Annotated in this window: 46 protein-coding genes and 4 pseudogenes (2 of these 50 only partly in view); 41 read left to right on the top strand and 9 right to left on the bottom strand. The window is 31.5% G+C overall.

From position 1 onward, the window contains the following. From B3040_RS01760 to wecB (B3040_RS01655), 21 genes and pseudogenes are all read left to right on the top strand, one after another. Nucleotides 1–16 carry the end of a 2-aminoethylphosphonate aminotransferase gene (locus tag B3040_RS01760; RefSeq protein ID WP_291569583.1) on the top strand. It extends 1,091 nt beyond the left edge of the window, so 16 of the gene's 1,107 nt are visible here — the last part of the coding sequence; its start codon lies off the left edge, out of view; it ends in the stop codon at nucleotides 14–16. Nucleotides 17–293: 277 nt separating this feature from the next. Further along, nucleotides 294–995 (top strand): sugar phosphate nucleotidyltransferase, encoded by a 702-nt coding sequence (locus B3040_RS01755; RefSeq protein ID WP_291569582.1) that lies wholly within the window; start codon nucleotides 294–296, stop codon nucleotides 993–995. Between the two features lie 61 nt (nucleotides 996–1,056). Next, entirely contained in the window at nucleotides 1,057–2,241 is a 1,185-nt protein-coding gene (locus tag B3040_RS01750; RefSeq protein WP_291569581.1) for an EpsG family protein, read from the top strand. 26 nt (nucleotides 2,242–2,267) lie between these two features. Beyond that, the gene (locus tag B3040_RS01745; protein ID WP_291569580.1) at nucleotides 2,268–3,686 is read left to right on the top strand and encodes a hypothetical protein; all 1,419 of its coding nucleotides are present in this window, start codon (nucleotides 2,268–2,270) and stop codon (nucleotides 3,684–3,686) included. Nucleotides 3,687–4,400: 714 nt separating this feature from the next. After that, entirely contained in the window at nucleotides 4,401–6,284 is a 1,884-nt protein-coding gene (locus B3040_RS01740; RefSeq protein ID WP_291569579.1) for a polysaccharide biosynthesis protein, read from the top strand. Between the two features lie 69 nt (nucleotides 6,285–6,353). After that, complete coding sequence (locus B3040_RS01735) at nucleotides 6,354–6,974, top strand: sugar transferase (protein WP_291569578.1); 621 nt, start codon at nucleotides 6,354–6,356, stop codon at nucleotides 6,972–6,974. A 346-nt stretch (nucleotides 6,975–7,320) separates the two neighbouring features. Further along, nucleotides 7,321–8,100: a methionyl-tRNA formyltransferase gene (locus B3040_RS01730; protein ID WP_291569577.1), complete on the top strand. Its 780-nt coding sequence runs from the start codon at nucleotides 7,321–7,323 to the stop codon at nucleotides 8,098–8,100. Then, a complete protein-coding gene (locus B3040_RS01725) occupies nucleotides 8,097–8,951 on the top strand; it encodes a polysaccharide deacetylase family protein (RefSeq protein WP_291569576.1) in 855 nt (284 codons plus the stop codon). The genes B3040_RS01730 and B3040_RS01725 overlap by 4 nt, the downstream gene beginning before the upstream one ends. After that, nucleotides 8,948–9,886, top strand: coding sequence for an NAD-dependent epimerase/dehydratase family protein (locus B3040_RS01720; RefSeq protein ID WP_291569575.1), 939 nt, complete (start codon nucleotides 8,948–8,950; stop codon nucleotides 9,884–9,886). The genes B3040_RS01725 and B3040_RS01720 overlap by 4 nt, the downstream gene beginning before the upstream one ends. 24 nt (nucleotides 9,887–9,910) lie before the next feature. Beyond that, complete coding sequence (locus B3040_RS01715) at nucleotides 9,911–11,146, top strand: glycosyltransferase family 4 protein (RefSeq protein WP_291569574.1); 1,236 nt, start codon at nucleotides 9,911–9,913, stop codon at nucleotides 11,144–11,146. A gap of 2 nt (nucleotides 11,147–11,148) precedes the next feature. Then, nucleotides 11,149–12,190: pseudogene (locus tag B3040_RS01710) on the top strand (polysaccharide biosynthesis protein). A gap of 25 nt (nucleotides 12,191–12,215) precedes the next feature. Beyond that, nucleotides 12,216–13,388, top strand: coding sequence for an NAD-dependent epimerase/dehydratase family protein (locus B3040_RS01705; protein ID WP_291569573.1), 1,173 nt, complete (start codon nucleotides 12,216–12,218; stop codon nucleotides 13,386–13,388). 2 nt (nucleotides 13,389–13,390) lie between these two features. Continuing rightward, nucleotides 13,391–14,515 carry a non-hydrolyzing UDP-N-acetylglucosamine 2-epimerase gene (gene wecB, locus B3040_RS01700; RefSeq protein WP_291569572.1) on the top strand — a complete coding sequence of 375 codons (1,125 nt, stop codon included), beginning with the start codon at nucleotides 13,391–13,393 and terminating at the stop codon, nucleotides 14,513–14,515. 1 nt (nucleotide 14,516) lies between these two features. After that, nucleotides 14,517–15,596, top strand: coding sequence for a capsular biosynthesis protein (locus tag B3040_RS01695; RefSeq protein WP_291569570.1), 1,080 nt, complete (start codon nucleotides 14,517–14,519; stop codon nucleotides 15,594–15,596). Nucleotides 15,597–15,623: 27 nt separating this feature from the next. After that, the gene (locus B3040_RS01690; protein WP_291569568.1) at nucleotides 15,624–16,814 is read left to right on the top strand and encodes a glycosyltransferase family 4 protein; all 1,191 of its coding nucleotides are present in this window, start codon (nucleotides 15,624–15,626) and stop codon (nucleotides 16,812–16,814) included. Then, nucleotides 16,801–18,060 (top strand): hypothetical protein, encoded by a 1,260-nt coding sequence (locus B3040_RS01685; protein WP_291569567.1) that lies wholly within the window; start codon nucleotides 16,801–16,803, stop codon nucleotides 18,058–18,060. The genes B3040_RS01690 and B3040_RS01685 overlap by 14 nt, the downstream gene beginning before the upstream one ends. A gap of 304 nt (nucleotides 18,061–18,364) precedes the next feature. Continuing rightward, a complete protein-coding gene (locus tag B3040_RS01680; RefSeq protein ID WP_291569566.1) occupies nucleotides 18,365–19,597 on the top strand; it encodes a lipopolysaccharide biosynthesis protein in 1,233 nt (410 codons plus the stop codon). Further along, nucleotides 19,590–20,816 (top strand): nucleotide sugar dehydrogenase, encoded by a 1,227-nt coding sequence (locus B3040_RS01675; protein WP_291569565.1) that lies wholly within the window; start codon nucleotides 19,590–19,592, stop codon nucleotides 20,814–20,816. The genes B3040_RS01680 and B3040_RS01675 overlap by 8 nt, the downstream gene beginning before the upstream one ends. A gap of 28 nt (nucleotides 20,817–20,844) precedes the next feature. Beyond that, a pseudogene (locus tag B3040_RS01670) lies at nucleotides 20,845–20,967 on the top strand (UDP-N-acetylglucosamine 2-epimerase (non-hydrolyzing)); the annotation flags it as partial. 112 nt (nucleotides 20,968–21,079) lie between these two features. Continuing rightward, nucleotides 21,080–21,511, top strand: a complete 432-nt coding sequence (locus B3040_RS01660) for a transposase (protein ID WP_349679156.1) — start codon at nucleotides 21,080–21,082, stop codon at nucleotides 21,509–21,511. 165 nt (nucleotides 21,512–21,676) lie between these two features. Continuing rightward, on the top strand, nucleotides 21,677–22,780 hold the full coding sequence (gene wecB, locus B3040_RS01655; protein WP_291569564.1) for a non-hydrolyzing UDP-N-acetylglucosamine 2-epimerase: 1,104 nt from the start codon (nucleotides 21,677–21,679) through the stop codon (nucleotides 22,778–22,780). Nucleotides 22,781–22,813: 33 nt separating this feature from the next. Here wecB (B3040_RS01655) and B3040_RS01650 read toward each other — a convergent pair whose 3' ends face one another. After that, nucleotides 22,814–23,743 (bottom strand): LicD family protein, encoded by a 930-nt coding sequence (locus B3040_RS01650; protein ID WP_291569563.1) that lies wholly within the window; start codon nucleotides 23,741–23,743, stop codon nucleotides 22,814–22,816. Nucleotides 23,744–24,068: 325 nt separating this feature from the next. On the opposite strand from B3040_RS01650, the gene B3040_RS01645 reads away from it, so the two are divergent. From B3040_RS01645 to B3040_RS01620, 6 genes are all read left to right on the top strand, one after another. Beyond that, nucleotides 24,069–28,610 carry a CehA/McbA family metallohydrolase gene (locus B3040_RS01645; RefSeq protein WP_291569561.1) on the top strand — a complete coding sequence of 1,514 codons (4,542 nt, stop codon included), beginning with the start codon at nucleotides 24,069–24,071 and terminating at the stop codon, nucleotides 28,608–28,610. 257 nt (nucleotides 28,611–28,867) lie between these two features. After that, nucleotides 28,868–30,001 carry a YibE/F family protein gene (locus B3040_RS01640; RefSeq protein ID WP_291569559.1) on the top strand — a complete coding sequence of 378 codons (1,134 nt, stop codon included), beginning with the start codon at nucleotides 28,868–28,870 and terminating at the stop codon, nucleotides 29,999–30,001. A gap of 146 nt (nucleotides 30,002–30,147) precedes the next feature. Continuing rightward, the gene (locus B3040_RS01635) at nucleotides 30,148–31,110 is read left to right on the top strand and encodes an LCP family protein (protein WP_291569557.1); all 963 of its coding nucleotides are present in this window, start codon (nucleotides 30,148–30,150) and stop codon (nucleotides 31,108–31,110) included. Nucleotides 31,111–31,118: 8 nt separating this feature from the next. Beyond that, nucleotides 31,119–31,580 (top strand): VanZ family protein, encoded by a 462-nt coding sequence (locus B3040_RS01630; RefSeq protein WP_291569555.1) that lies wholly within the window; start codon nucleotides 31,119–31,121, stop codon nucleotides 31,578–31,580. A 111-nt stretch (nucleotides 31,581–31,691) separates the two neighbouring features. Beyond that, nucleotides 31,692–33,419: a phospho-sugar mutase gene (locus B3040_RS01625; protein ID WP_291569553.1), complete on the top strand. Its 1,728-nt coding sequence runs from the start codon at nucleotides 31,692–31,694 to the stop codon at nucleotides 33,417–33,419. A gap of 507 nt (nucleotides 33,420–33,926) precedes the next feature. Further along, complete coding sequence (locus B3040_RS01620) at nucleotides 33,927–34,193, top strand: hypothetical protein (protein ID WP_291569551.1); 267 nt, start codon at nucleotides 33,927–33,929, stop codon at nucleotides 34,191–34,193. Nucleotides 34,194–34,283: 90 nt separating this feature from the next. Here B3040_RS01620 and B3040_RS01615 read toward each other — a convergent pair whose 3' ends face one another. The 3 genes from B3040_RS01615 to B3040_RS01605 are packed head-to-tail and all read right to left on the bottom strand — an operon-like array spanning nucleotide 34,284 to nucleotide 37,435. Continuing rightward, nucleotides 34,284–35,201 carry an LCP family protein gene (locus B3040_RS01615; RefSeq protein WP_291569549.1) on the bottom strand — a complete coding sequence of 306 codons (918 nt, stop codon included), beginning with the start codon at nucleotides 35,199–35,201 and terminating at the stop codon, nucleotides 34,284–34,286. Between the two features lie 30 nt (nucleotides 35,202–35,231). Next, entirely contained in the window at nucleotides 35,232–36,005 is a 774-nt protein-coding gene (locus B3040_RS01610) for a tyrosine-protein phosphatase (protein WP_291569547.1), read from the bottom strand. 32 nt (nucleotides 36,006–36,037) lie between these two features. Further along, complete coding sequence (locus tag B3040_RS01605) at nucleotides 36,038–37,435, bottom strand: polysaccharide biosynthesis tyrosine autokinase (protein ID WP_291569545.1); 1,398 nt, start codon at nucleotides 37,433–37,435, stop codon at nucleotides 36,038–36,040. A gap of 316 nt (nucleotides 37,436–37,751) precedes the next feature. On the opposite strand from B3040_RS01605, the pseudogene B3040_RS01600 reads away from it, so the two are divergent. Then, nucleotides 37,752–38,369, top strand: a pseudogene (locus B3040_RS01600) (mannose-1-phosphate guanylyltransferase); the annotation flags it as partial. Between the two features lie 254 nt (nucleotides 38,370–38,623). Then, nucleotides 38,624–39,928, top strand: a complete 1,305-nt coding sequence (locus B3040_RS01595) for an O-antigen ligase family protein (protein ID WP_291569541.1) — start codon at nucleotides 38,624–38,626, stop codon at nucleotides 39,926–39,928. 36 nt (nucleotides 39,929–39,964) lie between these two features. Here the strand turns inward: B3040_RS01595 and B3040_RS01590 are convergent, their stop codons facing one another. Together B3040_RS01590 and B3040_RS01585 are read right to left on the bottom strand one after the other, a co-directional pair. After that, nucleotides 39,965–41,578, bottom strand: a complete 1,614-nt coding sequence (locus B3040_RS01590; protein WP_291569539.1) for a recombinase family protein — start codon at nucleotides 41,576–41,578, stop codon at nucleotides 39,965–39,967. Nucleotides 41,579–41,591: 13 nt separating this feature from the next. Next, on the bottom strand, nucleotides 41,592–41,771 hold the full coding sequence (locus B3040_RS01585) for a hypothetical protein (protein WP_291569537.1): 180 nt from the start codon (nucleotides 41,769–41,771) through the stop codon (nucleotides 41,592–41,594). An 86-nt stretch (nucleotides 41,772–41,857) separates the two neighbouring features. On the opposite strand from B3040_RS01585, the pseudogene B3040_RS01580 reads away from it, so the two are divergent. The 6 genes and pseudogenes from B3040_RS01580 to B3040_RS01555 form a co-directional block, all read left to right on the top strand. Next, nucleotides 41,858–42,337, top strand: a pseudogene (locus tag B3040_RS01580) (mannose-1-phosphate guanylyltransferase); the annotation flags it as partial. A gap of 151 nt (nucleotides 42,338–42,488) precedes the next feature. Next, nucleotides 42,489–43,190 carry a 2-C-methyl-D-erythritol 4-phosphate cytidylyltransferase gene (ispD, locus tag B3040_RS01575; RefSeq protein ID WP_291569536.1) on the top strand — a complete coding sequence of 234 codons (702 nt, stop codon included), beginning with the start codon at nucleotides 42,489–42,491 and terminating at the stop codon, nucleotides 43,188–43,190. Between the two features lie 20 nt (nucleotides 43,191–43,210). Beyond that, entirely contained in the window at nucleotides 43,211–44,653 is a 1,443-nt protein-coding gene (gene larC, locus B3040_RS01570) for a nickel pincer cofactor biosynthesis protein LarC (RefSeq protein ID WP_291569533.1), read from the top strand. Between the two features lie 492 nt (nucleotides 44,654–45,145). Then, nucleotides 45,146–45,997 carry an ABC transporter substrate-binding protein gene (locus B3040_RS01565; RefSeq protein WP_291569531.1) on the top strand — a complete coding sequence of 284 codons (852 nt, stop codon included), beginning with the start codon at nucleotides 45,146–45,148 and terminating at the stop codon, nucleotides 45,995–45,997. 109 nt (nucleotides 45,998–46,106) lie between these two features. Then, nucleotides 46,107–46,763, top strand: a complete 657-nt coding sequence (locus tag B3040_RS01560) for an amino acid ABC transporter permease (protein WP_291569529.1) — start codon at nucleotides 46,107–46,109, stop codon at nucleotides 46,761–46,763. After that, entirely contained in the window at nucleotides 46,750–47,472 is a 723-nt protein-coding gene (locus B3040_RS01555; RefSeq protein WP_291569527.1) for an amino acid ABC transporter ATP-binding protein, read from the top strand. The genes B3040_RS01560 and B3040_RS01555 overlap by 14 nt, the downstream gene beginning before the upstream one ends. A 332-nt stretch (nucleotides 47,473–47,804) precedes the next feature. On the opposite strand, the gene B3040_RS01550 is transcribed toward B3040_RS01555, so the two are convergent. Then, complete coding sequence (locus tag B3040_RS01550) at nucleotides 47,805–48,938, bottom strand: glycosyltransferase family 4 protein (RefSeq protein ID WP_291569525.1); 1,134 nt, start codon at nucleotides 48,936–48,938, stop codon at nucleotides 47,805–47,807. A 135-nt stretch (nucleotides 48,939–49,073) separates the two neighbouring features. Between B3040_RS01550 and B3040_RS01545 the strand changes: the two genes are divergently transcribed. The 4 genes from B3040_RS01545 to B3040_RS01530 are packed head-to-tail and all read left to right on the top strand — an operon-like array spanning nucleotide 49,074 to nucleotide 52,152. Continuing rightward, nucleotides 49,074–50,078: a CotS family spore coat protein gene (locus B3040_RS01545; protein ID WP_291569523.1), complete on the top strand. Its 1,005-nt coding sequence runs from the start codon at nucleotides 49,074–49,076 to the stop codon at nucleotides 50,076–50,078. Nucleotides 50,079–50,103: 25 nt separating this feature from the next. After that, a complete protein-coding gene (locus tag B3040_RS01540; protein WP_291569521.1) occupies nucleotides 50,104–50,334 on the top strand; it encodes a hypothetical protein in 231 nt (76 codons plus the stop codon). A gap of 10 nt (nucleotides 50,335–50,344) precedes the next feature. Next, nucleotides 50,345–51,127 carry a hypothetical protein gene (locus B3040_RS01535; RefSeq protein WP_291569519.1) on the top strand — a complete coding sequence of 261 codons (783 nt, stop codon included), beginning with the start codon at nucleotides 50,345–50,347 and terminating at the stop codon, nucleotides 51,125–51,127. Next, nucleotides 51,121–52,152 carry a CotS family spore coat protein gene (locus B3040_RS01530; protein WP_291569517.1) on the top strand — a complete coding sequence of 344 codons (1,032 nt, stop codon included), beginning with the start codon at nucleotides 51,121–51,123 and terminating at the stop codon, nucleotides 52,150–52,152. The genes B3040_RS01535 and B3040_RS01530 overlap by 7 nt, the downstream gene beginning before the upstream one ends. A gap of 153 nt (nucleotides 52,153–52,305) precedes the next feature. Here the strand turns inward: B3040_RS01530 and B3040_RS01525 are convergent, their stop codons facing one another. Next, on the bottom strand, nucleotides 52,306–53,436 hold the full coding sequence (locus B3040_RS01525) for a glycosyltransferase family 4 protein (RefSeq protein ID WP_291569515.1): 1,131 nt from the start codon (nucleotides 53,434–53,436) through the stop codon (nucleotides 52,306–52,308). Between the two features lie 132 nt (nucleotides 53,437–53,568). On the opposite strand from B3040_RS01525, the gene B3040_RS01520 reads away from it, so the two are divergent. Both B3040_RS01520 and B3040_RS01515 read left to right on the top strand, forming a co-directional pair. Continuing rightward, a complete protein-coding gene (locus B3040_RS01520) occupies nucleotides 53,569–54,573 on the top strand; it encodes a CotS family spore coat protein (RefSeq protein ID WP_291569514.1) in 1,005 nt (334 codons plus the stop codon). 338 nt (nucleotides 54,574–54,911) lie between these two features. Next, entirely contained in the window at nucleotides 54,912–55,877 is a 966-nt protein-coding gene (locus B3040_RS01515; RefSeq protein ID WP_291569512.1) for a polysaccharide deacetylase family protein, read from the top strand. A 205-nt stretch (nucleotides 55,878–56,082) separates the two neighbouring features. On the opposite strand, the gene adhE is transcribed toward B3040_RS01515, so the two are convergent. Continuing rightward, nucleotides 56,083–57,671 carry the 3' portion of a bifunctional acetaldehyde-CoA/alcohol dehydrogenase gene (gene adhE, locus B3040_RS01510; protein ID WP_291569510.1) on the bottom strand. 1,081 nt of this gene lie beyond the right edge of the window, so only the last 1,589 of its 2,670 coding nucleotides appear in the window; its start codon lies beyond the right edge, outside the window; it ends in the stop codon at nucleotides 56,083–56,085.

The following is a 57,671-nucleotide window of genomic DNA, read 5'->3' as shown; positions in this document are numbered from 1 at the left end:
TATTAACTATATTTAATGCTGTTTTAGAAGATTAATTACCTAGTTTACTAAGGTAGCACCAAAATAAAGTGGTTATAATCAAAATAAATCTATGTAAAATTACCCTGATAATTAATGAAAATCCTTTTAAAAGGTGAAGTTTGTTAATTGCCGGGGTATTTTAATGAAAAAATCCCGGTTTTTAAAGCAGAATAGGTGAAAATAGTGATATAATTAGCAGTGTTTGTTATAATACTAAGTAAAGGAATTAAACTTTGAGGTTATATTGAGATACATTTAAGGAGTGAACATAGATGAGAGCTATTATTTTAGCAGCAGGTATGGGTACAAGGCTTAGGCCCTTAACAGATAATATCCCTAAATCCTTAGTAAAGGTATTAGGAGAGCCTATGGCTGAAAGGCAAATAAAGTTTTTAAAAGAAAAAGGCATAGATGACATTATAGTAGTAACAGGGTATTTAAGTGAAAAATTTGAATATCTAAAGGAAAAGTATGGAGTAAAATTAATACATAATGATAAGTATGATTTATATAACAATGTGTACACCATGTACTTAGTAAGAGATTATCTTGAAGATGCTTATGTTACTGAAGCAGATGTATATATGGTAAGAAACTACTTTGAAGAAAATCTTAACACTTCAACTTACTTCTCTGGAATAAAAGAAGACTTCCAAAAGGAATGGAAGGTAAAGTTTGATGAAAATAATAAGGTTTATACCCTAGAGGTAGGACCAGGCACAGATTATATCATGTCAGGAGTTTCTTACTGGAGCAAGAAAGATGGCGCTTTAATTAAAAAGCAGCTTGAAAAGGTTATTCATGAGGGAAACTTTGATAACGTATATTGGGATGATGTAGTTAGTGAGATAATGATAGATTTAAATGTTTATATTGAGAAAATAAACTCCAATGATTGGTTTGAGATTGATTCCTTAGAGGACTTGGAAAAGGCAGAGTTGTATTTAAAGAACAATATTAAAAAAATCACCTAGAAATCCTATAGTTTATTCAATATAGATACCGCAAAAACATTATTAAATATAGGGGGATCATATGGTTTATATAATTATATTTTTAATTTTAGCGTTATGTTCTTATTATGAATTCAAAGGCAATAAGTATATAAAAGCATCCTTTAACTATTTATTTGTTTTTCTAGCTTTTATATCCTGTATTAGATACGGACAAGGTACAGATTATTTTGGGTATATGCGTAATTACTATATAACACCCCCTATACATAAATTTTCATCTATATTTGACTTGGATATTCATGGTGAGTTAGGGTTTGTTTTTATTAATTCTATCTTTAGAACCTTTAACATTAAGTTTGAGGTTTTTGCAGGAATTACAGCGGTGATTACTATGGCGTTAATCTACAGGTTTATTAAGAAATATTCTAAACTTCCTATAACTTCCCTAACTTTGTTTTATGTGCTTTACTATTTAGTTTATGTATTTAGTGGAATTAGGCAAGGGTTAGCGATAGCTATTTTCATAGGAATTGCTATCGATTTATATAGAGAAGAAAAATATAAGACATTTGTCCTAGTGATTTTACTTGCAGCTACAATACATTCATCGGTTTTAATAGCGTTACTTACTTTGCCAATAGATAAATATAAGGTTTCCTACAAAACTTATGGAATTATTATCGTGATAGCTGCATTTATAATGATATTTAACTTAGATATTTTTCTTATTGAGTTATTGCCACAGAACCTATATGAAAAAATCTTAATATATTGGAATAATAGCAGTATTCCTTTAATGGCTTTTGCTAACAGGTTAGTTACATTTAGTATTATATTATTCTTTTCTTCACTTATTAAGGAAGAAAATGAAGAAATTAAATTGTTTAAAAGTTTATATATAGCTAGTTTTGTTTTGTATATAATAACTATAAAAAGTGTAACTATATCATCAAGAATTTCTTTATATTTTAAGGTTTTCGAAATTATTTTAATACCTAATATAGCCGTTCAGCTGATGTCATATAAAAACAAGTTAAAAGCAATGCAACTTTGGGGTATTTCTCTAATGATAGCTACTTTATTATGCATAAAAACAGTAAATGCATTTATTGGTGAGGGTGATTATTTAGAGCATGTAAAGGTTACTAATTACCCTTATATAAGTATATTTGACAAAGAAAAGCTTTGGGAGTATAAGGGAGAAAGTGAATTTTTTGAGGAAACAAAAGAGATTCTTCAAAGAGAAGGGTTAAAGACTAAGTAATATGATAGAATGTTGAGGTGTCACAATTGAATAGTAGAACAGCTAGTTTTGTTAAAAATTTCTCCTACACATTAGCTTCAAACTTTGTATCAATGTTTGTTTCAGCTCTGGTAATATTAGTTGTGCCAAAATTAATTGGTATAGAAGAATATGGTTATTGGCAATTATATCTTTTTTATTCCTCTTATGTGGGATTTTTGCACTTCGGATGGAATGATGGTATATTTCTAAGATATGGAGGAAAAGAATATAAAGATTTAGATAAGAGGACTTTTTTCTCTCAGTTTCTAATGTTAGTTATGTTTCAAGCCATTATAGCTATCATAATAATAAGTGTATCTAAGGGACTTGTTAGAGATACTAAAAGTATTTTTGTATTTCAAATGACTGCTATATGCATGGTAATTGTCAATGCAAGATATATGCTTTTATATATTTTGCAAATAACAAATAGAATTAAGCCATATGCAAGAATTATAATGATAGATAGAGTTATGTATTTCTGTCTTATAATTGCTTTTCTAATAGTGGGGGTTAGAGAATATCGATTGATGGTGTTTGCTGATATAATAAGTAAGTTTATTGCTTTAATATATGCCATGTACTGCTGTAAGGATATGGTGTTTTGTAGGATTTCTACATTTTATTTTAATCTAAAAGAAGCTGTTGAAAATATTACAGTAGGAATAAAATTAATGTTTGCTAATATAGCAAGTTTATTAATTATTGGCTCAGTTAGATTTGGGATAGAACGCTCCTGGGATGTAAAGACCTTTGGAAAGGTATCCTTAACACTTAATGTGTGTAATTTGATGATGTTGTTTATAAATGCAGTAGGAATAATTATGTTTCCAATTTTAAAGAGAACTGATGAAAAAAAGTTACCAAGTATATACATAACCATGAGAGATTTTCTTATGGTAATATTGCTAGGGGCACTCATAACATATTATCCAATTAGGGTTATTTTATCAGCATGGCTACCAAAATATGCTGATAGCTTAGTATATATGGCTTTGGTTTTCCCTATGTGCGTATATGAAGGGAAAATGGCATTGTTAATTAATACATATTTAAACACTCTAAGAAAAGAAAAATTGATGCTTAAAATTAATTTAGCAGCACTTTCTTTAAGTATAATTCTTACGTTTATAAATACTGTATTGCTTAGAAATTTAAACTTAGCAATTGCATCTATTGTTATTCTTTTGGCAGTTAGATGTGCCTTGGCAGAGATGGTCTTGTCTAAGATTTTGAAGGTTTCCTTGTACAAAGATATAATTTTAGAGTTTAGTATGACTTTAATATTCATGTTAACAGGATGGTTTATAAATTCTTGGATTACAGTTTTGATATATATATTAGCTTATTTAATATACCTATTTATTAAGAGAAGGGATATTTTCAAAACAAGTAAGAATATAAAACTACTAATAAGAAATTAGGAATAAAACAAGTAGTAAAGGCTAACAGAAAAGTAACAAAGTGATATTTTGCAGCGGTGTTCAGTAGATGAGCACCGCTGTTCCAATTTAACCCATAAATGCTAAAAATGTAAGTGAAAGTTAATATTCTTCAAGGGTGCCTACAAAAACCTATAGACAATTTGTAGAAATTTAATGCATTTTTCGCTAATAGATATTATAATAATGGTGGAAGTTGAATTAAGTTTTAAATTTTAATAAAATTTTATTAAAACAAAATTAAGATAAAATAAAGTTTAAATTAAATTAAGCTTTTAATTGCATTCAATAATAAAGATAAAATATGTAATAATATACAACTCAATTTGCAAAAAAAAAACATATATTTAAAAACCATGATATTGAAAGTCGAAAGTGTTGAAAGTGGTCTTTAAAACGATGTATAATTGTTAAGTTACCACTTTTACTAAAGAAAAGTGAGAATAAGTTACTGTAAAAGAAAAAATTTAGCTGAGAGTGTTAGGTTTAGGTTAAGAAGTTGTCGTGGAAAAGTTACTTATGTTAATTAAGATAAATAGCTTAATTAGCAATTTTATTATTCTATATGTAGAAACGTGTTTATTAAAGGGGTAGAAAAACATAATAATAACTAATATTATGTATAAAATTACATATTTAAGTTTTCTTTAACATAGTATATTAAAGAACTAATGGAAAAGGGAGAGGAGCTGTTCAATGGTTAGGCTTAACTATAAGAAAAAGTTATTGTTAGTTTTAGTAGACGTGATAATAGTAGTTTTTTCTTACCTGCTATCATATTTTATTCGATATTTTAATACAGAAAACTTTATGCATTCAGCTCACATAAAAAATATAGTAGAGTCACTTCCAGTAATTATTTTAATTTATATTATATTCTTTGGAATGTTTAAGTTATACGAAAGTCTGTGGACATTTGCAGGAACAGAGGAATTTTTAATTGCTATTATTGGGTGCATGATTGCCACTATGGTGAATTTAGGGGTGCAAACTATGGTATTAAACTCACAACTACCTAAGATGATTATAGCACTAGCAGGACTTTTTATAATGGTATTTTCTTTAGGGTTTAGGATCAGCTTTAGAGTAGCAAGAAAAACCGTTATTTACCTTCACCGTAAGGAAAAAGTTAATTTTAAAAGGGTTATGATTGTAGGGGCTGGAGAAGCAGCTCGCATTTTAATTGGAGAAATAAAAAAGAATTCTCAAATTAGATATAGCCCTATATTGTTAGTTGATGACAATCCTTTAAAGAAAAATACTTCTATATCAGGACTGAAGGTTCTTGGAAGTAGAAACGATATAGAAACTTTGGTAAAAGATTATAGTATAGATTTAATTCTTATTGCTATGCCAAGTGCTAAAGAAGAAGACAGAAAAGAAATTATAAGGATATGTAGCAATACAAAAGTAGAAGTAAAGATAGCACCAGGAGTTTATGAATTAATAGGTAAAAGTCTGACGTTAAAGCAAATTAGAGACGTGGATGTGAAAGATTTATTAGGGCGTGAACAAGTAAAGCTTGATTATGAAAACATATCTGACTACCTAACAGGGAAAAAAGTGCTAGTGACTGGTGGAGGAGGTTCTATTGGAGCTGAACTTTGCAAGCAAATAGTGAGCTTTAATCCAGAGGAGTTAATGATACTTGATATATATGAAAATAATGCATATGACCTTCAAATGGAACTTGAAAGAAAATATCCAAAGCTTAAACTTAAGGTTTTCATAGCCTCAGTAAGAGATAGAAAAAGACTGGAGAGCATATTTGAACTGCATAAGCCAGAAGTAGTTTTTCATGCTGCAGCTCATAAACATGTGCCATTAATGGAATACAATCCAACAGAGGCAATAAAAAACAATGTGCTTGGAACCTTAAATGTGGCGGAATGTTCAGATGAGTATAAAGTCAAAAAATTCGTGCTAATTTCTACAGATAAGGCAGTAAATCCCACTAATATAATGGGTGCTACCAAGAGAATGTGTGAAATGATTATACAAGCCCAAAATAAAATAAGTAACACTGAGTATGTAGCCGTGAGATTTGGGAATGTACTTGGAAGCAACGGCTCTGTAATTCCTTTGTTTAAAAAGCAAATAGCTGAGGGTGGACCAGTAACTGTTACAAATAAAAATATAACTAGATTCTTCATGTTAATTCCAGAAGCAGCACAATTAGTACTTCAAGCTGGAGCCTATGCTAAAGGTGGAGAAATTTTTGTTCTTGACATGGGTAAACCTGTAAGGATATATGATTTGGCTCTGGATTTAATAAAGCTTTCAGGCTTTGAACCACATAAGGACATAAAAATAGAAGTAACAGGATTAAGACCTGGAGAAAAGCTTTATGAGGAACTTTTAATGGCGGAAGAAGGATTAGAAAAAACAGGTCATGAAAAAATCTTTATTGGACAACCTACCTTTAGCGATATGGAAGAGTTAAAGAGGAAAATTAATGAGTTAAAGGAAATTATAAATGGAGAAAGCCAGTGGAAGGTAGCTGAAAAGGTTGAAGAAATTGTTCCGACTTATAGGAGAAACACAGAAGAGTTGGTAGCGGCTACTAAGGAAGCTGGATAAAATTGAAAGTATTATTTATAAGGGTTTTATTATTAGAAAGTATTGTTTAAAGGTTGGAGTGTTGTGGATATGTATTTAAAAGTAAAGAGATTAATAGATATTATTCTTTCATTAATAGGATTAATAATGCTATCTCCAGTATTCGTGATTCTCATTATAGCAATCAAGGTAGATTCTAGAGGACCAATACTATTTAAACAAAAGCGAGTTGGCATTCATAAGAGTCATTTTAACATATTAAAGTTTAGAACCATGAGAATAGATACGCCGCAGGATACCCCAACACATTTGCTTGAGAGTCCAGAACAATGGATTACTAAATTTGGGAAGTTACTGAGAAAAACAAGCCTTGATGAACTACCTCAAATTTGGAATATACTTATTGGGGAAATGAGCATTATTGGACCAAGGCCTGCCCTATGGAATCAGTATGATCTTATAGAGGAAAGAGATAAGTATGGTGCAAACGATATACCACCAGGACTTACAGGTTGGGCGCAGATTAATGGAAGAGACGAACTACCTGTTGAAGTTAAAGCAAAACTTGATGGTGAGTATGTTAAGAATCTAGGAGTTAGTATGGATGTTAGATGCTTTTTTGGAACTATTGTAACTGTTTTAAGGAGAGATGGAATTGTTGAAGGTGGAACTATAAGTCTTGAAGAGAAGAAAAAAACTATTGAAAGTTAGTATATTTTATTTATAACATAGCTTGGGAACAGAGAATCATTTATAAACGAGAAATTTCAAAGTAGTATAGTGAAATTTCTTAAACTCAATGGTGAAACTTCAAAGTATGAAGCTGATAAAAGGTATGTCCAGGACATGAAGTTGTGACTTGTGTGGATGTGAAGGTTAATTGTGGAGTTCATGAAAAAGAAAGTAATGAGGGCAAAACCAAGATTTTGATTGAACAAAATAAATTGTGAAGGTGGGCAAGCTATTAATTTTAATGGGCCTGTGAGATGTTGAAAAACACAAAAGCGGACGTGTTTCGATGTGAGTACCGAATGAGGAAGGGATTAGAGGTGATTAAGTGTTAAAAGTAATAATAATGACTCAGCAAGATAGATTTTACATACCAAAGAATATACAGAAAATAATTGATAACTCAGAAGTACTTGAAATAGTAAATGTTGAATGTAAAAGTTCACTTCAAAATAAACTATCAGACTTTATAAAATGGTTTGGTATCTTTCAAGTAGGAAAGATGGGTATAGCTACAGTTCTACGTTCATTAGCTGGTAAGCTAGACAAGCTATTTGGCTATAAATTATATCATGGTTTATGTGGAGTAGAGCATGTAGCTAAAAAGAACAATATACCATATAAAGTTATTAACAATTCAAATAGTGAAGATTTTTATAATGAGGTAAAAACGTTAAAACCAGACGTAATTCTTTCTTTTTCAGCTCCTCAAGTTATCAAAGAGCCATTACTTTCATGTCCAAAGTATGGCATTTTAAATGTTCATGGTAGTTTGCTACCAGATTATAGAGGGTGTATGCCAAGTTTTTGGTACATATTTAATGAAGAAGAATATGGTGGAGCTACGGTTCACTACATGTCTGCAAAGATTGATGATGGAGATATAGTTGCTCAAGATAAAGTTTATATTGGTGATTGTAAATCAATGTTTGAACTTATGGAAAGAACTAAAAGAGTTGGTGGTGAGATGATGGTTAAGGCTATCAAAGCTATGGAAACTGATAGTTTAGAGAGAAGACCTAACATTGCATCTGAAGGTAGATATTTCACATGGCCTACAGCAGATCAAGGTAAGGAATTTAGAGCTAAAAGGAAGCGTTTAATATGAGAAAGTATTTTTTTACACTGGATCTTGAAGAGTGGTATCACCTTGAATACCTAAAAGAATATAAAGATATAATTGCCTCAAAACAAAGATTTGCACCTCAGGTTATACCGTTTCTAAAGAAGATGGCAGATGAGGGAGTTTATATAACAGTTTTTGTACTTGAAGAAGTAGCTAAAGATCATCCAGTGGTAGTTAGAGAAATAGCCCAAATGGGTCATGAGATAGCATGCCATGGAAAGCATCATGAATTAGTTTATGAGGTTTCAACAGAAGAGTTTAGAAAAAGAATCGGAGAGTCAAAGCAAACTCTTGAAGAAATTACAGGAGAACCTGTTAAGGGGTATAGAGCACCTTGTTTTTCAATGGAGAATGAAAAACTTGATGTGTTATGGGACTTAGGTTTTAACTATGATGCAAGTCTTATAAGATTCAAAGAGCATAAGCTTTACAATGTAATGGACATGTCATCATTTAAAAACGTTGAAAGCATGGTTTATAAAAAAGAAGATAAGTATGAGTTTGAAACTCCTACATTAGATATAATGGGTAAATCTATTCCAATCTCAGGTGGTGGATACTTTAGATTATTTCCACTATGGCTTATGAAGTACTTTATGAAAAAGCACTGGGAGAAGGAAGATAACTTCATATTCTATATACATCCTTTTGAAGTGGTTGGTGAAACTCTTGAGAACGGGAAGAAAATGGGTAAGAAAAATTACTTTAGATTCCAAGTTGGAAGACCTACATTACAGAAAAAGTTGATTAAGTATATAAAATGGCTTAAGAAGCAGGATGTAGAGTTTGTGAAGTTTGAGAATTATATAGATAGAGAAGGTATGGCGATATGAAGAAAGTATTGATTACCGGAGCAAATGGCATGATAGGAATTGCTATAGTAAATGAGTTTATTGATAAGTATGAATTGGTTTTAGTTGATCCTTATACAGATAAAATTGATAAATTTAAGAATAAAGCAACTGTTTTAAAGAACAACTTAAATAACATCACAGAATGGGAAAACAACCTTAATGGTGTTAATACTGTAGTGCATTTAGCAGCAGCAGTTCATTGGAAGCCTAAAAACAAAGAAGAAGAGCAGCAATTCATAGATACTAATGCTAAAGGTACAAAAAAATTATATGAAGCATGTACAAAACATGGAGTTGAGAGATTTTTGTTCTTTAGTACTAATGATGTTTATGAAGCTTCAGATAAATTAATAACGGAAGATACACCAGTAAATCCACAAAGTATTTATGGTAAGAGTAAGCTTTTAGCTGAACAGTATCTATTAGAGGATTCAAAGAAAAGTAATACAGCAGTATGCATATTTAGACCAGCATCAGTTTATGGAGAAAATGATAAAGGTAGTATGAAGTCCTTAATAGGTCTATGCAAAAAAGGTATAGTTCCTATGATTGGTAATGGAGCTAACAAAAAAGCTTTACTTTACACAAAAGATATTGTACAAGCAGTTAAAAGATATGTAGATTGTAAAAATAATCTTCATGGTGAAGTGTTTAATATTTCATCAGGGGATTTTGGATATAAAGAAATGATAGATGCTATTTGTAGCATTTTTGAAATTAAACCATTCAGATTATATATTCCAGGATGGTTTTGTAAAAATATCGCATCAAAACTTGGTCCAATTAAGAAACTTGCAGTGGCAGGTGAAACAAAGATAGTTTCTAATGAGAAGGCAGAGAAACTGCTTAGGTATAAGAAAAAGTATTCTTTGGTTGAGGGGCTTGGGGATGCGAAGGGAGATTATTCAAGATAAATATTAAAACGGGAGAAAACGTTGATGAAGCAAAAAAAAGACATACTATTTCTTTGCCAATTTTTTTATCCAGAGTATGTATCATCTGCTACGTTACCTACAGATACGGCTGTTGCTTTAACAAAAGCAGGTTTTTCAGTAGGTGCTTTATGTGGGTATCCTAAGGAATATAATTTAGCAGATGAAGTACCGTTAAAAGAAGTATATGAAGATATTGAAATAAAAAGATTAAAATATAGCCAAAAAAAAAGAAGTAACACAATAGGTAGGCTAATAAATTACTTTTCATTTACCATGAAGGTAGCAATGAATTTTGGTGAATTCAAGAAGTATAAATCAGTAATAGTATATTCTAATCCACCTATACTTCCAGTAATACCGGCATTGGCTAATAAATTCTTTAGAACAAAAGTAGTATTTGTTAGTTATGATGTGTATCCAGAAATGGCTCATATTACTAAAAGTATTTCAGAGAATGGAATGATAAGCAAAGTAATGAAGTGTGCCAATAAGATAATTTTTAAAAGATTAAAAAAGGTTATAGCATTATCAAGTGAAATGAAAACTTATTTATTAAATTGTAGATCAACTTTAAGTAATGAGCAAATAGAAGTAATACCAAACTGGTTTGAGGATAAAATTAAGCAAAATAAAAGAGATGATATTCAAAATGCTACTTTAAAGAGCATAAAGGGAGAAGGAAACTTGGTGGTAGCTTATTTTGGGAACATGGGTATATGCCAAGATATGGACACTATTGTAAATGCTATAAGGCAATTAAAAGATAACAATAAAATAAAATTTATGTTTGCAGGTCACGGTAACAAAATGGGTAAGCTTAAAGAAATTATTAAAGAAGAAAAATTAGATAATGTTACGATATATGATTTTTTACACGGACAAGATTTTGAAGATGCATTAAATATAAGTGATTGTTTTTTTGTAAGTTTAACTGATGGGTTAACAGGATTATGTGTACCGAGTAAAACTTATAGTTATATGATGGCTGGTAAACCTATTATTGCAATAATGGGCAAGAATTCAGATATAGTTAGAGATTTAGAGCAACACAACTGTGGATATGCAATGGAAGTTGGGGAACATGGAAAGCTAGTAAATGCTATTGAAGAATTACATATCAATAATGATAATAGAAAACTTATGGGGGAAAATTGCAGAAAGATATTCCTTGAAAAGTACACAAAAGAAAAGTGTACTCAGCAATATGTAGATATGATGAAAAATATATTAGAGGAGTAAATATGTTTAAGGATAAAACCTTACTAATTACTGGAGGTACTGGTTCCTTTGGTAATGCAGTACTAAAAAGATTTCTAAATACAGATATTAAAGAAATTCGTATTTTCTCAAGAGATGAGAAAAAGCAAGACGATATAAGAAAACTATATAAAAACGATAAGATTAAGTTTTATATAGGTGATGTTAGGTATTTAGCTAATATTAAGAATGCTATGCATGGGATAGACTATGTTTTTCATGCAGTAGCTCTTAAACAAGTTCCATCATGTGAATTCTTCCCAATAGAAGCTGTTAAGATAAATATAATTGGAACAGATAACGTGTTAACAGCTGCTATAGATTATGGAGTTAAGAAGGTAATATGCCTTTCAACAGATAAAGCTGCTTATCCTATTAATGCTATGGGGATTTCAAAAGCAATGATGGAAAAGGTATTTGTAGCAAAATCAAATACAGTATCACCAGAAAAAACAACTATATATGGTACTAGATACGGTAATGCTATGGCTTCAAGAGGTTCTGTTATTCCATTATTCGTAGAGTGAATAAAAAACGGACAACCACTAACAGTAACAAATCCATAAATGACAAGGTTCTTGATGAGTCTTGATGAAGCAGTAGAGCTTGTGGTGTTTGCATTCAAAAATGCTGAAACTGGAGATATAATGGTCCAAAAGTCACCAGCAAGTACAATAAGAGATTTAGCTCAAGCTATGGAAGAATTATTTGATGCGGATAATGAAATTAAAATAATAGGTACTCGTCATGGAGAAAAGTTATATGAAACACTTCTAACTAAAGAAGAATATATGCAAGCTGTAGATATGGGGGGGCTTCAGAGTGTCAGCTGATAAGAGAGACTTAAACTATGATAAGTACTTTGTGGAAGGTAACGAAAAGCTATCTACAGAAGATGAGTACAACTCTCATAACACTGAGATTTTAAGTGTAGAGCAAATTAAAGAAAAATTATTACAACTTCATTATATAAGAGAAGAACTTGAAATGTGGTATGTAGTTAGAGAAGCCGCATTAACTAAATAGTAACTGTAAGAGAGGAATTATAAAAATGAAAAAGGTATTGATTACAGGAGCAAAGGGGTTTATAGGCAAAAACTTAGTAGCTACATTAAAATTAAATAAAGATATAGATGTTAAAACTTTTGATGTAGAAGATAATGATGAAACATTGGAGAATTACTTAAAAGAAGTAGATTTTATATTTCATTTAGCTGGAATAAATAGACCTAAAAGTGATGAAGAATTTACAGTTGGTAATGTTGGATTAACACAAAAAGTTATTAATAAATTAGAAGAGTTAAATAAAAACACACCAATATTAATTACATCATCTATACAAGCCGAGTTAAATAATGCTTACGGAATAAGTAAAAAACAAGCTGAAGAAAGTCTTATTGAATATAGTAAGAGAAATTCAGCTAAAACATATATCTTTAGATTACCAAATGTGTTTGGCAAATGGTGTAGACCTAATTATAACTCAGTAGTAACAACATTTTGCAATAACATAGCTAACGACCTTGAAATAACTATAAATGATGAAAATAAAGAATTAGAATTAGTATACATTGAGGATGTTGTTAAAGAATTTATTTCTACTATGGAAGCTTATGTAGAAGAAAATGAACAATTAGAAGAATCCTTAGAAGAAATTGTTGCAGCAAAGAAATTAGATATATTAAATCAATTTTATCATAAAGTACCAGTAAGTTTCAAAGTTACATTAGGAGAGATTGCAAGAAAACTTTGTGAATTTAAAGAAAGTAGAAAGAACTTAGTGGTTCCTAATTTAGAAGATGAGTTTACTAAAAATATATATAGTACTTATTTAAGTTATCTTCCAGTTGATAAGTTTAGTTATCCTTTAAAAATGAATGTTGATAATAGAGGTTCTTTTACTGAATTTATAAAGAGTTCAGACAGAGGACAAGTTTCTATAAATATATCTAAGCCTGGAATAACAAAAGGTAACCACTGGCACCATACAAAGAATGAAAAGTTCTTAGTTGTAAGTGGTAATGGAATTATTCAATTTAGAAGAATAGATAGTGAAGAGGTTATTGAGTATAAAGTAAGTGGAGAAAAGCTTGAAGTTGTAGACATTCCAGTTGGATATACTCATAACATTATAAATACTGGAGATTCAGATATGGTAACTGTTATGTGGGTTAATGAAATATTTAATCCGGAAAAACCAGATACTTATTTCGTGGAGGTATAGAAATGAAGAAACTAAAGGTAATGACAGTAGTGGGCACAAGACCAGAGATTATAAGATTAGCTGCTGTTATAAATAAATTAGAAGAGTCAGAAGCAATAGAACACATATTAGTTCATACAGGTCAAAATTATGATTATGAACTAAATGAAGTGTTTTTCAATGATTTTAAATTGAAGAAGCCAGATTATTTCCTAAATGCAGCTACTGGAACAGCAGTAGAAACCATAGGAAATATACTTGTTAAAATAGATCCTATAATGGAAGAAGTGGAACCAGATGCATTCTTAGTGCTTGGAGATACAAATAGCTGTTTAACGGCTATAGGAGCAAAAAGAAGGCATATCCCAATATTCCACATGGAGGCAGGAAATAGGTGTTTTGATGCAAGGGTTCCTGAAGAAACTAATAGAAAGATAGTAGACCATACTTCAGATATAAATTTAACTTACAGCGACATAGCAAGAGAATATTTACTTAGAGAAGGTTTTCCATCTGACAGAATAATAAAGACAGGAAGTCCTATGTTTGAAGTAATTAACTCAAGAAAAGAAGATATAGAAAAGTCAGATGTATTAGAAAGATTAAATTTGGAAGAAGGACAATACTTTGTAGTATCAGCTCATAGAGAAGAAAATATAAGTTCAGAAGAAAACTTCATGAACTTGGTTGAAACCTTAAATGCAGTAGCTGAAAAATACAATATGCCTATAATTGTAAGCACTCATCCAAGAACAAGAAAAATGATAAATGCAAAAGAAATAGAGTTTAATCCTTTAATATTACTTATGAAACCACTTGGGTTTAATGATTACGTAAAACTTCAAATTAAGTCAAAGGCAACATTAAGTGATAGTGGAACTATAAGTGAAGAATCATCAATTCTTAAATTTAAAGCGCTTAATTTAAGACAAGCTCATGAAAGACCAGAGGCAATGGAAGAAGCTTCAGTTATGATGGTAGGGCTAGAGAAAGAAAGAATATTACAGGGGTTAGAGGTGCTTGAAGCACAGGAAGTTAATACACTAAGACACGTTGTAGATTATAGTATGCCAAATGTATCTGATAAGGTGTTAAGGATAATATTATCTTATACGGATTATGTAAATAGAGTGGTTTGGGGGAAATAGAATGAATAAAAAATTTTGTTTTATATCCTTGGTAAACTTATATTTATGTCCATATATATCAAAATACATTTCGTTGTTAGAATGTGATTATGATGTGATATATTGGGACAGACATGAAATAGAAGAGAATATCGGTGAAAAACAAATGTATGCCTTTCGCAATAAAATGGATGAAGGGTCAGGAAAATTAAGTAAGCTACAGGGGTATTTAAAGTTTAGAAAATATGCTTTAGATAAAATTAGGGAAAATAATTACAGCGGTGTGATTTTATTGCAAACGAGTGCTGGCATACTTTTAAATTCCTTTTTAAAAAAGAACTACAAAGGCAAATATATTGTTGATATAAGAGACTATACTATGGAGAATAATCCTGTATTTTTTGCAGTTGAAAAAGGACTAGTTAAAAATTCGGCACTTACAGTTATATCATCTCGAGGTTATGAAAGTTTTTTACCTCAATATCATTATACATTAGTGCATAATGATTGTGAAATAGATGAAGCAATCATTAAAAAATTTGAGAATAGAAAACGTAATAAGGATAAAATTGTTATATCATATATTGGGTTAATAAGATTCCATGAACAAAATAAAAAGGTAATTCTAAAGTTTAAAAATGATAGTAGATTTTTATTGAGGTTTATTGGAAAGGGTGCATTTGCATTAAAAGAATTTTGTGAAAAAAATAGTATTAATAATGTTGAATTAATAGATAGATTTCCACCAGAGAAAACACTAGATTATTATTATGACACTGATATTATTTATAATCTTTATGGGAATAATACACCTTTGCTAGACTATGCCCTTTCAAATAAGTTATATTATGCAGCTAAATTTAAAATGCCAATTTTGGTATGTGCTAATACTTATATGGAAGAAGTAAGTGGCAAATATGGATTTGGGTATTCGTTTAACATTAATAATCCAAAAGAATGTGACAACTTATTTGATTATTTTGAAAGTATAAATTGGCAAAGGTTTAATTACAAATGTGATCAATTTGTTAGTGAAGTTAATAAAAATAACAAATCATTTAATGATGTTGTAAAAGCTTTTGTTAATAAAGTAGATATATAAAAATATTATGAGAAAGGTATATGATTTATGAATATTGTGCATATAGAAGATTTTTTTCACCCTGATGCTGGTTATCAAATAAATATTTTACCAAAATATATGGCTAAACAAGGACATAAGGTAACGATTGTTACATCTGAAATGCAAAAGGTTCCAAATAACTTAACAGCTTTTTTTGGTAAAGAGGATGTTGAAGAGAGAGATTTAGAATATTATAAAATGGCTGATGTAAATATCATAAGAGTAAAAATAAAAGGTTTTATAAGTGGGAGAGCTGTATTCTCAAGAGAAATGTTTAAAGTTATAGATAAATTAAAACCTGATATTTTATATATACATGGTAATGATACATTAACTGCAATGAGATATTTAATAAGACTAAAAAAAATTAAGTGCCCAATTGTTCTGGATAGCCATATGCTTGAAATGGCCTCTATTAATAAATTCAATAAAATATTTAGAAGTATTTATAGAAAGGTTTTTACTCCAATAATAATAAAAAATAAAATACCTGTTATAAGAACTCAAAATGACCCTTATGTTGAGAAATGTTTAGGAATACCACTTAAGCAATGTCCTTGGATTTCAGTAGGCTCTGATATGCTTCTATTTCATCCAGACAAAGTAGTAAGAACTGAATTTAGAAGAATCAATAATATTAATGAGGAGGACTTTGTAATTGTATATACTGGAAAGTTAGATGAGGCCAAGGGTGGTATGCTTTTAGCAAAGGCATTTCAAAAAAAGTATGAAGTAGATAGAAATATTGTTTTATTAGTGGTAGGAAATACAAACGGTGAATACGGTAAAAAAATAGATGAAGTATTTGCAAAATCTGAAAACAGGATAATCCGTTTTCCTACTCAAAAGTATATAAATTTAGCTAAATTTTATCAATCATCTGATTTGTCAGTTTTTCCAAGGCAATGTAGTTTAAGTTTTTATGATGCTCAAGCTTGTGGCTTACCTGTTGTGTCAGAAAACAATAATATTAATATTGATAGACTACAGTTTAACAATGGATATAATTTTAAGGCTGAAGATGTAGATGATTTAAGAGATAAAATAATGAAATGTATAAATATCGGGTATGGCCAATATAAAGAAATAAAACATAATGCTTATGAATTTGTGAAAAGTAACTATAATTATGAGGAAATTTCTAATGAATATACAAAGATACTTTTAGATGAGGTGCAGAGATTTGAAAGAGAATAATAAATATACAAATACTCAAATGTTTATTTATTTAATTATTTACAAGACTGTAATTGAGTTCATGTATATATATGCTATTGCACCTATTTATAATTATAGTGGGCTTACTTTAAATATTAATAAAATAGCATATGTAGTGTCAGTTATTTTTCTTCTCCTAATTGTTATATTTTCTCCTAAAAATAAGACAAGACCATCGACATATTTATATTTTATAATGGAAATATTTTTGATTGTTCCAACACTGGCCTATTATTGGTTGAATAATCAAAGTGTTGTTTATACTTTTTTTGTGGTATTTTCATCAATAATAATTTCGCATGTATTAAAAATTAAGCCTGTGAATTTCAATATAAAAAGCAGAACAGCTAACATTTGGGTAAGTATGTTTTTTGTATTTTATGTAATAACTACGGTATATTTAATTATTAAAAGAGGAGGAATTGATGCAAGAGCGCTAAATTTTGATTTAATATATGATATGCGAGCTGAAAATGAATTAAATGGAATTTGGGGGTATTTAATGAATTGGAGTACTAAAGCTCTTTGTCCGTTCTTTTTTGCATATTTTTATTTGAGAAAAAAATATTTATTTATAATACCTATTTTAGCGCTACAACTAATGATGTATTTAAGCTTTGGAAATAAAGCCTTTTTATTTTCGATAGGAGTAATAATAATGAGTGTCATTATTACTAAAAGAAATAAATTTGTAAGAGAAATGGTATTTGCAATTTCAGGATTAAATATAATTGCATATGTTTTGGATTTTTATGGAATTTCAGATGTGTTAAGAAGATCAATTCCATATAGACTTACTTTTATTCCAGCACAGATACAGTTTCAATATTATGAGTTTTTTAGAACAAGTAAAAAAATGCATTTTGCAGATGGTGCAATTGGTAAAATATTAAATATAGATAGTCCGTTTCAGCAAAAAGTTTCATTTATTATTGGTAGTTATTTTTCGCATAATGGACTAGGTACTAATGCAAACACGGGGATGTTAGCTGATGCCTATGCAAATGGTGGAGTAATTTTGATGATATTTATAGCAATATTTTTTGGTATTATACTAAATATTATTGATTCAGCTACAAATAAGTTACCTGTATATGTCGTAGTGGGTTCTTTTAGCTATATAATGTTTGTATTGAATGATACAGCTTTATTAACTACTTTATTAACTGGCGGAATGGGATTGATGATATTATTATTATTATTATTCAATTCTAGTATTGAATAAACTTGTATAACACTTTAAAAGTAAATATATGAATGTGTTCAAAATGAAACATAAATCCTCACTTTGTTTAATTTATAGAGTGTAATTCGTTTTTCTGGTATGCAATTTATGTAATAAAGGGCTATCATTATTGTATCTTTAAAATAAAAATAATTTTATTAGGTTCAAAATTATTATTTTAAGAGTATTAAAATAATTTACCTATAAAGCAATATAGAGGGTTAATTAAATAATGTTAACGGGTTGAAAAAATAATGAATATTAAAAATAAATGATAATAATAGTTATAAATGAGGGTAGATGGATGAAACACATTAGTATAAATAACAAAAAAGGTATATTAAAAGATTTCATATTAAATATTTTAGCTTCTTTAGTATTTACCTTTGCAACTCAAATTATAGCATATCCTTATTTGAGTAGAATGATGTCAAATAAGGAATATGGGTTATTACTAACGGTTATGGGAATTGTTAATTCTATAGGGGTTTCATTAGGTAATCCACTTAATAATACACGTATTTTATTACAACCACAATATGAGAAAAAAGGTTTAAGTGGTGATTACAATATAATATTTATTGCTTGCATATTATTAGATATTGTTGTTGTATTTATATTGTCTTCAATAGTTCTGAATAAAGAGTGGTTATCAATTATTGGGTGTATAGCAATTTCTGTATTAGTTTTGTTCCGTGCATATTATTCGGCTAGTTATAGAATAACAATTAATTATAGAAAAAACCTTTATTTAAGTATATTTGGTTTTTTGGGTTACATTTTTGGAATTGGAATTACATATAAGACAGGCTTGTGGATAGCTACTTTTTTATTTGGTGAATTATTGTCATGTATATATATTTTTTTTACAGCTACTATTATACATGATAGATTCCAAATTACAGAACTATTTAATACAAGTCTTAAAAAGTATTTGCTTATTATGACAGCTGCAATTCTTTCAACAATGATGACATATATGGATCGATTTTTTATTTATCCTATACTAGGAGCCGAACAAGTAGCTATATATAATGTAGCTTCATTTTTAGGAAAAACAGCAGGGATTGTAATGAACCCTATTGCAGGTGTTTTACTAACTTATTATGCAAAAGAAGAAGAAATGACTATATCTCAATTTTATAAGCGTACGGGGATATTTGTTGGTTTCTGTATATTATTTTATTTTGGTATACTTTTGTTTGGTATTCCAATTACTAGAATTCTATATCCAACGATTGCGAATAGTACCAAACGTTTTTTTGCAATATCAAATTTAGCAACTACTGTGTTTATATTAGGAAATATAATACAACCAACTTTGTTGAGATTTTGCAGTGCAAAATGGCAGCCTATTATCCAAGGAGTATATTTTATTATATATATATTATTGGGTATTTTGGGGATGAAAAGTTACGGACTCGTAGGATTTTGTTATTCGGTTCTAATAGCTAATACTGTAAAAATTATCATGATGATATCTATTACAACATGGACTCTTTATAATAATAAGAAAGGTGGAAATAAAAATGAATAAAGTTAATGTTATTGGATTAGGATACATAGGTTTACCAACAGCTTTAATGTTTGCGTCTCATGGTGTAGAAGTTGTTGGAACAGATTATAATAAGGAACTTGTAAACACTCTTCAATCAGGGAGAACTACTTTTGAAGAAGAGGGATTAGATGATTTATTTAAAGAAGCAGTAGCAAAAGGGATTCAATTTTCAACTGAATATATGAGTACAGATATATATATAGTAGCAGTACCAACACCTTATGATAAATTTAGTAAAAAAATAGATGCTTGTTACGTTATAAAAGCAGTAGAAAATGTTATGGAGGTTTGCCCTAAAGGTGCAACGGTTGTAATTGAATCGACGATTTCTCCAGGAACTATTGATAAATTTGTAAGACCTATAATTGAAGCTAAAGGGTTTATCATAGGAGAAGATATAAATTTAGTGCATGCTCCAGAAAGAATTATACCTGGTAATATGGTTTATGAATTAAAGCATAATTCACGTACTATAGGTGCTGATAATAGAGAAATTGGTGAAAAAGTAAAATCTCTATACTCATCATTCTGCCAAGGTGAAATTGTGGTTACAGATATACGTACAGCAGAGATGACAAAGGTTGTAGAGAATACTTTTAGAGATATTAATATTGCTTTTGCAAATGAACTGACAAAGATATGCCGTATAGGTGGAATGGATGTTTATGAAATAATAAAAATAGCAAACATGCATCCACGTGTTAATATATTACAACCAGGACCAGGGGTAGGTGGACACTGTATTTCTGTAGACCCATGGTTCCTAGTAGGTGACTATCCAGGACTTGCAAATATAATACTAGCAGCAAGAAAAATTAATGATTCTATGCCAGAGTTTGTACTTGAAAGAGTTCATGAAATAATGAAAGAAAAAGGAATGACCGACATATCAAGAGTAGGTCTTTATGGTTTAACATACAAAGAAAATGTAGATGATGTAAGAGAAAGTCCATCATTACAATTACTTGAAGCTATGGAGAAACATTTAGCAGAGCCTCTTAAAACTTATGATCCATATGTAAAGAAAGAGATTGTAAAGAATCAATATCTTGATTTAGATGAATTTTTAAATGATGTAGATATTGTAGTGATAATGGTATCTCATGATGAGATTAAGAAAAATATAGACAAATTAAAAAGTAAGATTATATTAGATACTAAAAATATTTGTAATATTGAAGGTGCATACAAGCTATAAAGGCTAAATAAGAAATGTGAGACCTTAAATGAAAAAAGTAATGCTCGTCTTTGGTACACGACCAGAGGTAATAAAAATGTGTCCTCTGGTAAAAAAACTGAAGACACGAAAAAATATTAAAACTATAGTTTGTGTTACTGGACAGCATCGTTAAATGCTTGATCAAGTACTTGAAGCTTTTGATGTTGATGTTAGTATAATTTTGTAGACACAGAAATCCGAACAACTTAAAATAAAGTTAAGAGGAAGGAAGTGCCTACAAAATGACAAAGAAGATAACAAGATATACTGACGACTTCAAAAATACAATAGTAGCGCTTTATAACTCTGGTAAGAGTTTAGCTGAGTTAAACCGTGAATATGGCATATCAAAATCAACTATTCAAGGGTGGGTTGCAAAGGCAACGCCTGTGGCTATAGAAAAGGTTATGAACTGTACTGGTGTTGAAGCCTATAATTTAGGTACAGGAATAGGTTATAGTGCTTTAGATGTGGCTAATAACTTTGAAAAAGCTACAGGTAGAAAAATACCTTATGTAACAACCGACAGAAGACCGGGGGATATTGCTACTTGTTATGCAGATGCCACTAAGACTCTTAAAGAGTTAAATTGGAAGGCTGAAAGGAATCTTGAGGATATGTGTAGAGATTCTTGGAAATGGCAAGAAAGCAATCCTAACGGATATGAAGACTAATTAAGATTTATAAACAACCACAGATACATTAAGTAAGAAAAAGGTGTATAATATTAGTAGATAATGAGTTTTTTAATAGAAACTTTTATGTAAAAATATTGCTGAAGAATTTGTATAACAATTGCATTATGGCAATAAGAATACAATTTAGTTAGGAGAATAAGTATGAAGAAGATAATGGTGGTCTTTGGAACTAGACCTGAAGCAATTAAGATGTGTCCTTTAGTTAAAGAGCTAAAGAGGAGAAGTGAACTTGACACAGTAGTTTGTGTAACAGGACAACACAGACAGATGTTAGATCAAGTTTTAAATGCATTTGAAGTAGTACCAGATTATGACCTTTCTATTATGAAAGATAAACAGACTCTGTTTGACGTAACAGTGAATATTCTAGAAAAGATGAGAGCTATACTGGAGGAAGTTAAGCCAGATGTAGTTTTAGTTCATGGAGATACTTCAACAACTTTTGTTACCTCACTAGCATGTTTTTATATGCAAATTCCAGTTGGCCATGTGGAAGCAGGTCTTAGAACCTACAACATATACTCTCCATTTCCAGAAGAATTTAACAGACAGGCTACAGGGATTATATCAACTTTTAATTTTGCTCCAACTGAAGTATCCAAAGAGAACTTGTTGAAGGAAGGTAAGAAACCAGAAACTGTTTATGTTACAGGAAATACAGCCATTGATGCCTTAAAAACAACTGTAAAGGCAGATTATAATCATGAGCTCTTTGATTGGCTTGGAAATGATAGATTAATTATGCTTACAGCCCACAGAAGAGAAAATTTAGGTGAACCTTTAAGAAATATGTTTAGAGCAATTAAAAGGATTGTTGATGAGCATGAGGATATTAGAGTTATTTACCCAATTCACATGAATCCTCTAGTTAGAGAAGCCGCAGCTGAGGTTTTTGGAAATCAAGATAGAATTAATATTATTGAACCTCTTGAAGTCATTGACTTTCATAACTTCTTAAATCGTTCTTATATGATATTAACTGATAGTGGTGGAATTCAAGAGGAAGCGCCATCCCTAGGAAAACCAGTGCTGGTTATGAGAGATACAACAGAAAGACCAGAGGGGATTGCAGCAGGTACCTTAAAGTTAGTTGGTACAGAGGAAGAAACCATATATGCTACTTTTAAGGAGCTATTAAATAATAAAGAAGAGTATGAAAAGATGAGTAAGGCAAGTAATCCTTATGGGGATGGTACTGCCTGCAAACAAATTGTTGATATTCTTATCCATAAGTTATTACATTAGACATTAAATAACATATAGAAAAGGCACTACTTTTTAATGTAGTGCCTTTAACATTTTATCTAACTCATCAATTTCTTCCTTTGAAGCAATTGGCTTAACATTTTCACAATGAGAGTATCTATTGTATTCAGGGGGTGGTGTCATATAACTACTACCATATTGAGTAGTTAAAAAACTATGGCAATTATTTGGTACTAAGAATTCCCCATCTTCAAACTTCATTTTTTTTAAGGGATAAATAACTTCAGCTTTATACACCTTGTCCCAATTTAGAATATCTGTTCCATAGCCATAATTTGTTTTAGGATTGTTTTTCATTGTGGCAATTCTTTTTTCTCTTGTTTTTAAACTTAAATTATAAATTTTCTTGTGGTTCAGTATGGAAAATATAATTGTGGCTCTGCTAAGGAGTCTAATTATATTTTTAGGGAAATTACTACCTTTAAAGAAGGGTTTCTTCAAAGGGGCATTAACTAAAAAGGACTTTATGAAAAGGTGTTTATGCAACTTCTCATAGAAGTTTCTTTTAAAAAAATTATCACTATAGCTATCAAAAGGGAAAATATCGATATAAAGACCGCTAAGTTGATCCTCAGCCCCTTTTTCGATTATACGGGATTTTTTATCTATTACATTTCCCCAAGTATGCTTTGAAGTTTCAGGAGTATCATAGGATTTAAAATACAAATCCTCTGGAAGTTTATCTGAAATAATTTTAATAAACCTATCATAATGCTCTCTTGGCATAGCAATGTCTATATCATCATCCCAGGGAATAAATCCCCCGTGTCTAACTGCACCTAAAAGTGTTCCTGAGTCTAACCAGTAATCTATATTATTTTCTTTGCAAATGTAATCTACAATTTTTAGTATTCTAAGCATTATTAATTGAGATTGTCTTAAGATTGGCTCATTTATATGTGCATTCCTCTCATCAGGAAACAGCATTTCAAAATCTGTCATATTTTCACCTCATATATTTGTAGTAAATAGGATTAACCTTATAAATACATTATAGTACATAATATTCTATGTAGAAAGATTTTTAGGAAAATAAATAAATGGTAAATAAAAACTAACTGTTGTTAAAGACAATTTAAGGATAAGTAAAATATTGTTATAATATATTTAGAATATACAAAAAAGTATTAATATTCCATAAATTCTATGATAAACTTATATTGCATGGATTAAGTTTAAAATAAAACATTATAACTTAATTCATACAATGTAGAGTTTTTTACGGCGGAGCTCTGCATAAAAAATAAAAAGAAGGGGGAAAAGTTTAATGGCTATCGTTAAACAAAAAAAGGCATTAAGCTGGATTGTTGTGCTTGCAATGGTATTTTCCATGGTATTGCAACCAATATTGCCAGTTTATGCAGCTGGTGAAGAAGTTTTTTTTGAAGGCTTTAATGATTTTCCAGGAAAATCGCCTGAAGGGTGGTTGATTGAAAACTTCACTGCAAAAAGTGTGTATACTTCTTCAGGGAATTACGGTAAGGCATCTCCATCTTTAAAATTTGAGAAGACAGATTTTAAAGTTACAACAAAGGAATTTAGTTTACCAACTGGTGGTAAATTAAGTTTTTGGATGAAGGGGAATGGAACTAAACCAGATTCAACATCTAAACTTTTAGTTGAGTCATTAATAAACAGTAATTGGACTAAACTAGAAGAAATACCTGGGACAAGTGATGTAGCTACTACAAAAGAGTTTAGCTTAGCGCCAGGAACTACAAAGGTAAGATTTACTTTTACGAAAGGAACTGGTAATATAGCTTTTGATGACGTTAGGATAACTAAAACTAGTGGACAAGTACCAGGGGGAGTTCCAGTTACAGGGCTTAAGGTACAAGATAAGCTAGACTTAGAAGTTGGTACTACATCCTTATTAGGGGTTACTTATACACCAGAAAACACCACTGAAAAGGAGGTTATCTGGACAAGTGATTCACCACAGGTTGCTACTGTAGCTAATGGAACAGTTACTGCTGTTAAGGCTGGAACTGCAACAATTACTATAGCTTCAAAGGCTAATCCTAAAGTAAAAGCAACTTGTCAAGTAACAGTTAAAGAAAAAGCTGATATTCAGGGACCAGCTATTGTGGATGTGAAACCTGTTAGTGGGTCAACACAAGCGAATAGAAGACCTGAAATTTCGGCAGCCTTCCAAGATGTAACAGGAGTTGATGTTACTACTATAAAACTTATTTTTGATGAAAAGGATGTAACAAGTAGAGCGACAGTTACAGAAAGTAAGGTTTCTTATGTACCAGAAGTTGATTTACCAGAAGGAAGTCACAATGTAAAGGTTTTACTTAAGGATACAGTAGGCAATGAGACTAGTAAGCAGTGGGCCTTTAATGTTGGCAAAGTAAGTAGTGAACTTTATTTTGGGCAGCTTCATGCTCATACGGATATATCTGATGGTACTGGTACTTTAGATGAAGCTTATCAGTGGGCAAGAGATAAAGGAAATGCAGACTATATTGCCATAACAGACCATTCAAACTGGTTTGATAATGATGTTAAGGCAAATATTTTAGATGGTTCTGCAAGTACGAAATGGACAAATGCTCATGCAACTGCTGATAAGTATAATAAAGATAATGAATTTACAGCTATGTATGGCTATGAAATGACTTGGTCTGGTTCTACTGGTGGATGGGGTCATATTAATACTTTCAACACACCTGGTTTTGAAACTAGAACTAATAAGTCAATGGATCTTAAAAACTATTATAATCAATTACAAATGGCACCAGAAGGCATAAGCCAGTTAAACCACCCAGGTAAGACCTTTGGCGATTTTGGTGATTTTGGTTTCTATAGCAAGGCAACAGATCAATTAGTTTCTTTAATAGAGGTTGGTAATGGAGAAGGTCCAGTTAGAGGATCAGGGTATTTCCCAAGTTATGAGTATTATACAAGAGCTTTAGACAAAGGCTGGCACCTAGCGCCTACAAACAACCAAGATAATCATAAGCGTAATTGGATTACCTCTAATACTGCAAGAACGGTTATTGATGCACCAGCTTTAGATAGAGATTCCCTATATCAATCTATGAGAGAGATGAAGGTTTATGCAACAGAAGATAGTAACTTAAGAGTTAGCTATACTGTTAATGAAATGCCAATGGGAAGTAATATCATAGGAGCTGACAAGCTTAATTTCAAAGTTAACATTATAGACCCAGATGATGAAGATATGATTTCAAAAGTATCTATCATTGCCAATGGAGGAGCTGTAGTTGCTTCAAAGACTTTTACTGACAACGAAGTAAATTGGGATTTTCAGTTAGATAATGCTTATACCTATTATTATGTAAGAATAGATCAGAAGGATAAAGATATTGCTGTAACTGCTCCAGTATGGACTGCAGATACAGTGGCAGTAGGAATTTCCTCAGTACAGACTTCTTCTGAAGTTGCATTTCCAAATGAGGAGGTAAACTTTACTGCAACCTTATTTAATAATGATTCAAAAGCTTATAGTAATGTTAAAGTTGAGTATTTTTTAAATGATACTACTGAGAAAAATAAAATAGGAGAGCTAGTGGCGGCTTCTTTAGAGCCAACTAAGTTAGTTACTACTGTTCAATCCTATAAATTTAACAGAGTTGGAGAATACACAATTTATGCTAGGGCAACAGTTAACGTGAATGGTACAGATAAGGTTTCTACAGCAAGTGTTAAGCTGAAGGTTTTAAATAAAGAGGAGATAGTTAAAGTTGTCATTGATGGTGCACATTACAATCAATATGTAACTGGAAACTATGCAAATAAAATTGACGGTTTTAAGGATATGTTAATGAAAAATGGGGCAAGAGTTGTAATTAATGAAAAAGAAATTACAGATGAAGTTCTTGCAGATACTTCCCTATTAGTTTTAACCGATCCACAAAGTAAAGATGATTCTAAGTACAATTTAAAGGCTGCCACATACTCTGATTCAGAAATTGCTGTTATTAAGAGATTTACTGAGAAGGGTGGAAATGTAATTTTAACTACAAAGGCAGACTATGGTGATGGTACAGGAGACTTTAGCAATGGAATACAATCCAATAGAGTTCTTGAAGCAATAGGAACTAATATGAGAGTAAATGATGACCAGGTTGTAGATAATACAACTAATGAAGGACAAGCATTTAGGCTTATGTTTACTAAGTATAATAAAGATAGGTTTGGATTAACTAAGAGCATTGAAGATGGAAGTAAGTATAGTTTCTATAGTGGATCTTCAGTAGTACTTAAAGAAGGTGCCGATAATTCTAAGGTTGATTTCTTGGTGCTAAGTCATGAAACTACAGAAAGCTCTGATGCTGACAAAGCTGGGGATAATGTAGCTGTAGCAAAAGGAAAGGTTGGATTAATTGGCGCAGAACAGTTAACAAGTGGTGCAAAGATAATTGTTGCTGGTACAACCTTCTTCTCTGACTTTGAAGTAACTGGGGATGACATGTATACTAATGTACCATTAACTGAAAATGTTATTAAGTGGATGGCTCCAGCTCCACAAGCTGAACTTAAAACCATTGCTGAAGTTAGAAAAGGCACTGGTGAGGTTCCAGATTTAAAGGGAAAGAAATTTGCTATTGAAGGTATTGTAACAGCACAATCAGAAGCTGTTCAGCCTAAGAATGCATTTTTTGAAGTAATTTATGTTCAAGATACTACTGGGGGAATCACTGTGTTTGGGGTTTCTCAAACTGCAGTAAAAGTTGGTCAAAAGGTAAGAATTACTGGTTATGTGGATGATTACCAAGGTGATTATGAAATAGCTATCAATGATGAGGCTAAGGATTTAGTTGTTTTGGATGAAACCATAAAACCAATAGAACCAAAGAAACTTTCAACTAAAGAAAGTATGCTTCATGAAAATGAGGGATTACTTATAAAGGTAGAAGGTAAGGTTAGTAGAATTGAAGGCCAAAATCTTTATATTGTTGATGACTCTGGAATAGAAGCTAGAGCTTACGTTGAGGGATATATTTGGAATGGAAAAGATGAAAGTGCTAAAGGAAAGTGGGATCCATCAATTAAGGTTGGTGATACTGTTTCAGCTGTAGGTCTCGGCTCACAGGACCCAGAAGGAAATAGATTAAGAGTTAGAAATACAGATGAAATTGTTAAAGTTGCTAATGGAAGTGACAATGGAAATGGCAATAATAATGGTGGAAATGACAATGGAGGCAATGTTGAAAATCCAGTAACTAATACAACTGAAGAAGTTGTTAATGCTATTAAGGACAAGGATAAAAAAGACATCCTTGTCGATGCGTCTAAAAATACTATTGTGGAGAAAGCTGTATTTGATAACTTAAAAGGCACAGATAAGGTTGTTACCTTTAAGGTAGGAAATGTAACTTGGACCTTTAAAGGTAAGGATATTGACAAGGCAATGGATATTGATTTAGCTCTAAAAACTGTAGATGATACTTTAAAAGGAAATATTAATAAGTTAGTAGAGAAAATATTATATAAGGATGCTCCTGTGTTTATGTTATCCTTTAAATATGATGGCGAACTTCCAGGGAAAGCTGATATTAAGGTATTCATGGGCAAGGAATGGGCTAATAAAACTGTAACTTTCTTTAGGTATTTCCCAGGAAAGGGCACTTATGAGAAGGTTCAAAGTGATGTTAAGGTAGATTCAGAGGGCTATGCTGTGATAACCTTAGATCATTGCAGTGACTATTTTGCTTTAGAGCAAACTGAAGCAGTTTCAAGTATTCCACAAGCTGGGGCGCCTATTGGAGCATCAAATCTTCTTGTATTTGGTGTAGCGATATCTGCTTTAGGAGTTTTACTTCTAAGAAAAAAATAAGTCATTAATATTCAACTATATTTTGCTGAGGAATAGCTTCTTGTTTTGAGAAAAGCTCAAACTTCTCTTCAAAGGCTATAGGCAAAAGAAATAAAGTCATTTTCTAACTAATTTTAAAAAATAAATGTCCCAACATTTAGAGAGAAAACCTAGGATTTCTTTAAAAGAAGTTTAGATGATGAAGTTTACTGGTTTAATAAGGTACTTGGGGAATTTCTCCGAGTACCTTTGCAAATATAGAGATGGGGTGCTTAACTATGAGAAAGTACAGTGACTATATAGCTATAATAGTAGTGATATTATTAAGTATATTAATAGTATTCATATCACCTTTTATACATAAAAGTAAGTTTATTATAAACAATACTCAAAGAAATCTAATCTATGAAGAAGCTGTGGTTAGGAGTGTGGATATGAATAAGCTCCAACCAGAAGCAAAACTAAAAGATATTCAGGTAGGATATCAAGATGTTACCCTTGAAATTACTAGTGGAAAATTTAAGGGGCAAAACTTTAAAGTAAGAAACTCTATTAGCAGATTGTATAACATTAAGGTTAAGGAAAACACTAAGGTGGTTGCAGGGATTTTCCTGGATGGAGATAACATACAAGAAGTAGCAATTTACACCTACAAAAGAAATGTTGTGATTTATGGACTAGTTATTTTATTATTTTTATTAGTTCTCCTAGTAGGGAAGATGAAAGGATTAAAATCCATAGTATCCTTAATTTTTACTTTAATTACAATAGTATATCTTATGATTCCCCTTATGTTTAGAGGGGTAAGCCCCGTGATAGCAGCCACAACCACAGCAGTAATTGTTGTTTTTGTAACCTTATACTTAATTAATGGATACAGCAGAAAAACTTTGGTAGCTATGATAGGTACCACTGCAGGAGTTTTTGTGGCAGGAGTAGTTTCTTTTGTTGCTGGGAACTTAGCTCACCTTTCCGGCTTGACTCTTGAAAATGCTGAAAGTGTATTATATATAGCTGAAAATAGCGGGTTAAAAGTGCAGGGGCTTATGTTTGCTGCTATACTAATTGCTTCTTTAGGGGCGGTAATGGACATGGGAATGTCTATTGCATCTGCTATTTTTGAGGTTCACTGTGTAAATAAAAAGCTTACTCCTAGAGAATTGTTTAAAAGCGGTATAAATATTGGACAAGATATGATTGGAACTATGTGTAATACCTTGATCTTAGCATTTGTAGGAGGATCCCTAACATTAATATTGCTTCTTATGTCAGCTAATATGCCATCAGTGCAACTGTTGAATTTAGATGTGTTAGGAACAGAATTGATACAAGGTTTAGCAGGGAGTATAGGAATTGTGCTTACAGTACCTATTACAGCCTTAGTTGCGTCAATAATATATAAAAGGAAATAAATTTAATAAAAGTTATTAATGAAGCTACTAAGCCTTAACAAGGGTATTAGTAGTTTTTCTTGTTAAATATTAAAGGTGGTATATAATATAAATAGAGTAATTTTACTAGCTGCTTAAGCTAGGCTAAAGAGAAATGGGGGAATAAGGTGAAGAAGGGTGTAAAGATAACAATTGCAGTAATTGTTTCCATTATTTTATTATTAGTAGTAGGGGGAACACTTTATGCAAATAGTATTTTAGGAAAAATAAAAAAGACAGAACTACCTAATGGAAAGGATTCACTAGGAATTTCAGAAGAAACGGTAGTTGAAAAGGAAAAGTATAAAGATAAGGATATAATTAATATTGCTCTCTTTGGGAGAGATGGTAGTGATGAAAGAACTGATAGTATTATGGTACTAACCATTGATAAGGTAAATAAAAAGGTGAAACTTACATCCCTATTAAGAGATATGTACATAGATTTACCTGGACAGGGGATGGGGATATTAAATCATGCCTTTATGAAGGGCGGATCAGAGCTTGCCATTAAGACTATTAATTCTAATTTTGGATTAGATGTTCAGGATTATGTGGCTGTAAACATGGATGGCTTTATTCACTTAGTTGATTTAGTAGGTGGAGTTGAGATTAATGTGGAGGCTGAGGAGATACCTCATATTAATAGTGCAGCCCAACAGATGGCAAAAGAAAGAAATTATGAAGACTTTAAGAATGTAACTAAAACAGGGGCTCAAAAGTTAAATGGACCACAAGCCATGGCCTATACAAGGATAAGAAAAGTAGGAAGAGATTTTGGAAGAACCGCAAGGCAAAGAGAAGTCTTAAACTATGTGTTCAAGGAATTAAAAGGGCAAGGAGCTTTAAAAGCCTTAGGAGCTATGACGGATATACTACCTTATGTGGAAACAAGTCTTTCAAATAAAGATATCATAGGACTTGGAACTACTTTAATGGGACTTGATACTAATTCTATAGAGGAATTTAGACTTCCTGTAAATGATGCTTATAAGGATGAAGTAGTACAGGGTATGTTTGTAATGACTATAGATTTAGAAACTAATAAGAATAAGCTCCATGAATTTATTTATGGAAAGCTTGAGCCGTAGAAAAAGAGGTGATTCATATTAAAAAGTATGTACTTTTAATCCTTACAGTAATGTGGATTTCAATGATATTTTATATGTCCTCAAAACCAGGAGATGAGTCAGCGAGAACAAGTCTAAAGATTGTTGATGTTATAGTTGAAAAACTCAGCTTAACTGAAACTCAAATTGATAAAGTCCATTATGCTGTTAGAAAAACTGCACATTTCACGGAATATTTTATTCTATCTTTTTTAGTTGCCAGCACTTATAGTAAATTTTACAATAAGAAATTAAATGTTTCTTTAGTTCTATTAATTTGCATCTTGGTAGCTACTGGTGATGAATTTCTTCAAAGCTTTATTGAAGGACGGGGATCTCAAGTGAAGGATGTGCTTATAGATTTTAGTGGGAGCTTAACTCAGGTTCTGATTTTCAGTGTTGTAAGTGCTAATACCAATAAGAGGTTTAGAAGGAATAAATATATTGGGTAGAGGGTAAGGTTGTAGTATAATAATAGAGAATATTATTTATAAGTGAATAGCAAATTAACTATAAATTAGATAATGAGATTAAATTTCTTAAGTTAGTTTAAGGAGGATATTATGAATTATAAGGATAAGTATAAGTTGTGGTTAGAGTCATCGGTGATAGATGAAAACACTAAAAATGAACTTGGAAATCTAGAGGATGAAAAGGAAATTGAAGATAGGTTTTATAAAGATTTAGAGTTTGGTACTGGTGGACTTAGAGGGGTAATTGGTGCAGGGTCTAATAGACTTAATATCTATACTATTGGTAAGGCAACACAAGGATTAAGTAATTATTTAAACGATAAGTTTGAAAATCCCTCAGTGGCAATTGCCTATGATTCTCGCCATATGTCAAGTGAGTTTGCAGAATATGCAGCAAGAACCTTATGTGGGAACAACATAAAAACTTACTTATTTGAAACCCTAACACCAACACCTATTTTATCCTATGCAGTAAGGCTTTTAGGATGTAACGCAGGAATAGTTATTACAGCATCTCATAACCCGAAGCAATATAATGGATATAAGGTCTATGGAGAGGATGGGGGTCAGCTTACAGATAAGGCTGCTGGAGACGTGTTAGACTGTGTAAATGCTGTGAATTCATTTGAAGAAGTAACTTCTATTTCCCTTGAACAATGTAAGAATAAAAATTTATTGAAATATGTTGGTGAGGAAATCTATTCAACTTACCTAGAGAAGGCGAAGGCTTTAACTATTAGAAAAGAGTTAGTTAAGAAAAATGCAAAGAATTTAAAGATAATCTACACTCCACTTCATGGTAGTGGGAATATACCTGTAAGAAGAGTATTAAAGGAACTTGGCTATGAAAATTTAAGGGTGGTTAAGGAACAAGAATTGCCAGATGGAGACTTTCCAACGGCACCTTATCCAAACCCAGAAGATCCTAAGGTGTTTAAACTGGCTTTAGCTATGGCTGAGGAGTTTAAGCCAGATATAATTATTGGAACAGATCCTGATTGTGATAGAATTGGTGCAGTAGTACAACAGGGACAGGGAGAATATAAGGTTTTAACAGGTAATCAAGTAGGAGCGTTGCTTTCACACTATATTATTTCTGCATTAAAAGAAAATCAGCAGCTTCCAGCCAACGGAGCTATAATTAAAACCATAGTTTCTACGGATATGATTAAGCCTATTGCGGATAAGTATGGAATAGAAGTTATGGAAGTTTTAACTGGGTTTAAGTATATTGGAGAGTTAATTGGAAACTTTGAGAAAACAAAAACTAATGAGTTTTTGTTTGGTTTTGAGGAGAGTTATGGCTACTTAAGCGGACATTTTGTCAGGGATAAGGATGCAGTTATAGCAGCAATGCTTGTTTGCGAGATGACTTTATACTACAAATCTATGGGAAAGACACTTTATGAAGCTCTTATGGATTTATATAATGAGTTTGGTTATTTTAAGGAAAGCTTAATTTCTATTGAGCTAAAGGGTAAAGAAGGGCAAGAAAAAATTGCTTCTACCATCGATTATTTAAGAAATACAGATATAACTAATATAGATAAGTATACAGTTGTAAAGAAAATAGACTACAAGTTAAGTGTAGCGAAAGATTTGTCCAATGGTGATGAAGAAAGAATTAATCTTCCCAAATCCAATGTGTTAAAGTTTGTATTAAATGATGGTTCTTGGTTTGTGATTCGTCCTTCTGGAACAGAACCTAAAATGAAGATTTATGTAGCTGCTGTTGGAAAAACTTTAGAGCAGGTAGCTAATAATCTTTCAATTATTGAAAAGTCTGTATCAAGCTATATAGATCATTGCATAAAGTAATAAGAGAAATAAATTTTAAGGGTGTTTAAAAGCACTTGGTTACGCCTTTTGTAATGGAGCCACTTTAGTGAAGATGGCTAAAAGTTAAGCTTTATTTATGGACTAGAGTTATGCAAAAGAGCACCTAATAAAATGTAAAGATATTGGTGTATTTAATATACCCCAATATCTTTTTTTATTTTCTCCGTATTTTATAATATTAAGAAAATCAGAAAAATTAAAAACTAATATAGCCTATTAGAAGCTTATATGATATAATAATAATGATTTTAGACACAGTTTTAATATGGTTAAAAATTAGGTTTCAATAAAGATGGTAATAATACTAAAAAGTTACAAGATTTTTAACTTATATACAAAGTAATTAGTATAAGTTTAACATTCAAAATAAAAATTAATAGGTTTCATGGACTAATTTTATTGTTGTATAAGGATATGATAGAAAACTTGTTACATAAATATAAATTATAAACTAAAATTATATATTTATAGGGGGCAAATAATACTGTGGAATTAAATATTACATTGGATGATTTATATCTCTTAAGATGCGTTATAATTAAAGATAATAATAACTATTTTGAGGGAAAAGATTATAACGGAAAAAAGTACATAATCTCTAAGAATGAGGCTACAAAAAAATATAAGGTAGGAACAGATAGTACCTTTTATGCTACAAAAAGAGAAGAGGGATTGATTTTCAAAAAAACCATTTTGGAACCTCTTACAACTAAAGAATATGAAATGATTCTTGCTAAACATAGTAAAATATAAAAAAAGAAGCTCAACTTTTTAAACTTGAGCTTCTTTTTTATATTCTTATAGAGTTTTCAATAATAAGAGATAGTTACTATTAAAACATAATTATTGGACAGGTTTTATATCCTCAAAAATATATTTATAGATTTGGTCTTTAGTAGATTTCTCATCAAAGGTTAAGTAATATATTCCGTTTATTTTTTCTCCCTTACTCAGGTTCTCTAAAGGGAATCTCTCTTGTTCTATATTTTTTATTCCAGATTTTAAAACTTTTAACCCTAGGTTTATGATATCACCATTACCTAAACTGGTCTCAACATAAGGCAGAAGTTTATTCATCACAGAAGGAAGTTCTGTGGGTCCAATAGAGGAAAGTTTGTTAAACATTGCTGTAAGCACGTTTCTTTGCCTTTCGGTTCTTTCTGAATCACCATCAACTTTTCTGATACGGGAATAAGCTAAGGCTTGCTTACCATTTAAGTTATAAACTCCAGCTTTAGTTATTCCTACAGAGGATACTCCAGGAATTTCAAAGTCTTTTATTTCCATTTTTACTCCGCCAATGGCATCTATAAGATGCTCCATATTGTCAAAATTAATTTTAGCATAGTTATCAATGTTTAACCCAAAATTTTGGTTTATTGTTTTAATAGCTAATGGGGCACGACCAAAAGCATAAGCGTGGTTTATCTTATCGTAACCGCGACCAGGAATATTAACATAAGAATCTCTCATAATAGAAGTTAATTTTAACTTGTTATGAGTTTCATCGAAGGTAGCAATAATAATAGAATCAGATCTTCCAGGATTGTCGCCAACTTGGTCTATTCCAAATAGGACTATGTTAGTAATTTTTTTATCCTCAATTTTAGCTTGAACTTCTTTATCTATACCTAAATCTTCCTTTGGAAGATCTACTTTGGCTATTTTATTTAAGGTGGACACTGTGTAAAGTGAAAAGGATAAAACTGTAACTAAAAGAAAAGCTACAATGCCAAGAATGATTTTAGTTCTTTTTTTCATACAAATCATCTTCTTTCATAAAATTTTAGATTATTTTTTCTTAAATATATTAAAAAAGCTAAAGGATTTCTTTCCTTTGTAATCCTTAATTGGAAGTACTTCTATATCTTCCCCTTGGAGTATTTTCTTCTCATTAATAATAATACTATTATAAAGGGCTGCATTAAGTTTCTCTACAATTTCAAAGCTTTCCTTTATTTTAGGCTTTCTTACAGAGATGTTATGTCCATCACTGCCAAGGACATGAATTAAGTTCTTGTTAACAAGGTTTTTTGCAAAAGCTTGCACTTTATCCCCGTACCTACCTCTTAAGCTACCACTATTTAACTGGGCTAGTGCCCCTTGGTTTATTAAGTTTTCCAGTAAAGCTTCATCTTTCATAATTTCAAGATTTCGCTCAGGATGGGCAAGAATTGGGGTTACTCCTTGTAGTCTTAATTCATAAAATACATCTTCAGTATATATAGGAAACTGATTCATAGGTAATTCAAGTAACATATATTTTTTATTATTTAAACACCATATGCTCCCCGACTCGTATAATTCAGGAACTGTAGGGTTAATGTATACCTCAAGTCCACTAACTATATTGATTTGTTCTGCAACCTTGCTGTTTTTTAGTTCGTTTAACTTTTCAAAGTAAGTTTCTTTGTTAATTTCATGTTCTTCAGGTATAAAATGGGGAGTTGCGCATATGTGTTCAACTCCCTCACTAATAGATAATTTCAGCATATCCATTGACATATCAATATGCTTTGAACCGTCATCTATACCAGGAAGAATATGACTATGAAAGTCTATCATAGTATCACTCTCCTATTTATATTGCTTCATTTCTAAATTGCCTCATTATCTGTGGCTTCATCATCGTCACCATATTGATCTCCATATCCATGCGAATAGTATTGATTGTAGTAACTACCCTTACCACCTTCTGGTATTTTATTAAGTACAGCACCCAAAATATTTGAATTAACCTTTGTAAGAAGAGATTTTCCTTCCATCAAGGCTTCTTTTTCAGTTTCTCCATAAGAAGTTAATATTACTGTTCCATCACATACTGATGAAAGGACTTGCGCATCAGTTACAATTAAAATAGGTGGAGCATCTATTAATATTATGTCATATATAGAAGATAGATGTCTTAATAATATTTTGAACTTATTACTACCAAGTAGCTCTGAAGGATTTGGAGGAATAGGTCCACTGGTTACCACGTGTAAGTTTTCTTGCTTAGTTACAATAACACATTCTTCAAATTTCTTATCTTTCAATAGTATATTAGTTAACCCTTTAGAATTAGAGGCACCAAATTTTTTGTGAATAGTTGGTTTTCTAAGGTCACAGTCTAATAACAAAACTTTCTTTCCACTTTGAGCCATTGTAATTGCTATGTTTGAAATAATAGTTGACTTTCCTTCACCAGGTTTAGTAGAAGTAAATACTAAGCTAGTAAGCTCTGTATCAAGAGAAGAAAATTGGATATTAGTTCTCAAAGTTCTATAAGCCTCTGCAGTACTAGATTTTGGATTAGCATAAGTTACTAGTTGTTGACCCTTTCCTGAGGCAAGGATATCGTCAAAAGGTAGTAACCCAATTACAGGGATGTCAGATAGCCTCTCTATGTCCTCTTTAGACTTAACTGTATTATCTAAGTACTCTAATAAAAATGAAAGTCCCACTGAAGCCATAAGACCTAAAAAGAAGGCTATAGCTATATTAAGTGATACTCGTGGGCTAGCTTTTCCTTGAGGAAGTAATGCTTCATCAAGAAGTTGAACGTTGTCCACTTTTTTCACATCATTACTTACTGCCTTTAAGGATTTGGCATATTGATTAGTTATATCCTGAGCGAGCTTTGGATTTAGGGCTGTAATTGACAAGTTTAGGAATTCAGTATCACCTTTAGGTGTTACTGTAAGCATTCCTTGCAATTGACCAACCTTTAAATCAAGGTTTAAGCTTTTAATAACGTGCTCGGCAACTACCCTAGATTTTGCAAATTCTGCATAGGTTTTCACCATTTTTTGATACATCATTATGTCATTATAAGTTTGGGAACTAGGTGAACTTTCTGATTTAGATTGATTAATTATTACAGATATATCAGCTTTGTAAGTTGGTTTTATTAAAAATACACTTACTAAGCTGCTTACTATGGTTGAACATAAGGTAATTATAATAATTAATTTTAATCTTTTTATCAGTATATCAAAATACTCTTTTAATTCCATTATTTATCCTCCTAAGTTTTAATAGTAGGTATGTGAATTTATAAATACAACATCAATTATACAACAGATTAATATAAAAAAAAACAAATACTTCGTTAAATATCAACATTTACTTCATGCCAACCTTGGAAAGTAAAGGCTTTGCATTTAATATTTCCTCATAAAGTTACAATAGTTTCTAAGTTTAGCACCTATTCAATGATTTAGGTAAAATAGATATTAATAGTAATTATCGAAAGAAAAATATTAAATTATCTTCACCATATTTGTGTAATTATCATAATATAGGATTAAGCAATGATTAAAGGTGATAGTTTTGTTGTATGCAGTAATACTGGCTGGAGGGAAAGGAACAAGGCTATATCCCTTATCAAGAGCTAATAATCCCAAGCAATTTTTAAAGGCATATAATAGCAAAAGCTTCTTAAGAAACACAGTTGATCGCATAAAACCGTTAATTAATAAAGAGAATATCTTTGTTGTAACCAATCAAGAGTATGTAGATAAGATACATGAAGAACTTCCAGAGATAAATAAAGATAACGTCTTTGTTGAACCAAGCAATAAGGAAACTGCAACTTGTATAGGGCTTTCAGCAGTGAAGCTTTTAAAGAAGGACAAGGATGCGGTGATGGTAGTGCTACCTTCAGATCACTATATTGAGGGTGAAAAACAATTCTTAGATACGCTGCACCATGCTATAGAACTAGCAGAGAAGAGAAGAGGACTAGTGACTATAGGAATTGCCCCTAATAGACCTGAAACAGGTTATGGATATATTGAGATGGGGGATCCTATAGGAGGTCCTATTTCTACTTTTAAGGTAGCTAGGTTTACTGAGAAGCCTAATGTGGAAGTAGCTAAGGATTTTCTTTTAAAGGGTACCTACCTTTGGAATTCTGGTATGTTCATATGGAGAGCAGATGGACTCCTTATAAAAATGCTATCTAAAAATAATTTATATTTTAATCTAATTGGTGCCAAGATGGTAGTGATAAATTAGTAGATATATCCCGATATGTTTATAAATTCATAGGGTTTTTGCCAAAAACTTACTGGATAAGTAAGTAATTTAGAGGTATACTTAAATAATGGGTATAGAATTAGGATTAATTATAGTATAAAATGTACATAACTTACAACAATTTGAAAAGGTCATAAATTAGTTAGAGATAAGGAGTTGTTTTTGTGAGTCTTAAGAATATATCTTTAATATATGAAAAATTACTTAGCTTTTTATTAGTTTTTTTGGTGGTATTTATTCCTTACAGAGAAGTAATTTCTACTTTTACAAGCCCAAAGGTAAAAGTAATACCAGATATTATGATTTTGATTACTTTTGCTTTATACATGGTTAAAAGTAGATTTAGAATAAAGCTGAACTTAACTGATATTTTCTATGCAGGATTTTTAATATTAGCATTTATAAGTACAATATTTATAAATAATGTAGGAATAAAGTCTTATATAATAGAGACAAGAAGTATATTTATTTACTATATAGTTTACTTCATGCTTAGGCATACTAGATTAGATAATAAATTTTACAGGATTTTTTCAAAAGTGATTATTTATAATGCTATTATACTTTCTTCTCTATCTTTTATAGAAAAGATTACAAGTAAGACTCTGTTATTCCCATCAGCTTGGATTAAATCAATTATTTATGCAGACAATTACCTTAGAGTTTATGGAATGTTCAACAATCCAAACACCTTTGGAGCATATTTGCTATTTTCAATTATGATAATTTTTTACCTGCAGGGGGTCTTGTCCTTAAAAGTAAATAAAGCTTTCTACGTGATGACTCTTGCTACTATTGCATTAACCGCATCTAGGAGCAGTATGATAGCCCTAGGGGGTTTTGTTTTAATATGTGTATTTATTGTTGACAAAAAGCTTGTGGCAAGAAACTTTGCTATAAGTATTGTAATGGCCATAGCTGTTGTATTTATAGTAAATACACTCAGTGTACACTATCCTAAGTTTGCTGCAAATATAAACAAAAAGATTAATACACAAGTAAATACTAAGACGAAAAGCTCTGCAGTAAATAGATTTACTGAACTATCAACTCCAGAAATAATTTCAAAGAGCAAAACTGATGGTAGGATATTTTCAGTGACAAAGGGAATAGCAATATTTAAAGAAAATCCAATATTAGGTACAGGATTCGGAACTTATGGAGATGCAGCAAGTTTAATTATTACCCCTGAGCAGTATGGAAAATATGGAATCATAGAAGGTTTTTATGCAGATAATGAGTATATTAAAGTGCTAGTTGAAACTGGGATCGTAGGTACTTTAGTTTATATTTTATTTTTGTTTTCCATAATTATCAATCATAGACAAAACAAATTAAAAGTATTAGCATGTTTAATATTAGGATTTTTAGGTATGTTTTACAATATATTTGAAGTTCAAATTTTATCCTTCCTTTTCTGGGTAATGCTTACATTGCCAGAGCCTAAGGAATTTGCTATTAGAGAATAACTGATAAATAAGAAGATTTATAAAGGGAGTAGAGCCTTATTCTGGTTCTACTCCTTTAAATTTTATTAAGATTTTGCCTGTGTCCCCATTTGCATAGACTGTATGGATTATAGAGGATAGTAGTTTTCTTTTTTCGGAAACAGAGGCAGAAGAGGAGAATATAAATAAATCTATAAAAGTATTTTCTATTTCTTCTAAATTATTTAGGGAATTTTTTTCAGGTATGCTTTGAGATTCAAGCTTATTAATTTTATTTCTTAGAGCTTTATTTTCGGTTTTCAAGTGGCTAATTTTATTCAAAAGTATAGTTGCTGTTTCTATATCTTTTGTTAAGCTTAAGTTATTCAATAAGTTATCTACCATTTCTTCATTTTTACTAATTGAAATGTTAAGCTTTTTTACCACTAGATTTTCTGTAGCAGTTTCTAGTTCGTGTTTATACTTTTTTAATTCCTCTATTAGAGTACTTTTATCTAAGGTTAATTTTTTTAATTCTTCAAGGATTAATGCATCTAAATCTGTACCGTTAATGTTACTGTTTGCACATTTGATTTTCCTTGATTTACATTTTAAAGTACACATGTAATAGTATTTTTTTCTTCCACTAGTAGCATATTGCTTACCATAGGCTACTCTCATTGGACTACCACAATTACTACACTTAATAATCCCGCTGAGAAGGGCTTCTCCACTTGAACCCAATGCTGGAGCTTTATCTTTATTCAAAGTTATAATTTCTTGAACCTTTATCCACTTATCAGCTGGTATTATACCTTCATGAAAGGATACAGAGGCTATCCATTGGCAGGTATCTTTCACTCTATTAGATCCACTTTTTCCTTTGCGTTTTTTATAGGTTAATATACCATGATTACCATTAGGCTTACCGTTGACCTTTATTCCTATAGATTTTAGGTATTGTATAACCTTGCTATCAGCTTTTACATAAACAGGAGCTGTAAGAACTGAGTTTATGGAAGCCAGTGACCAATTTTTATTATTTTTTGTTTTAATATCATTGCATATCAGATACTTTTCCACCTTACTCATACTCTTAACTTCCAAGTATTTCTCATATATAAGTTTTACTAACTCCAATTCCTCTGGTATTGGGACTAAAATACAGAAGGATCTATCCTTGCCAGTGGTATCCTTTAGCTTTAGTCTTTCAGTTTTGTAGCCAGTAGGGGGAGTGCCTCCAAGCCATTTGCCTGCTTCAGCTAAAGCATACATATTATCTCTTACCCTGGATGAAATGGTTTCTCTTTCTAATTGAGAAAACACACTAGCGATATACATCATGGCCCGACCCATGGCAGAGGAGGTGTCGAATTGTTCATTAACTGAAATGAATGATATGCCAAGGGTTTCAAGATCTTTAGTTAGAGCAGAAAAGTCTGCTACATTTCTGCTAATTCTGTCTAGCTTATAGCATACAAGTATATTAAATTTTTGTTTTTTTGCATCTTCTATCATTTGGGTGAATCCAGGTCTATCTGTATTTTTGCCAGAAAAACCTTCATCTTTATAAATAAAAATTTCTTCTATAGGCATATGGGAAAGATAATCTTTGCAAAGTTTTATTTGATTTTCAATGGAATCTCCTTTTTCAGTGAGTTTAGACTTTCTTGCATAAATAGCTGCCTTCATAAAATCCCTCTTTCTAATCTCCAAACTCTTTATAAATTTTATTTATTAGTTCATCAATAATGGCCTTGTTTTTAGGTAGGCAATTCTTAATCATTGAAAAGTATGCCTTAGTAAATTCCTTTTGTAAAGGTTCTATATCCTTTGGTTTCTCAATTTCTAACTGGAGTTGGATTTTAGTGTATTGATTAGGCATAAATCCTCCAGAATAATTGGTTTATTTATATATATTCAACTTTGCAAGTAATAAGTAGTGGATTTTATATTATGAAGGTGGATAGTATTTTGGTTTGGAGAGCAGATGTGTTCTTAAGAGAAATGCAAAGATATTTACCAAAGATGCATAAATCTATTAGTGAGATTTATATGCACATTGGTGAAGAATGTGAAAATGAAGTTATCAAGGAACAGTATGAAATAATCGATGGCATATCTGTTGATTTCGGTATTATGCAGAAAACCAGAAAAGCCTATGTGATAAAATGTGAATTTACATGGGATGATATAGGAACTTTTGCTGCACTTTCAAGATTTTTATCAAATTACAGGGGAAATGACATTTCCGGTAATGTGTATCTAGAAGGAAGTGAAAATTGTTCTGTATTTGGTGATAAAAAGCTTATTATTGGATTTGGAGTAAAAGATTTGGTTGTTGTTGACGCTGGGGATGTTATTCTTGTGATGGATAAGTCAAAAGACCAAGAAATTAAACACCTTCTTAATGTATTGAAGGACCAGAAGGGGTTAGAGGAGTTTTTGTAAAACTTATAGTTTTTAGAGCCATACGGTGTGTATGGCTCTTTTCCATATGAATAAAAAAAAGTAAATATTAGAAAGACTATATTAAAATAGAAGGAATTATAACTAAAGTTGCAGAAATAGTATTAAAACAAACAATAATTGGAGGACTAACATGAATATAGCTATTGTTTTAGCAGGTGGAAAAGGAACAAGAATGGGGGCTACAAGTGAGCCTAAGCAATTTACAGAAGTTAATGATAAACCTATAATTATACATACTTTAGAAAGCTTTGAAACCCATGAGGATATCCAGGCTATAGCAGTTGTTTGCTTAAAGGAATGGAAGGATAATATTAAGAAATTAATAGAAAAGTATGAGCTGAAAAAAGTTATGTGGATAGCAGAAGGAGGCCCTACAAGGCAGGAATCCGTTCGTAATGGGTTAAAGGCAATAAGTAGCGAGGTACAGGGCGAAGATATTGTGCTTATACATGATGGGGCTAGGCCTTTAGTATCTCATAGAATTATTACAGATAACATAGCTAAGGCAAAGGAGTTTGGTGCAGTAAACACAGTGATTGCTGCTACAGATACTATTGTGCGAAGTAAGGATGGAAATGTAATTACAGAAGTACCAGTGAGAAAAGAACTTTTTATGGCACAAACACCTCAAAGTTTTAAGTTTCAGGTTATTTCACAGGCTCATGACTTTGCAGTGAAGAATAATGTGGAGGATGCTACTGATGATTGTCAGTTAGTATTTCGTTTAAGTGGGCAGGTATATTTAGTGCAAGGGGATAAACTAAATTTAAAGATAACTACTAAAGAGGATTTAGCAATATTAGAAGCATTAATAAAAATGAGGAACTTATAGGGTGAAAGGTAGGAAGTACAATGAAGGTTTTATATTACGATACTTTTTCGGGGATTAGTGGAGATATGCATCTAGGGGCTATGATTGATTTAGGGGTGGATAGCAATTATTTAATTGAAGAACTTAAGAAGCTTGGTCTAAGTCATGAATATGAAATAAAAATTAAAAAGGATGCAAGAAAAGGAATAACAGGAACTAAGGTTGATGTTATTCTCCTTAATCAATCACAAGACCATGAACATCATAGTCATGGAAATCAAGATGCATCTCATGAGGAATATAATCATAAGGAAGTTGCACATTTACATCAGCATCATAGTAATGATCATATTCATGAGAAGAATAAGGAGAGTCACAAGGATGAGAAGAACCACTGTCATGGAGAACATAATCACCACCTGAATAAGCATAACCATGACTATGAACATATCCATGAAGGTGAGACGCATACACATGATCACAGTCATAGCAATGAAGGAAGCCATTCTCATCATCATGAACACAGAAACCTATATGTCATTGAAGAGCTTATTAATAAAAGTGAGCTAAAGGAAAATGTAAAAAGGCTAAGTATAGATATTTTTAAACAGGTGGCAGAAGCTGAAGCAAAGGTTCATGGGAAACCAATTTATGAAGTACATTTCCATGAGGTAGGAGCTACAGATTCAATAGTCGATATTGTTGGAGGTGCTATTTGTCTTGATTATCTAAAGGTTGATAGAATTTTAGGTTCTCCAATAGAGGTTGGAGGTGGCTTTGTAAAGTGTGCCCACGGACTTATGCCAGTTCCAGCTCCAGCAACTTCAGAAATTTTAAAGGGAGTGCCAGTGACAAAGGGAGCTGTACCTTTTGAAACTACGACTCCTACAGGAGCGGCAATTTTAAAGGTAGTTGTAGATAAGTTTGTAAAGGATATAGATTTTATCATAGATAAGGTAGCCTACGGGGTTGGAAATCGAGATACAGAAATACCTAATGTGCTTAGAGTTTACCTTGGACATTATGAAGAAACTTCAAGTTCTTCAGATTATGAAGAAGAAAGAGAAATCATAACTGAGTGTAATATTGATGATATGAACAGTGAATTTTATGATTACATCTTTGAAAAACTGTTTAGACTAGGTGCTAAGGATGTTTACCTAACTCCAATAATCATGAAAAAGGGAAGACCAGCTCAAAAGCTTACGGTGCTTACACCTCATAAGCTTCAAGGAGAAGTAGAAGAAGTTTTACTTCGTGAAACCACCACCTTTGGAATAAGAAAATATGAAGTGCAAAAGGTGATGCTAAAGAGAGATTTCATAAAAGTTAGCACCAAGTATGGTGAAGCTACGGTGAAGAGAGGAATCCTTAATGGTCAGGTTATAAAGTTTAAGGGTGAGTATGATTGCTGTAAGGAACTTGCTAAGAAGAATAAGGTAACCCTTGAAGAAGTTTATAATGAGATAAGAAAGAATATGTAGCTGATTTTAACAGCAAATTGGAGTAAATAAAAATATATAGTAAATAGAAGTAAGTGAAAGTATATTGATAACCCATTTTAAAACTAGTCTATTCCAGTGACTTTTATGAAGAAGGTCAAGGAACAAGGCTAGTTTTTATTTTATTTATTATGGGTATTTTGCTACTGAGGATATTTATAGCTTTTAGATAAACAACATGCTGTATTATACAATTACATATTGGAGTGAATTTTTCTATAATAGGTGGAGTTTTACCCTTATAATTGAGTTTCAATATTCAGATTTATGCACAAATTCTGTATATTATGCATAGTTATAAAGATTGAAGAAATATATAAACGTTTTCAAAATGGTTAAAATGGCTGTCCTACTAAGTTTTAAAGTGTTTCTAAAAATAATAAAATAAATTCTATAAAAAATACTTGCATAATTATAAGTGACGGATGTATAATTATACACATGGAAAACAAAAACTTACAGGAGGTCAAGAAAATGAAAAAAAATTTATTTAAAAAATTAGCAGTTGGTGTTTTAGCAGGAGTTATAGGTTTATCCTTTGTAGGTTGTGGTAAGAGTAGAGGCGAAGATACTAGTAAAGAAACTTCAAATAAACAAGTTATAGCAACAACTTTAGATAAAGTGAAAGAAGCAAAAAAATTAGTTATTGGAACAAGTGCAGATTATCCACCTTATGAGTTTCACAAAGAAATAGAAGGAAAAGATACAATCATAGGTTTTGATGTAAATATTGCTCAGGAAATAGCCAAAGATTTAGGTGTTGAGTTAGAAATAAATGATATGAAATTTGATGGACTTATAGCAGCTCTTAAAACTGGAAAAGTTGATATGGTCCTTGCAGGAATGAATCCTACAGAAGAAAGAAAGCAAAGTGTAGATTTTTCAAAAATTTATTATACAGCTCAGCATGCTGTAATTGTAAGAGCAGAAGATAAAGATAAGTATAGAACTTTAGCTGATTTAAAAGGAAAAGAAATTGGGGCACAAAAAGGAGCAATCCAAGAGGAACTTGCTAAAACTCAAATTGAGGGAGCAAATGTAAAAGGTCTTGGAAAGGTTACAGATTTGGTTTTAGAGCTTAAAAATAAAAAAGTAGATGCTATAGTAGTTGAAGTACCAGTTGCAAAGTTTTATGTGGAAAAAAACAAGGATTTAGCTATAACTGAAAGTACTTTTAAAGTTGAAGAAGGCGAGCAAGGTTCTGCAGTAGCTGTTAAAAAAGGTGATGAGGCCTTTATTGAAGCAATTAATAAGACTTTAGATAGACTAATTAAAGAAGGAAAAATTGAAGAATTCGTTGTTGATGCTAATGAGCAAGTGGAATAGACGATAATAGAATATTATAAAAATTCAAACAAATATGGTTTAAGTTAAATAAAATACTCTACCCACTGGTTACCTTCCGGTGGGTGAGTTTAGTAAGGGAGATGAGATCTTGGATTTTAGTTTTTTAGGAAAATATTATAAGTTCTTTCTTGAAGGAACTCAATATACAGTACTTATAGCGTTTTTTACAGTTATTTTAGGAACAGTTTTAGGATTATTTTTAAGTCTTATGAAGCTTAGTAAAAATAAAATATTAAAGCTTATAGCTAGTACCTATATAGAGTTTGTAAGAGGTACACCTATACTCGTGCAATTATACATTGTTTATTATGGAATGCCTGCTTTAGGAATTGATCTTCCAGATATGCTGGCAGGGATTGTTACTTTATCCATTAATAGTGGAGCTTATGTGGCGGAAATAATTAGAGCTGGTATTAATGCTGTAGACAAGGGACAAATGGAAGCAGGGAGAAGCTTAGGTATGACTTCAGCCATGACCATGAGATTAATTATTATTCCTCAGGCCTTTAAGAACATTTTACCGGCTTTAGGCAATGAATTTATTACTATAATAAAGGAATCTTCTATTGTTTCTGTAATTGGAATTGGAGAGCTTATGTATAAAGCTGATACTGTGAGAGGAAACACAGCACTTCCATTTGAACCACTTATTGTGGCAGCAGTGATCTATTTCCTATTGACCTTTACTTTATCAAAAATATTAGGAAGCTTAGAAAGGAGATTGAAGGCTAATGATACACATTAAGGACTTAAATAAAACCTTTGGACAGAATCATGTACTTAAGGGAGTTAATGAGCATATTTCAAAGGGTGAAGTTGTTGTAGTTATAGGACCTAGTGGTTCAGGGAAAAGTACTTTTTTAAGATGTTTAAATCTTCTTGAGGAGCCTTCCTCCGGAACTATAGTTTTTGAAGGCAAGGAAACTACAGACAAGAAAACAGACATTAATAACATTAGAGAAAAAATGGGTATGGTATTTCAACAGTTTAATTTATTCCCTCATAAGACAGTGCTAGAAAACATTACACTAGCGCCAATTAAGGTAAAGGGAGTTAAGGAAGAGGAAGCAAAGGAAAAAGCCTTTAAACTTTTAGAAAAAGTTGGACTTAAGGAGAAAGCTAATGCCTATCCAGGTTCCTTATCAGGTGGGCAAAAACAAAGAATAGCTATTGCTAGAGCTTTAGCTATGGAGCCTGATGTAATGCTTTTTGATGAACCAACTTCAGCTTTAGACCCAGAAATGGTAGGTGAGGTTTTAACTGTAATGAAGGATCTTGCCAAGGAAGGAATGACCATGGTGGTTGTAACTCACGAAATGGGTTTTGCAAGAGAAGTGGGAGATAGAATCTTATTTATGGACGCTGGAAATATAGTAGAGCAGGGAACTCCTGAAGACATATTTACAAGTCCTAAACATCCTAGAACTATAGATTTCTTATCTAAGGTTTTATAAATAGAACCTTAAACGTTATAGAAACACTTTGGTTGTAAGATATTTATGAAGATTATTAATTATCTATTAAAACTATGAAGGCAATTGATAAATATAGTAATTAATCTTGGAGATAGAGGCCAAATAAATAAAAGAATTAGAAAAACTTAGGTGAGAACCTAAGTTTTTTACTATACATAACAAATAATTTTTCATAAAGCAAAAATTAGTGATAAGGGGTTTATGAACATAGAAACATAGCCAAGGCCTTTGTATCAAACATGAAGAACCTCTTAAACTTCATAAAAAAGCTAACTCCGTTAAAACAACAGAGCATATACCTGCCCATAAGTTTAAGTATTTTCTAGCACCTTATTATACACATCTTTATAAGCTTCAAGGGTATTTTTAGCAGTTATCTCCCAAGAGAATAACTTAGCTCTTTGAAGTCCAAGTCTGCTATATTCTTTCCTAAGGGTTTCGCTGCTTAAAATTAATTCCATGGCACTTTGAAGATCCTTGTCACTATAAGGGTTAATTAGTATTCCGCCATCTCCAACCACTTCTGGGATGGAGGTTACATTGGTAGTTATTACAGGAGTGCCGCAATTCATTGCTTCTAAAGGGGGAAGCCCAAAGCCTTCATAGAAAGACGGATAAACAAAGGCTTCACAGGCATTATAGTAAATTGGTAGATCTTCATCAGGAGCAAAGCCTGTGAACTTTATATAGTCGCTCATGTTTAGTGAATCCTTTAACTTGACTAATTCCTGAGAGGAATCCCTATAAGAACCTACGATTACTAAATTATATTCCTTATTTGAATGGTTCATTACTTTAGCAAAAGAAGTTATTAAAGAACGTACATTTTTTCTTTCACTAAAGCCTCCAAGATAGAGTAAGAAAGGTTTGTCTATGCCATACTTTTCCTTGATTATCCTTTTGCATTTTTCCTTATCAAGAGGAGTGTATTTACTATCTGCAGCTAGAGGAGTTACATAAATTTTACTCTCATCTATAGGGAAGAATTTTAGAATATCTTTTTTTGAGTATTCAGAAACCGTAAGTATGCCAGTGGATTCATTAATTACTATAGGCATTTCCCTTAGAAACTTTAAAAGATAACCACGGCCAACTGTTTCGGGCATTATATAGGGAATTAAATCATGAATGGTACACAATTTTTTACAGTTTATGTCTGGGTTTAAGCCAATTCCGTTTTGAGGTATATGGTACAAGTCTATGTTTTCACCTTGTAAGTTTATTGGGAAGAAATGTTCTTGAAAGAATCTTTGGTGCTTTTTAGAGCACATTACTATATTGGAATTTGGCTTTTCGAACTGTTCATATTTTTCTCCAGACCAATATAGTTGATAAAAGTTTTCTTTATCTATGTTAAGTAAATTCTTAAGAACATTCTCAGTATAGGTGCCTATACCAGTACCGCTATACCAATTGATACCTCTAGCATCAATTGCAATTCTCATGAAATCACTCCTTAAAAAAGTATATATTATATATTAGTCAAAGGGGAAATATGTGTTACAAGTAGTTCAAAATTAAACACACATTATATTAAGGTTTCATATATTACATATAGAACACTATTTGGAGGGCTTTACTTGGAGGTAGAAAAAATTAAAGACCTTATAGAGAAAGAATATGGTTTTACCCCTAGCCGTGCAGAAAAGATAAAAAATGTTTATAGAATTGATACAGAGGACAATATCTACTGCTTAAAAATCATTAAGTATGAATTTGAGCATTTTTTATTTATAGTGGGTGCAATTAAGCATCTTCAAAATAACGGCTTCGAGTATATTCCGGAAATCATTAAAACTATTCAGGACTTAGATTATATAAAGCTAGAGGAGAATTTTGCTTATCTAACTCCTTGGGTAAATGCTAGGGAGAGTAATTATGATAATCCTCTTGATGTAATTATTGCTGCTAAGAAGCTTGCAGATCTTCACAATAAAAGTGAAGGATTTAAGGTTCAATCTAATATGAGACCTAGGGTGGGGTGGCTTAAATGGATAGAAACTTATAAGACCCGCAAGGATGAAATTTTAGATTTTAAAAGGAGAATAGATAAAAAGGAGGTTAAATCTCAGTTTGATTTATTTTATCTAAGCTTTATGGAAGAGGAACTTAAAAGATGTGATAGAAGCATACTTCATTTGTCCCAAAGCAATTATGTTGAAAAAATGAAAAAAGAAATGGTGAAGAATGGGTTTTGTCACCATGACTATGCTCATCATAACGTGATGATAGGTGGAGATGGAAAGGTAAACATAATTGATTTTGATTATTGTATATTAGACTCTCATCTTCACGATTTGAGCAGCCTTCTCATTAGGCGAATGAAATATAATAAATGGAGTATTCACAGTGCAAGAGAAATTCTTGAAGCTTATGGAAATATTCATAGCATCAGTAATGAGGATATTCCTATTATGGCAGCCTTTATGGAGTTTCCACAGGATTACTGGCAAAGGGGAATTCAGTATTATTGGGAGGAAAAACCTTGGGGAGAAGAGTTTTTCATGAAAAAGCTTAGATTTTATAATGAGGATAGAGAAGAAAGACAGGAGTTTATAGAAAGTTTTAGAGAAATCAAATTATAAAATAGGTTAAGGAGGGGTGTGTATTATGTCAAAAAGAGAAAGAGAAAACGAATTTTATGAAGAGCAAGTAGAAAGAAGCCGTGAGGAGAGTTCTTTATCTGTAGAAGACTATGACAAGAAGTTAGAAGGTATGAAGGAGCAAATTAAACTTCTTAAAAAAATTAAAAGAAGACAAAAAAAGCTTAAGGAATTGGAAGAAGAACAATCTTTAATTTTAAAGAAAATGAAAAAAAGAGAAAAAAGTAAACATAAGTAGAGGTGGTGTTATGAGAAGATTTTTTTATGACAGCTTTCAAGACTATGCTAAGGAGCAAGGGGTAAGGAAAGTTGATTTTATATTGAAAAATAATGAAGCTCTAAGTAGAAGATTGTTAGAAGAAAGAGTACTTTCACAGTTACAACTTATTACTGAGTTTCATAATATGTCTTGTGGGTTTAATGGATATTTAAAAAGAAGAATTAATAATGATACCTGTAAGTTAGTGGAAGAGTATAAGGTTCAAGTTAAAAGATTAAGGAAACACTTAGATAAAATTGAGGATCAAGGGGCTAAAGGAGAGGTGGAAAAGTTTCTACAAGAAGAAGGTAAAGTTCAGCTAAATAGAGCAGTCCAGTGTCTTGATTGCATAGGAGAAAATAATTATATGGACTTAATTTCAAGAAGTATGAAAAACATTGAAGTTTGCCTTACGGATGTAGATTTTGATAACTTAGTTAAAAATCAAACCTTAGAAATTGTAAACTTTGAAGATGTAGCTTACAACTTAGTGGAAATGGATGCCTATTATTTGCTTTATAAATTAAAGAAAAGGGGCTTTGTTATAGATTATAGTAGGTGCGTAGATAAGTTCTGCAGTCTGCAAGGCTTAGGTGAAGATAGCAAGATTTTTATTTTATCCCTTTTATCTTATCCCCATGAGTTTATGAAAATTTATGAAAAGTATAGAAGAAATAAAAAATCCTGGACAGAAGGGGAATATGTGAAAAGGTTTATTGAGGCCATAAGAGAAGATGGTATTTCTTTCATAAATGAGGTGAAGAAATGTTAGAATCAAAATTTAAGGATAGAGAATTTTTAAGTAGATATCATTTAGACGTGAAGCTACTAAATAATTATAATTTTACTGTTGATGATGTAATTCCTGTTAGAAAGGTATATATTTTAGTAACTAATAAGGGTAATAAAATATTAAAGAAATTAGATTATACCATAGAAAGATTAGAATTTATAAACACTGCAATAAAATATATGAAGGATAATGGCTTTAACCAAGGCATTAACTTTGAAAAAAATAAAAATGGTGACATATATACTCAGTGGAGAGATAGTACCTATGTGGTTATGGATTTAATCAATGGAAGAGAATGTGAATACAATAACCCCTTAGAAGTGTCTATAGCTGTAAAGACTTTGGCTAAAATGCATTTAAGCTCTAAAGGGTTTAAAGTTGAAAAGTGGAGTAAGTACTCTAATCTTGAAAAAGCTATAGAAGAATATGAAAAAAAATTGGGAGAACTTAATTATTTTAAAAAGCTAGTTTCCACCTATGAAAATAAGAATGAGTTTGATGAACTCTTTTTAAATAGTTTAGATAAATTCATAAGCCACATGGCAAGAGGTATAAGTATTCTAAAGAAATCAGAATATGATAGTCTTTGTAAGGAAGAGAATAACATTGCTGTTTGTCACCAAGATTTAGCTTATCATAATATATTAATTGATAATGAAAAGGCATATTTTATAGACTTTGATTATGCAGTGATTGATTTAAGAGTTAGTGATCTTTGTAGTATTATTAATAAGGTAACTAAGGGATTTGCCTATGATTTAGAGAAAGTAATAGAAATTATAGAGGAATATAAGGGGACTTTTCCTGTTGATGCTAGAGAACTTAAGGTTTTATATGGAATGCTATGGATTCCAGAGGGTTTTTGTAATTTAATAAAAGATTACTATTTAAAGAGAAAACTTTGGAGTGAAGAGAGCTTTATCTATAAACTAAGAAATAAGACTGAGTATCTCAAGGAAAAAGAGGATATGTTAGAGAGTTTTAAAGAACATTACAACTTATAACCTGAAGAAAGTGGGAACAGCACATTGCCCAAATATTCATAAAAGCTAATTCACATGAGAATAGAAAATAATAAGATGTAAAATCATTTATAATAAAAAGAAAAACCCTTAGTAACTTTAAAATTACTAAGGGTTTGTTTCGTCCTATAAATTTTAAGAAGTTGCTTTAATTATAGCTTCATAGGCTTTAAGAGTTTCAATAGCAGTTTTGTCCCAACTTAAGGCTCTTGCTTTTTTAAAACCCTTTACAATTAAATTAATTCTTAGGTGTTCATTCATCAGGGCTTCACAAATTTTTTCGCTAAGAACTTCTGTCTCCTTTGGGTTAAATAGCAAAGCGGCATCACCAACTACTTCAGGGATAGAAGTTACATTAGAGGTAATTACAGGAATACCACAAGCCATAGCTTCTATAGGAGGAAGTCCAAAACCTTCATAAAAGGAAGGATACACAAATAGGGAAGCGTTATTATATAAGTGGGGCATATGTTCCATGGATATAAAACCTGGGAAAATAACTCTATCTTCTATTTTTAATCTCTCAGCACAGGCTTTATATATGGAGTAGGATTTGCCCTTATTTCCTGCAATAACTAAATTTGTATCCTTTGGAATTACATTTATAATTCTGCTAAAAGCTTCAATAAGCCCTACAATGTTTTTTCGAGGACTAAAACCTCCTACATATAGTATGTAGTTGGAGGTTAGTCCATAATGTTTTTTCAGCACTTCTTTGCAAAAAGCTCTATCTATGGGTTTGTAGATATCTTCACTGGCTAGGTGAGTTACGAAAATTTTTTCCTTTGGATAATTAAAGTCCCGTGAGATATCTTCTTTAGAAAACTCAGAAACTGTAATGATTCCATCACAACGACTAACTATACCCGCCATATCCTTTTGGAAGATGTTTAAGTACCTGTCTCCCACTGTTTCGGGCATGTGAATAGGAATTGTATCATGAAGGGTAATAACAAAAGGGTGATTTTTTTCTATTGGAAGACCAACACCATTTTGAGGTACATGGTATAAATTTATATTTTTATCATATAGTTCATTAGGGATATTTACATCATCCCAAAAGTTTGAGGCCATGGTATCTGCAATGGATTTAATATTGAAGTTTCTATTAAATTTAATATCACTGCTATAGCCTTCAGGGGTGAAAAGTAAATAATCATTTAGCTTATCTATTTTATTTAGTGAATTAATAAGCTGATAAGTATATGTTCCTATACCTGTGCCCCTATACCATTTAGCAGCTCGTGAATCTATACCAATTTTCATATCACTACTCCTTAAACTTAATAAATAAAATAACCATTATATTAATGTATATTATTACAACACATTAAAATATGTTAACTCTTATTCTAAAAAAAGTTAAATACACATATAAATTATAGAGGGGGTGTTACTATGATGAGAGAATTTGAGATTGAACGCCAATTCGATATAAAAATTGAGAGCATCAAGCCTAATAAAGGCGTATATCATTTAAAGACAAACGATGGCGTTAAGTGCTTAAAGAAAATAAGCTATGGAACTCAAAAGTTATTATTTGTTTATGGTGCAAAAGAGCATCTTTATAAAAATGGGTTTCCAAATATAGATAGATACTTTTTAAATACGGAAGGAAATCCATATGCAGTGGTTAATGAGGATATTTACACCTTATCTCAATGGATTGAGGGAAGAGAATGTGACTTTTATAATGAAGAAGACTTGAAAATCGCAGCACAATGTCTTGCAAAGCTTCACATTGCTTCGAAGGGGTATGAGCCGCCAGAGAATAGTAAGTTAAAATCTGACTTAGGAAGATGGCCACATCTTATGGAAAAGAGAATCAAATCCTTTGATAAGATGAAAGAAATGGTAAGAAAGAAGAAAAATCATAAAGCAGATTTTGATATTAGCTATTTAAAGTCAGTAGATTATTACAAAGAACAAAGCAAAAAAGCACTACAAATCCTTAATAGTTCAAATTACTTTGAAATATGCAGAATTACTGAAGAGGAGAAGAGTTTTTGCCATCATGATTTTACTTACCATAACATAATCATAGACAATGAAAATAATGTAAATGTAATAGATTTTGATTATTGTAAAAGAGAAGTGAGAGCCTACGACATAGCCAATTTTATGATTAAGGTATTAAAGCGTCAAAATTGGGATATTAAGTTCGCTGAGATTATTCTTGATGGATATAATAGCGTTTCGCCTTTAAGGGAAGATGAATATAAGGTTGTTTATGGATTTTTAGTTTTTCCTCAGCGTTATTGGAGACTTTGCAATAGGTACTATTATAATGAGGTTAACTGGGTACAAGGTACCTTCAACAAGAAAATGGAGGAGTTAATTTCTGAAAAGGATAAATTCGAAAAATTTATTGAGGATTTTAAGAACACATATAAGGTGGAATAATTTTTTTGTTTTTTATAATAAGCACGTTGATTTTCTTCCACGACTTTGGAAGGAAAGCTTCTATATAATTAAAAACTTATTGAAGACTTATCCTTCCACAAGGTGGTTAGGATAATAAAGCTACGCAAAAATTTTTTGCGTAGCTTTATTATAATAAAATATACCTTTAACAGGTTTTATTAAGAAAATTTCATCTATAGAAACGCAATATATGGTGAAATTTATGGGATATTTTGTTATAATATAGATGAAATTGGGGGATACTTAAGCTAAACTTTCCTAGGGACATGAGAATCGTGTTTATGATGGAAAAGCTTAAGAAAGTATGGAGGGGGAAAATGAAAAAGATAATTTTACCAGTGGTAGTCAGCCTGATTATTGCAACTATAGGTATCTGGTGGACTTTTTTTCTTACTAGTAATAATGGAAGGGTTAGAGAAATTCCTGTGGTTACTGAAGAAACTAACAAAAAGATTTTGATCAGGAGTCTTAAGGAGGCAGAGCAAATAAAAGAACGTAGGGATTATGGGGCAGAGTTAGACGACTTACATACTATGGAGATTGTAGCAAAGAAGAAAAGTAGAAAGTTTAGGGAAAAAGACCATAATGTAGAGGTGAAAAATTTCAATAACAAAGAAGAAAATTTTATTCCTGTGCTAATGTATCATTCTATAAACTATGAGGCAGGAAATGAACTAAGGGTGCCAAAGGAAAGGTTTGAGGAACATATTAAATGGCTTCATGATAATGGGTTTTACACACTATCCATGGAAGAGTTTTATAATGCGATAACTAAGGGAGAAGCTGTGCCCAAAAAGTCTATTTTATTAACTTTTGATGATGGATATAAGGATAATTATACTAATGGATTCCCAGTGATGAAAAAGTATAAAGTTAAGGGAACTATTTTTGTTATTACAGGCACTATCGATACTTCTAATTCCTATATAAACTCTCAGGAAATTAAAGAGCTTTCTGGAAACGATATAGATATAGAAAGTCATACAGTGAGCCACTTAGAGTTAAATGGATTAAGTTATGAGAAACAGGTAGAGGAATTAAAAGAATCTAAATTAAAAATAGACAAACTTTTAAATAAAAATACTATAGCAATATGTTATCCAGTAGGGAAGTTTAATGAAGATACAATAAAGGCTGCGGAAACTTTAGGATATAAGGTTGGGTTTACAACAAAACCAGGGTACAGTAATATTTCTCAAGGGATATATAAGCTAAAAAGAGTTAGAATTAATGCTTCTACCACAGTAAAACAACTTGAATATATTTTAGGAGATCACAAGTAAAATCCCAGGCTATGAGTGTGCTGTTCATAGCCTGGGATTTTAATTTTACTTAGTAATTACTATAAGGGGTAATTTATAGTAATGCAATAGTGATATTAATAAGATCTAGTGCTAATTGTTAGTAGGAATTATTGCTACTAACTATAGCTATTTATATTAACCACCGCTAATTATACCAGCGGCGGTTAGTACGCTTTAATGAATATTAGTAAGCATTAGTTATTAATTCTGCAATTTCACTTACTAGTGGAAGCCTTGGGTTTGCAGTAGTACATTGATCTTCAAAGGCTTCATCAGCTAGCTCCATTAGTACAGAGTCTAGATGAGCCTTAGAAACTCCACATTGGCTCAGTGAAGTTGGTACATTAAGTTCCTTCATTAAAGCTTTAATAGCTTCCACTAAGTTATTAATAGCTTCTTCAGGAGTACTATGTCCTAAGTCTAAGTGTTTAGCAATTTCTTGGAATTTTTCAGGTGCTTTATAGTACTCATATTTAGGGAAGGATACTAATTTACTTGGATTGCTTCCATTATATCTTATCACGTGAGGTAGCATTATAGCATTTGCTCTTCCGTGAGGAATATGGAATTCAGAACCCAGCTTATGAGCTATACTGTGGTTAACTCCAAGGAAGGCGTTAGTGAAAGCCATACCAGCTATACAAGAAGCATTGTGCATTTTTTCTCTTGCAAGGGCATTGTTCCCCTCTCTATAAGCTATTGGTAAATATTTAAACACTAACTCAATAGCTTTTAATGCAAGGGCATCAGTATAGTCAGAAGCCATTACTGAAACATAAGCTTCTATAGCATGAGTTAATACGTCCATTCCAGTATCCGCAGTAACAGAAGGTGGTACTGTCATAACTAATTCTGGGTCTATAATTGCAATATCAGGAGTTAGCTCATAATCAGCTAAGGGATATTTTATGCTATTAGCTTTATCTGTGATAACTGCAAAGGCCGTAACCTCAGAACCTGTTCCAGAAGTAGTTGGAATTGCTACCATTTTAGCTTTTTTACCTAGTTTAGGGAATTTAAAGGCTCTTTTTCGGATATCCATAAATCTTAATTTTAAGCCATCAAATTCAACTTCAGGATTTTCATAGAAAAGCCACATTCCTTTAGCGGCATCCATAGCTGAACCACCACCAAGGGCAATGATTACATCCGGTTCAAAGCTTCTCATTTGAGCAGTTCCTCTCATTACAGTTTCTGTAGAGGGGTCTGGCTCTACATCTAAGAATATATTTACATCAAAGTTAGCTTTCTTTAAATGATTCATAACTCTTGATACATAACCAAGTTTATCCATAAATTTATCCGTAACTATAAAAGCTTTTTTTCCTGGCAATTTTTCTAGGTATTGTAATGAGCCAGGTTCAAAGTAGATTCTCTCTGGTACTCTAAACCATTGCATGTTAACTCTCCTTTTTGCTACTCTTTTAATGTTAATTAAGTTCTGTGCACTTACGTTTTGAGTAGTTGAGTTTCTTCCCATAGTTCCGCAACCTAAAGTTAAAGATGGTAAATTTGCATTATAAATATCTCCTATAGCTCCTTGAGAAGAAGGGGAATTGATAATTATTCTTCCAACCTTAACTCTTCTTGAAAACTCTTCCATAACTCTATTGTCAGTGGAGTGCAGTACAGCAGAGTGTCCAAGACCGCCAAAGTCAATCATTTCCTCGGCACGATGAATTCCCTCTTCTGTAGTATCAACGATAAACATTGAAAGAATAGGACTTAACTTTTCTCTTGATAAAGGATATTTTTCTCCTATGCCTTCAAGCT

This window comes from Clostridium sp. UBA4548, assembly GCF_002387895.1.
Lineage (GTDB): Bacteria > Bacillota > Clostridia > Clostridiales > Clostridiaceae > Clostridium_J.
Note: the sequence above shows the minus strand (reverse complement) of the source record. Positions and strands in the feature narration are given on the sequence as shown.

Bases quoted from the DNA above. Each gene is read 5' to 3' on its own strand.
- ispD (WP_291569536.1), top strand. From the start codon at position 42,489: ATGAATATAGCTATTGTTTTAGCAGGTGGAAAAGGAACAAGAATGGGG.
- B3040_RS01690 (WP_291569568.1), top strand. From the start codon at position 15,624: ATGAATATTGTGCATATAGAAGATTTTTTTCACCCTGATGCTGGTTAT.
- B3040_RS01540 (WP_291569521.1), top strand. From the start codon at position 50,104: ATGTCAAAAAGAGAAAGAGAAAACGAATTTTATGAAGAGCAAGTAGAA.
- B3040_RS01555 (WP_291569527.1), top strand. From the start codon at position 46,750: ATGATACACATTAAGGACTTAAATAAAACCTTTGGACAGAATCATGTA.
- B3040_RS01755 (WP_291569582.1), top strand. From the start codon at position 294: ATGAGAGCTATTATTTTAGCAGCAGGTATGGGTACAAGGCTTAGGCCC.
- wecB (WP_291569572.1), top strand. From the start codon at position 13,391: ATGAAGAAACTAAAGGTAATGACAGTAGTGGGCACAAGACCAGAGATT.
- B3040_RS01585 (WP_291569537.1), bottom strand. From the start codon at position 41,771: ATGCCTAATCAATACACTAAAATCCAACTCCAGTTAGAAATTGAGAAA.
- B3040_RS01530 (WP_291569517.1), top strand. From the start codon at position 51,121: ATGTTAGAATCAAAATTTAAGGATAGAGAATTTTTAAGTAGATATCAT.
- B3040_RS01735 (WP_291569578.1), top strand. From the start codon at position 6,354: ATGTATTTAAAAGTAAAGAGATTAATAGATATTATTCTTTCATTAATA.
- B3040_RS01650 (WP_291569563.1), bottom strand. From the start codon at position 23,743: ATGACAGATTTTGAAATGCTGTTTCCTGATGAGAGGAATGCACATATA.
- B3040_RS01750 (WP_291569581.1), top strand. From the start codon at position 1,057: ATGGTTTATATAATTATATTTTTAATTTTAGCGTTATGTTCTTATTAT.
- B3040_RS01720 (WP_291569575.1), top strand. From the start codon at position 8,948: ATGAAGAAAGTATTGATTACCGGAGCAAATGGCATGATAGGAATTGCT.
- B3040_RS01715 (WP_291569574.1), top strand. From the start codon at position 9,911: ATGAAGCAAAAAAAAGACATACTATTTCTTTGCCAATTTTTTTATCCA.
- B3040_RS01740 (WP_291569579.1), top strand. From the start codon at position 4,401: ATGGTTAGGCTTAACTATAAGAAAAAGTTATTGTTAGTTTTAGTAGAC.
- B3040_RS01680 (WP_291569566.1), top strand. From the start codon at position 18,365: ATGAAACACATTAGTATAAATAACAAAAAAGGTATATTAAAAGATTTC.
- B3040_RS01590 (WP_291569539.1), bottom strand. From the start codon at position 41,578: ATGAAGGCAGCTATTTATGCAAGAAAGTCTAAACTCACTGAAAAAGGA.
- B3040_RS01525 (WP_291569515.1), bottom strand. From the start codon at position 53,436: ATGAAAATTGGTATAGATTCACGAGCTGCTAAATGGTATAGGGGCACA.
- B3040_RS01515 (WP_291569512.1), top strand. From the start codon at position 54,912: ATGAAAAAGATAATTTTACCAGTGGTAGTCAGCCTGATTATTGCAACT.
- B3040_RS01725 (WP_291569576.1), top strand. From the start codon at position 8,097: ATGAGAAAGTATTTTTTTACACTGGATCTTGAAGAGTGGTATCACCTT.
- B3040_RS01645 (WP_291569561.1), top strand. From the start codon at position 24,069: ATGGCTATCGTTAAACAAAAAAAGGCATTAAGCTGGATTGTTGTGCTT.
- B3040_RS01610 (WP_291569547.1), bottom strand. From the start codon at position 36,005: ATGATAGACTTTCATAGTCATATTCTTCCTGGTATAGATGACGGTTCA.
- larC (WP_291569533.1), top strand. From the start codon at position 43,211: ATGAAGGTTTTATATTACGATACTTTTTCGGGGATTAGTGGAGATATG.
- B3040_RS01520 (WP_291569514.1), top strand. From the start codon at position 53,569: ATGATGAGAGAATTTGAGATTGAACGCCAATTCGATATAAAAATTGAG.
- B3040_RS01605 (WP_291569545.1), bottom strand. From the start codon at position 37,435: ATGGAATTAAAAGAGTATTTTGATATACTGATAAAAAGATTAAAATTA.
- B3040_RS01615 (WP_291569549.1), bottom strand. From the start codon at position 35,201: ATGAAAAAAAGAACTAAAATCATTCTTGGCATTGTAGCTTTTCTTTTA.
- B3040_RS01695 (WP_291569570.1), top strand. From the start codon at position 14,517: ATGAATAAAAAATTTTGTTTTATATCCTTGGTAAACTTATATTTATGT.
- B3040_RS01550 (WP_291569525.1), bottom strand. From the start codon at position 48,938: ATGAGAATTGCAATTGATGCTAGAGGTATCAATTGGTATAGCGGTACT.
- B3040_RS01640 (WP_291569559.1), top strand. From the start codon at position 28,868: ATGAGAAAGTACAGTGACTATATAGCTATAATAGTAGTGATATTATTA.
- B3040_RS01565 (WP_291569531.1), top strand. From the start codon at position 45,146: ATGAAAAAAAATTTATTTAAAAAATTAGCAGTTGGTGTTTTAGCAGGA.
- B3040_RS01535 (WP_291569519.1), top strand. From the start codon at position 50,345: ATGAGAAGATTTTTTTATGACAGCTTTCAAGACTATGCTAAGGAGCAA.
- B3040_RS01675 (WP_291569565.1), top strand. From the start codon at position 19,590: ATGAATAAAGTTAATGTTATTGGATTAGGATACATAGGTTTACCAACA.
- wecB (WP_291569564.1), top strand. From the start codon at position 21,677: ATGAAGAAGATAATGGTGGTCTTTGGAACTAGACCTGAAGCAATTAAG.
- B3040_RS01705 (WP_291569573.1), top strand. From the start codon at position 12,216: ATGAAAAAGGTATTGATTACAGGAGCAAAGGGGTTTATAGGCAAAAAC.
- B3040_RS01660 (WP_349679156.1), top strand. From the start codon at position 21,080: ATGACAAAGAAGATAACAAGATATACTGACGACTTCAAAAATACAATA.
- B3040_RS01625 (WP_291569553.1), top strand. From the start codon at position 31,692: ATGAATTATAAGGATAAGTATAAGTTGTGGTTAGAGTCATCGGTGATA.